The organism is Paracoccus wurundjeri (assembly GCF_030678915.1).
GTDB classification, from domain to species: Bacteria; Pseudomonadota; Alphaproteobacteria; order Rhodobacterales; family Rhodobacteraceae; genus Paracoccus; species Paracoccus onubensis_A.
Genome location: NZ_JAUUTZ010000015.1, coordinates 1 through 56,619 on the forward strand (window position 1 = coordinate 1; position 56,619 = coordinate 56,619).

61 protein-coding genes, 1 tRNA gene and 2 pseudogenes (1 of these 64 only partly in view) are annotated in these 56,619 nt (G+C 57.1%); 29 read left to right on the forward strand and 35 right to left on the reverse strand.

The genetic code is table 11. The features are described from left to right. On the reverse strand, positions 1–400 hold a 400-nt coding region (locus Q0601_RS14900), incomplete at its 3' end, for a hypothetical protein (RefSeq protein ID WP_305290653.1). Between the two features lie 9 nt (positions 401–409). On the opposite strand from Q0601_RS14900, the gene Q0601_RS14905 reads away from it, so the two are divergent. The 4 genes from Q0601_RS14905 (at position 410) to Q0601_RS14920 (ending at position 2,604) form a co-directional block, all read left to right on the forward strand. Then, positions 410–640, forward strand: coding sequence for a hypothetical protein (locus tag Q0601_RS14905; protein WP_305290654.1), 231 nt, complete (start codon positions 410–412; stop codon positions 638–640). Between the two features lie 424 nt (positions 641–1,064). Then, on the forward strand, positions 1,065–1,559 hold the full coding sequence (locus tag Q0601_RS14910; protein ID WP_305290655.1) for an Hsp20 family protein: 495 nt from the start codon (positions 1,065–1,067) through the stop codon (positions 1,557–1,559). Between the two features lie 80 nt (positions 1,560–1,639). Continuing rightward, positions 1,640–2,152, forward strand: a complete 513-nt coding sequence (locus Q0601_RS14915) for an Hsp20/alpha crystallin family protein (protein ID WP_305290656.1) — start codon at positions 1,640–1,642, stop codon at positions 2,150–2,152. 71 nt (positions 2,153–2,223) lie between these two features. Then, complete coding sequence (locus Q0601_RS14920; RefSeq protein ID WP_305290657.1) at positions 2,224–2,604, forward strand: NADH dehydrogenase ubiquinone Fe-S protein 4; 381 nt, start codon at positions 2,224–2,226, stop codon at positions 2,602–2,604. A gap of 589 nt (positions 2,605–3,193) precedes the next feature. Here Q0601_RS14920 and Q0601_RS14925 read toward each other — a convergent pair. The 9 genes from Q0601_RS14925 to Q0601_RS14965 all read right to left on the reverse strand — a co-directional run bounded on the left by Q0601_RS14925 (position 3,194) and on the right by Q0601_RS14965 (position 7,515). Next, positions 3,194–3,673, reverse strand: a complete 480-nt coding sequence (locus tag Q0601_RS14925) for a RidA family protein (protein WP_305290658.1) — start codon at positions 3,671–3,673, stop codon at positions 3,194–3,196. Positions 3,674–3,866: 193 nt separating this feature from the next. After that, on the reverse strand, positions 3,867–4,169 hold the full coding sequence (locus tag Q0601_RS14930; protein WP_305290659.1) for a hypothetical protein: 303 nt from the start codon (positions 4,167–4,169) through the stop codon (positions 3,867–3,869). After that, entirely contained in the window at positions 4,166–4,507 is a 342-nt protein-coding gene (locus tag Q0601_RS14935) for a hypothetical protein (protein WP_305290660.1), read from the reverse strand. Before Q0601_RS14935 ends, Q0601_RS14930 begins: the two co-directional genes overlap by 4 nt. Before the next feature lie 387 nt (positions 4,508–4,894). Then, positions 4,895–5,251 (reverse strand): hypothetical protein, encoded by a 357-nt coding sequence (locus Q0601_RS14940; RefSeq protein ID WP_305290661.1) that lies wholly within the window; start codon positions 5,249–5,251, stop codon positions 4,895–4,897. Beyond that, entirely contained in the window at positions 5,248–5,907 is a 660-nt protein-coding gene (locus Q0601_RS14945; protein WP_305290662.1) for a lysozyme family protein, read from the reverse strand. The genes Q0601_RS14940 and Q0601_RS14945 overlap by 4 nt, the downstream gene beginning before the upstream one ends. A gap of 88 nt (positions 5,908–5,995) precedes the next feature. Continuing rightward, positions 5,996–6,262, reverse strand: coding sequence for a hypothetical protein (locus Q0601_RS14950; RefSeq protein WP_305290663.1), 267 nt, complete (start codon positions 6,260–6,262; stop codon positions 5,996–5,998). Beyond that, positions 6,255–6,440, reverse strand: coding sequence for a hypothetical protein (locus Q0601_RS14955; protein WP_305290664.1), 186 nt, complete (start codon positions 6,438–6,440; stop codon positions 6,255–6,257). The genes Q0601_RS14950 and Q0601_RS14955 overlap by 8 nt, the downstream gene beginning before the upstream one ends. Continuing rightward, positions 6,437–7,231: a glycine-rich domain-containing protein gene (locus Q0601_RS24710; protein ID WP_370656144.1), complete on the reverse strand. Its 795-nt coding sequence runs from the start codon at positions 7,229–7,231 to the stop codon at positions 6,437–6,439. Before Q0601_RS24710 ends, Q0601_RS14955 begins: the two co-directional genes overlap by 4 nt. 62 nt (positions 7,232–7,293) lie before the next feature. Next, entirely contained in the window at positions 7,294–7,515 is a 222-nt protein-coding gene (locus tag Q0601_RS14965) for a hypothetical protein (protein ID WP_305290666.1), read from the reverse strand. 250 nt (positions 7,516–7,765) lie between these two features. Between Q0601_RS14965 and Q0601_RS14970 the strand changes: the two genes are divergently transcribed. Further along, positions 7,766–7,927, forward strand: a complete 162-nt coding sequence (locus Q0601_RS14970) for a hypothetical protein (RefSeq protein WP_305290667.1) — start codon at positions 7,766–7,768, stop codon at positions 7,925–7,927. Positions 7,928–8,477: 550 nt separating this feature from the next. Further along, positions 8,478–8,915, forward strand: a complete 438-nt coding sequence (locus Q0601_RS14975) for a hypothetical protein (RefSeq protein ID WP_305290668.1) — start codon at positions 8,478–8,480, stop codon at positions 8,913–8,915. Positions 8,916–9,004: 89 nt separating this feature from the next. Here the strand turns inward: Q0601_RS14975 and Q0601_RS14980 are convergent, their stop codons facing one another. The 3 genes from Q0601_RS14980 to Q0601_RS14990 all read right to left on the reverse strand — a co-directional run bounded on the left by Q0601_RS14980 (position 9,005) and on the right by Q0601_RS14990 (position 11,756). Next, positions 9,005–9,715 carry a hypothetical protein gene (locus Q0601_RS14980; RefSeq protein WP_305290669.1) on the reverse strand — a complete coding sequence of 237 codons (711 nt, stop codon included), beginning with the start codon at positions 9,713–9,715 and terminating at the stop codon, positions 9,005–9,007. Between the two features lie 102 nt (positions 9,716–9,817). Then, positions 9,818–10,621, reverse strand: a complete 804-nt coding sequence (locus tag Q0601_RS14985) for a hypothetical protein (RefSeq protein WP_305290670.1) — start codon at positions 10,619–10,621, stop codon at positions 9,818–9,820. A 127-nt stretch (positions 10,622–10,748) separates the two neighbouring features. Next, entirely contained in the window at positions 10,749–11,756 is a 1,008-nt protein-coding gene (locus Q0601_RS14990; RefSeq protein WP_305290671.1) for a hypothetical protein, read from the reverse strand. A gap of 327 nt (positions 11,757–12,083) precedes the next feature. Between Q0601_RS14990 and Q0601_RS14995 the strand changes: the two genes are divergently transcribed. Then, entirely contained in the window at positions 12,084–12,482 is a 399-nt protein-coding gene (locus Q0601_RS14995; protein WP_305290673.1) for a hypothetical protein, read from the forward strand. 435 nt (positions 12,483–12,917) lie between these two features. On the opposite strand, the gene Q0601_RS15000 is transcribed toward Q0601_RS14995, so the two are convergent. Both Q0601_RS15000 and Q0601_RS15005 read right to left on the reverse strand, forming a co-directional pair. Beyond that, complete coding sequence (locus Q0601_RS15000; protein WP_305290674.1) at positions 12,918–13,613, reverse strand: hypothetical protein; 696 nt, start codon at positions 13,611–13,613, stop codon at positions 12,918–12,920. Between the two features lie 9 nt (positions 13,614–13,622). Beyond that, positions 13,623–15,920, reverse strand: coding sequence for a hypothetical protein (locus tag Q0601_RS15005; protein ID WP_305290675.1), 2,298 nt, complete (start codon positions 15,918–15,920; stop codon positions 13,623–13,625). Positions 15,921–15,931: 11 nt separating this feature from the next. On the opposite strand from Q0601_RS15005, the gene Q0601_RS15010 reads away from it, so the two are divergent. Further along, on the forward strand, positions 15,932–17,281 hold the full coding sequence (locus Q0601_RS15010; protein WP_305290676.1) for an SH3 domain-containing protein: 1,350 nt from the start codon (positions 15,932–15,934) through the stop codon (positions 17,279–17,281). Between the two features lie 121 nt (positions 17,282–17,402). On the opposite strand, the gene Q0601_RS15015 is transcribed toward Q0601_RS15010, so the two are convergent. Both Q0601_RS15015 and Q0601_RS15020 read right to left on the reverse strand, forming a co-directional pair. Beyond that, entirely contained in the window at positions 17,403–17,828 is a 426-nt protein-coding gene (locus tag Q0601_RS15015) for a hypothetical protein (protein ID WP_305290677.1), read from the reverse strand. A 4-nt stretch (positions 17,829–17,832) separates the two neighbouring features. Beyond that, entirely contained in the window at positions 17,833–23,376 is a 5,544-nt protein-coding gene (locus tag Q0601_RS15020) for an LPD5 domain-containing protein (RefSeq protein ID WP_305290679.1), read from the reverse strand. A gap of 476 nt (positions 23,377–23,852) precedes the next feature. Here Q0601_RS15020 and Q0601_RS15025 point away from each other — a divergent pair, with 476 nt between their 5' ends. Next, the gene (locus Q0601_RS15025; protein ID WP_305290680.1) at positions 23,853–24,038 is read left to right on the forward strand and encodes a hypothetical protein; all 186 of its coding nucleotides are present in this window, start codon (positions 23,853–23,855) and stop codon (positions 24,036–24,038) included. Positions 24,039–24,080: 42 nt separating this feature from the next. Here the strand turns inward: Q0601_RS15025 and Q0601_RS15030 are convergent, their stop codons facing one another. The 12 genes from Q0601_RS15030 to Q0601_RS15085 all read right to left on the reverse strand — a co-directional run bounded on the left by Q0601_RS15030 (position 24,081) and on the right by Q0601_RS15085 (position 34,935). Next, a complete protein-coding gene (locus Q0601_RS15030) occupies positions 24,081–24,422 on the reverse strand; it encodes an MliC family protein (RefSeq protein ID WP_305290682.1) in 342 nt (113 codons plus the stop codon). A gap of 83 nt (positions 24,423–24,505) precedes the next feature. Next, complete coding sequence (locus tag Q0601_RS15035) at positions 24,506–26,116, reverse strand: hypothetical protein (protein ID WP_305290683.1); 1,611 nt, start codon at positions 26,114–26,116, stop codon at positions 24,506–24,508. A 155-nt stretch (positions 26,117–26,271) separates the two neighbouring features. Further along, complete coding sequence (locus tag Q0601_RS15040; protein WP_305290684.1) at positions 26,272–26,880, reverse strand: lysozyme family protein; 609 nt, start codon at positions 26,878–26,880, stop codon at positions 26,272–26,274. 613 nt (positions 26,881–27,493) lie between these two features. Then, positions 27,494–28,456, reverse strand: coding sequence for a tail fiber domain-containing protein (locus Q0601_RS15045; RefSeq protein WP_305290685.1), 963 nt, complete (start codon positions 28,454–28,456; stop codon positions 27,494–27,496). Between the two features lie 11 nt (positions 28,457–28,467). After that, the gene (locus Q0601_RS15050; protein ID WP_305290686.1) at positions 28,468–28,962 is read right to left on the reverse strand and encodes a GNAT family N-acetyltransferase; all 495 of its coding nucleotides are present in this window, start codon (positions 28,960–28,962) and stop codon (positions 28,468–28,470) included. A 28-nt stretch (positions 28,963–28,990) separates the two neighbouring features. Further along, positions 28,991–29,593: a hypothetical protein gene (locus Q0601_RS15055; RefSeq protein ID WP_305290688.1), complete on the reverse strand. Its 603-nt coding sequence runs from the start codon at positions 29,591–29,593 to the stop codon at positions 28,991–28,993. Between the two features lie 17 nt (positions 29,594–29,610). Next, entirely contained in the window at positions 29,611–31,368 is a 1,758-nt protein-coding gene (locus Q0601_RS15060) for a hypothetical protein (protein WP_305290689.1), read from the reverse strand. Beyond that, positions 31,368–32,015, reverse strand: a complete 648-nt coding sequence (locus Q0601_RS15065) for a hypothetical protein (RefSeq protein ID WP_305290690.1) — start codon at positions 32,013–32,015, stop codon at positions 31,368–31,370. The genes Q0601_RS15060 and Q0601_RS15065 overlap by 1 nt, the downstream gene beginning before the upstream one ends. A gap of 14 nt (positions 32,016–32,029) precedes the next feature. Continuing rightward, entirely contained in the window at positions 32,030–32,755 is a 726-nt protein-coding gene (locus Q0601_RS15070; RefSeq protein ID WP_305290691.1) for a phage adaptor protein, read from the reverse strand. A gap of 25 nt (positions 32,756–32,780) precedes the next feature. Continuing rightward, positions 32,781–33,239 (reverse strand): hypothetical protein, encoded by a 459-nt coding sequence (locus Q0601_RS15075; protein WP_305290692.1) that lies wholly within the window; start codon positions 33,237–33,239, stop codon positions 32,781–32,783. Between the two features lie 71 nt (positions 33,240–33,310). Then, complete coding sequence (locus Q0601_RS15080) at positions 33,311–33,769, reverse strand: hypothetical protein (RefSeq protein ID WP_305290694.1); 459 nt, start codon at positions 33,767–33,769, stop codon at positions 33,311–33,313. 68 nt (positions 33,770–33,837) lie between these two features. Then, positions 33,838–34,935: a N4-gp56 family major capsid protein gene (locus Q0601_RS15085; protein WP_305290695.1), complete on the reverse strand. Its 1,098-nt coding sequence runs from the start codon at positions 34,933–34,935 to the stop codon at positions 33,838–33,840. Positions 34,936–35,093: 158 nt separating this feature from the next. On the opposite strand from Q0601_RS15085, the gene Q0601_RS15090 reads away from it, so the two are divergent. Beyond that, on the forward strand, positions 35,094–36,086 hold the full coding sequence (locus Q0601_RS15090; RefSeq protein ID WP_305290696.1) for a hypothetical protein: 993 nt from the start codon (positions 35,094–35,096) through the stop codon (positions 36,084–36,086). Here Q0601_RS15090 and Q0601_RS15095 read toward each other — a convergent pair. Further along, a complete protein-coding gene (locus tag Q0601_RS15095) occupies positions 36,037–36,207 on the reverse strand; it encodes a hypothetical protein (RefSeq protein ID WP_305290697.1) in 171 nt (56 codons plus the stop codon). The genes Q0601_RS15090 and Q0601_RS15095 overlap by 50 nt on opposite strands. 151 nt (positions 36,208–36,358) lie before the next feature. Here Q0601_RS15095 and Q0601_RS15100 point away from each other — a divergent pair, with 151 nt between their 5' ends. The 7 genes and pseudogenes from Q0601_RS15100 (at position 36,359) to Q0601_RS15125 (ending at position 39,276) form a co-directional block, all read left to right on the forward strand. Beyond that, the gene (locus Q0601_RS15100; RefSeq protein WP_305290699.1) at positions 36,359–36,868 is read left to right on the forward strand and encodes a hypothetical protein; all 510 of its coding nucleotides are present in this window, start codon (positions 36,359–36,361) and stop codon (positions 36,866–36,868) included. After that, positions 36,868–37,083 (forward strand): hypothetical protein, encoded by a 216-nt coding sequence (locus Q0601_RS15105; protein WP_305290701.1) that lies wholly within the window; start codon positions 36,868–36,870, stop codon positions 37,081–37,083. The genes Q0601_RS15100 and Q0601_RS15105 overlap by 1 nt, the downstream gene beginning before the upstream one ends. A 14-nt stretch (positions 37,084–37,097) precedes the next feature. Next, complete coding sequence (locus tag Q0601_RS15110) at positions 37,098–37,457, forward strand: helix-turn-helix domain-containing protein (RefSeq protein ID WP_305290702.1); 360 nt, start codon at positions 37,098–37,100, stop codon at positions 37,455–37,457. A gap of 14 nt (positions 37,458–37,471) precedes the next feature. Beyond that, complete coding sequence (locus Q0601_RS15115) at positions 37,472–37,744, forward strand: DUF2312 domain-containing protein (RefSeq protein WP_305290772.1); 273 nt, start codon at positions 37,472–37,474, stop codon at positions 37,742–37,744. A 2-nt stretch (positions 37,745–37,746) separates the two neighbouring features. Beyond that, positions 37,747–38,100: an HNH endonuclease gene (locus tag Q0601_RS15120; protein WP_305290703.1), complete on the forward strand. Its 354-nt coding sequence runs from the start codon at positions 37,747–37,749 to the stop codon at positions 38,098–38,100. Positions 38,101–38,110: 10 nt separating this feature from the next. Further along, positions 38,111–38,254 (forward strand): annotated as a pseudogene (locus tag Q0601_RS24715) (helix-turn-helix domain-containing protein); the annotation flags it as partial. A gap of 62 nt (positions 38,255–38,316) precedes the next feature. Next, positions 38,317–39,276 carry a tyrosine-type recombinase/integrase gene (locus Q0601_RS15125; RefSeq protein WP_305290704.1) on the forward strand — a complete coding sequence of 320 codons (960 nt, stop codon included), beginning with the start codon at positions 38,317–38,319 and terminating at the stop codon, positions 39,274–39,276. A gap of 45 nt (positions 39,277–39,321) precedes the next feature. Here the strand turns inward: Q0601_RS15125 and Q0601_RS15130 are convergent. After that, positions 39,322–39,396 (reverse strand) — tRNA-Thr (locus Q0601_RS15130). A 120-nt stretch (positions 39,397–39,516) separates the two neighbouring features. On the opposite strand from Q0601_RS15130, the gene Q0601_RS15135 reads away from it, so the two are divergent. From Q0601_RS15135 to mltG, 9 genes are all read left to right on the forward strand, one after another. Continuing rightward, positions 39,517–39,705: a hypothetical protein gene (locus Q0601_RS15135; protein ID WP_305290706.1), complete on the forward strand. Its 189-nt coding sequence runs from the start codon at positions 39,517–39,519 to the stop codon at positions 39,703–39,705. Next, entirely contained in the window at positions 39,706–40,977 is a 1,272-nt protein-coding gene (gene murA, locus Q0601_RS15140; RefSeq protein ID WP_305290707.1) for a UDP-N-acetylglucosamine 1-carboxyvinyltransferase, read from the forward strand. Between the two features lie 3 nt (positions 40,978–40,980). Continuing rightward, the gene (locus Q0601_RS15145; RefSeq protein WP_119751285.1) at positions 40,981–41,457 is read left to right on the forward strand and encodes a DUF2948 family protein; all 477 of its coding nucleotides are present in this window, start codon (positions 40,981–40,983) and stop codon (positions 41,455–41,457) included. 9 nt (positions 41,458–41,466) lie between these two features. Then, complete coding sequence (locus Q0601_RS15150; RefSeq protein WP_305290708.1) at positions 41,467–41,988, forward strand: GNAT family N-acetyltransferase; 522 nt, start codon at positions 41,467–41,469, stop codon at positions 41,986–41,988. Positions 41,989–42,155: 167 nt separating this feature from the next. Next, a complete protein-coding gene (nth, locus tag Q0601_RS15155) occupies positions 42,156–42,818 on the forward strand; it encodes an endonuclease III (RefSeq protein WP_305290709.1) in 663 nt (220 codons plus the stop codon). Further along, positions 42,815–43,828 (forward strand): adenosine kinase, encoded by a 1,014-nt coding sequence (locus Q0601_RS15160; RefSeq protein ID WP_305290710.1) that lies wholly within the window; start codon positions 42,815–42,817, stop codon positions 43,826–43,828. The genes nth and Q0601_RS15160 overlap by 4 nt, the downstream gene beginning before the upstream one ends. A 279-nt stretch (positions 43,829–44,107) precedes the next feature. After that, complete coding sequence (locus Q0601_RS15165) at positions 44,108–45,346, forward strand: Hint domain-containing protein (protein ID WP_305290711.1); 1,239 nt, start codon at positions 44,108–44,110, stop codon at positions 45,344–45,346. A gap of 632 nt (positions 45,347–45,978) precedes the next feature. Then, the gene (fabF, locus tag Q0601_RS15170; RefSeq protein ID WP_305290712.1) at positions 45,979–47,241 is read left to right on the forward strand and encodes a beta-ketoacyl-ACP synthase II; all 1,263 of its coding nucleotides are present in this window, start codon (positions 45,979–45,981) and stop codon (positions 47,239–47,241) included. Then, positions 47,241–48,422: an endolytic transglycosylase MltG gene (mltG, locus tag Q0601_RS15175; protein WP_305290773.1), complete on the forward strand. Its 1,182-nt coding sequence runs from the start codon at positions 47,241–47,243 to the stop codon at positions 48,420–48,422. Before fabF ends, mltG begins: the two co-directional genes overlap by 1 nt. Before the next feature lie 78 nt (positions 48,423–48,500). Here mltG and Q0601_RS15180 read toward each other — a convergent pair whose 3' ends face one another. Both Q0601_RS15180 and Q0601_RS15185 read right to left on the reverse strand, forming a co-directional pair. Further along, positions 48,501–49,544, reverse strand: a complete 1,044-nt coding sequence (locus Q0601_RS15180; protein WP_305290713.1) for a histone deacetylase family protein — start codon at positions 49,542–49,544, stop codon at positions 48,501–48,503. Between the two features lie 88 nt (positions 49,545–49,632). Continuing rightward, positions 49,633–50,178, reverse strand: a complete 546-nt coding sequence (locus Q0601_RS15185; protein ID WP_305290714.1) for a DUF924 family protein — start codon at positions 50,176–50,178, stop codon at positions 49,633–49,635. 275 nt (positions 50,179–50,453) lie between these two features. Here Q0601_RS15185 and Q0601_RS15190 point away from each other — a divergent pair, with 275 nt between their 5' ends. Beyond that, complete coding sequence (locus Q0601_RS15190; RefSeq protein WP_305290715.1) at positions 50,454–51,785, forward strand: histidine kinase; 1,332 nt, start codon at positions 50,454–50,456, stop codon at positions 51,783–51,785. Position 51,786: 1 nt separating this feature from the next. After that, positions 51,787–52,410, forward strand: coding sequence for a response regulator (locus tag Q0601_RS15195; RefSeq protein ID WP_305290717.1), 624 nt, complete (start codon positions 51,787–51,789; stop codon positions 52,408–52,410). Between the two features lie 396 nt (positions 52,411–52,806). On the opposite strand, the pseudogene Q0601_RS15205 reads toward Q0601_RS15195, so the two are convergent. Both Q0601_RS15205 and Q0601_RS15210 read right to left on the reverse strand, forming a co-directional pair. Beyond that, a pseudogene (locus Q0601_RS15205) lies at positions 52,807–54,369 on the reverse strand (alanine/glycine:cation symporter family protein); the annotation flags it as partial. Between the two features lie 19 nt (positions 54,370–54,388). After that, positions 54,389–54,823, reverse strand: a complete 435-nt coding sequence (locus Q0601_RS15210; RefSeq protein WP_119751272.1) for a universal stress protein — start codon at positions 54,821–54,823, stop codon at positions 54,389–54,391. Positions 54,824–55,218: 395 nt separating this feature from the next. On the opposite strand from Q0601_RS15210, the gene Q0601_RS15215 reads away from it, so the two are divergent. Then, positions 55,219–56,619: the 5' portion of a 2-isopropylmalate synthase gene (locus Q0601_RS15215; RefSeq protein ID WP_305290718.1), read on the forward strand. Its footprint extends 162 nt past the window's final position; the window shows 1,401 of its 1,563 coding nt (coding positions 1–1,401); its start codon is at positions 55,219–55,221; the stop codon falls past the right edge of the window.

Here is a 56,619-nt window from a genome sequence, read left to right on the forward strand (position 1 = left end):
GGATATCTTTCACCACCTGTTCGGCGGGGGCTTTGGAGGGTGATTTCGATTTTGAGGATTTGGGTCTCATCTGCGTTCCTTCGTCACTCCGACGAGACCCAAATCCTCCTTCAATCACAACCTCAAATCTGTGCCATGGGTGCTGACGGCCAACAGCCTCGTCATGACTGTCTATCAACTTTGACCGAATGGCGTTTGCAGCATATCCCATGCCTTCGTCGTTGATGTCGTCGATGGTTCCGGTGTGGATTATTTTCCCATCGGTCCTTCTCTTGGCCGTGTACTCATAACGCATCGCATATCTCCACCAATAGACGGTCGATGACAGCACGCCTTCCCGATTCCCGCAAACGAATAATCCGAAAGATTGCGGATTGCCTCTCACGGTGAACTGATTCATCACCGCCGCATGAAAGCGACTCACGACGACACGACATTCACCCTGACCGGCCGGTACTGGACAGGCACATTTCCGATCGAAGATCTGCCTAAGCAGCTGGCCTTCTATCGCGGTCAGCGGGACAAGTTCCCGAAGGCGAAGGGCACATATGACGCGACGATCGAGGCGCTGGAAAAGTTGGCGGAAGAGATCGGACTTAATAGTGCCTGCGCCGAGAAATTCGGCGCAGGCGACAGGTAAGACTTCGTATGAGCATCCTGAGAGATAAGGAGCGCAGTTGAGGCGCGGCCGGAAGGACGTCGCGCCCCTATGTCAGCAACCGTCGATCGCGATGAATGTTCCAACGATTCGTTTGCCCGTGGAAAAGCCCACGCTCGTATATGCGTAAGATTACCCGCGTAAAGCTACTCATGAAGGCTTGAGCAGTCTTCCTGATTCAGCTGGCGCGTCAAGATGAAATGCTGTCATCTTATTTTCCATTAACTAACTGAAATTGCACGGAACATTATCTATAAAAATTTTGATTTCCCTCTTGAAACCCTAGTCTCGAGTTCCAAATAGATATACGCTGATCGCCCGGATGGGGATTGGTACATCACGCAGGGTGCCGTCCTTGCGAAGCACCCTGTTTCTATACCCATGTTGCTCAACGGAGGATGTGGCTATGGCAACAAGACTTGATTTTACACCCCTATTTCGTTCCAGTATCGGTTTCGACCGCATGCTGAATACGCTTGAATCGGCGTCTCACGGAGAGACGATCGATAACTGGCCACCTTACGATATCGTGAAAACCGGTGATGACAGCTATCGGATTGATATGGCGGTGGCTGGGCTTACCGCAGACGATCTTACCGTCACTCAAGACAAGAATATGCTGATCGTCTCTGGTCGCAAGGATGCCGATGACGGCGAAAGCGTAAGCTATCTTTATCGGGGCATCGCGGGCCGTCCATTCGAGCGTAGATTCGAATTAGCAGACCATGTTCATGTCGACGGGGCGGCTCTCGTTAATGGGCTTCTGACGGTTGAATTGAGGCGAGAAGTCCCTGAGGAGCTCAAGCCGCGCCGGATCGAGATTGCGGCTTCCGCTTCGCGACAGGGGGCCGACACCAAGAAAATCGAAACGGTCCGTGAAACGGAGACAGTAGCAGCCTGAGATACCTTGGGAGGCTATCTGAATGTGCCAGAACACTCTGGCACATTCTCGTGCTTATGCTGAACGGAAAGGAGGAAAACATGTCCGTACGTGATCTTATTCCGTGGGGGCGGAGCCGTAATAACCAGGCTCTGAGTTCTTGGCAGGATGAATCGAGTGATCCATTCGTGACGTTTCACCGCGAATTTGACCGGCTTTTCGATAACCTTTGGAGGTCATTTGACAGCCATTTACCGGCAGTTGGGATGCAGGGAAAACTCGCCGGCCAAGCTTGGCCGAATGTCGAAGTTTCCGAGTCAGATAACGAGATCCGCGTCACTGCCGATCTTCCAGGTATGGAGGAAAAAGACGTCGAGCTTTTGCTTGACAACGGCGCTTTAACGTTGCGTGGCGAGAAGAGGTCGTCATGTGAAGATCAGGAACGACAATTTTCGGAACGGTATTATGGCCGCTTCCAGCGGATCATTCCGCTACCTGTCGAGATTGATCAGGACAAGGTCGATGCACGATTCTCAAACGGGGTTTTATCCGTTATTTTGCCCAAGTCCGAGACTGCAAAGTCACAGGTGAAGCGCATCGAGATCAATCGCTAGTCGAACGGCGCTCCGGTCCCGTCGTTGGGGCCGGACTACCCCCCCCAAAAAAAAATTTAGGAGGGCAGACCATGAATATCATGAAGGGAGAATTTCTATCGGCGGATGGCTTTACTTCTGGGCCGGCGCAAAACATTTCTGGCCCGGATTGGGCGTCATCTCTACCAATGGAGGCGACCGCTCGAATCTGGAAACCGTCTAAATCGACTATGACATCCGGGCGCGGTTGCAAGAAGGGCTGGAAGATGGCCTTTCCTCGCCGCAGAGGTGTTTTGTTGGATCCGCTAATGGGCTGGATCGGCGGTGACGACACCATCCAGCAGGTAGAGTTAGGCTTTCCGACCCTGACAGCCGCAATCCGTCATGCGAAGCGATTAGGCATAACATACGAGATTCAGTTCCCGCCGGGGGAAGCGGCTAGCCAAATATCACGCACGCATTCACGAAGATAGACGAGGAGAACAGCAATGGTGAACAACCAGGAAATACTAGGTGTCTTCAAGCCTCACAGTATAAGCAAGCCTCGGCTTGATGACGAAGCGCAGCAGCACATAGAGGGAAGCTGGGCTGACCGCGCTTTGAATATTCTCAACGAATGTTTCGAGAGCGTTTCACCCCATAAGAGGCACGACCTTGCTAATCATATCAGAGCACACAATTCATGCGCCCAAACCTTAACGATATACCCGTCCGCTCCAACGTACTCGGCCAATTGATATCGCGCCGTGATCGCGTCCAGTCGTTCCTGTAGCTTTGCCCGTCCCATCTGTTCCTGCTGCTCCTGAGACGGGCCAAGCTTGCGTGATCCAATCCGTAAGATTACCTGCGTAGCACTGAGCAAAAAATAGCCCGCGCCACATGAGGGTGAGCGCGGGCTTACTTTGAACTGCCATGCCTACATCAAAGAGAGTAGTGAATGCGGCGACAATAGCCGGCCACCGCTCACGCTCCTATCCGTAAGATTACCTACGTAGAGTTACTCATTCAATCCGTGCCAAGAAGCATCAGTCAAGCCGCAATGGCGAAGGGTGAAAGCACCTTTTAGGGAATGTAGAACGTCCCCTCGACCTCGAATATGTCGTCGTCGTTAAGTCTGTCCACTTCGACTATCGTCCGCGGGGGAAATGGGCAATCAATCCACAGTTCCTCTTGTACCTGGTTAACGAGGGGGCGGTATCTATACATGTCGGTCACATATACGACTAATCTGACTGTGTCACAGGCGTCTCCACCTTCCGAGGCGGCGATGTGCAGCATATTTTCGAAACCCTGGCGAATCCTCTCCTCGTTGTCCTCGACTAAGTCCCCGGTCTGCGGGTCGATTCCGCGCATGCCTGCGACAAAAACATATTCTCCAGCTTTGGAAGCAACAGACCAGGTCCCTGTCGGATTGATCGCACCTTGCGGGTTCAGGATACTGACTTGTTCGTCCGCAAATGATGCTCCCGACATACCGGCTAAGCAGGTTAGAATACAGACGAGAGCTCTCGCGTGGCACAGAAAATTCAAGGATTTGGGCATTCCGACCTCCATTGTCGGCAACACCTCACATCCGGACTCATCTCTCTTGCAATCGAAGAGAACGAAATTTCACAACGTGAAATTGGGGTTCATCGAGTAATCGGCCGTCTTCTGCAGTTAATGAGGCAGCCATCGACCACACAGTGATAGACCATGCGGTTCCGGAATTTATTGGAGGACGGGACGGCGGGCATTAGCTTCGGTGTGGCGAAGTATAGCTTGGAAATATGGTGCCGTCCGCCAGTTTTAGTTCGGGGAACGCAGCAAGAAAATCGACGGCCGGGGCAGGATCACGGAAATAAAAGGCCTCGCGGTCGTTGAATATGGTGTGCCCGCCGGCGGAATGCCAAGCATAGTCGCCTCTGCCGATGTTCTGGTCCAGCCATTGATACATTTCATCGAGTGGCCGGTGCTTCCCGATTTCGGGAAGGGCCACGATAACGCGGACGGGGAACGCGCGATCGTCGATTTTCTTCTGTGGCGTAGATCGTCTCATGCCGCTGCCTCCGCCCGGCGAAGGTAAGGCCCTCGCTGAAATTGCGTGTCCGGCACGATGACATAAGTAGACGGCAAGACGACTCGGCCATTCGCGATCCGTCCGAATATTTCGTCCCGGGCTGCATCGTCATCTGGGTTTTTTGACGACAAGGAATCGCCGACTGCTGCTGCCTCGGGGAATATCTCCATGTGCATGATGCCGACGTTATCTCGGCTACACCACCAGTTGCAGCCGGAGAGCTGCATCAGACGGCCAACCGCGCCGAGCAAGGTCAGGCCGCCAAAAACATCTTCGCCCGGGTAGGAGGCGATGTTGAAAACCGTATATGTGACCATGTTCACACCTCTTGACGAATCAAGACCCGATGAGAACATAAAGTGAACATTTGAGTCAATATTGCGTCCGTGAGCGGTGTTGGGGGCACAATGAGTGAGGCGGCATGAAGTGGATTGAGGTGAAATGCGAGACTTGCAACCGGCACGGACGATATCGCCGGGACCGATTCTATGAGATTGCCGGCACGGATCACTCGCCGAGTGCGCTAACGAAGTTTGCGGCGGAAATGGGGTGTGCGAAAGCGATCGAGCAATGGCGGCAGTTCGTTCGCTACAACAACCTGATCATGCACGATCGGTGCGAGATCCAATATTACAGGCCAGATTTGTGAGTGATGGCTAACCGCCTCACCCGGCGCCACCAGTACGGCAGAACCCGGCGCGCCTTCACAGCGCGCCGGCGTCCCTGAGCGCACGAGACAGCGCGTCGGCCTCGTTGGCGGCCCGGTATGCCTGCTGCCGCGTCCAAACGGTTCGGGTTTTCCCCATCAGCCGTTCCACGAGCGCCCAGAGTGACAAGATGGCGAACACCAGGCCATAGACCGCCTCGGCGGCTACGTCCGCGGGGATGGGCAGGGGAACGCCGAACAGTGCCAGGGCAGCAAAGATCAGGGCGAATACCTGGGCGATGAAGCTGCGGTTGGTGAGGAAGACAGACCAACGGGGGCCGGCGCTTCCGGATTGCTCGGCCAGATCATTTGCCATGCGGACGGTCGCAGAAATTTCCTTGATGAGTCTGATCATGATTTCAGTCCGAGATATGCCGCCAAGGCGACGGCGATTGCGATAATGATGGTGAAAACAGATACGTCGGAGCCTTTGGCCGGGGCGGTTGGGGTAGGGACCGTGTCACTTCCTGTCCGATAGCGTTCCCGTGCGATCGACAACGCCCGTTCGACTTCTGCAACCGAGGGGTGCGCCTTGTTCAGCCCGTCGCCCGCATAATAGGACTGCCCGGCTTTGACCGTTCGGTTCGCGCCCTGCATGTCATGCGGCACAGGTAGGCTGGCCCATTCCTTTGCTAGACTGATCGCCATGTCGTCGGCGTCAATCTGGCCGTCGAGATACCGTTGGAAACCGCGGCCAGTCAGAAGGTGCATTGCCATCAGATCCTGCGTACCCGCGTCGAATTTCCGCGACGTGTCAAAGCGCATCTGTGAAACGATGTCTTTCAGGGTGGTGCTGATGATCTGATATTTCCCGGCCGCAGTTGAAGCGAGGCCCTTGCTGCGCCACCAAGCTTGCCATTGCATGACTTGAGCAACGGTGTTGGTGGTCAGCTTTTCGGGACACATGCTTTTGGGAATGCCGCCCCAGACGACGTCGTAATCCCCGCCCTTGGACTCATATTTCCCGATCAGATCGAGAACCGGTCCAGCATGATAGATGGTGAATGACACAGGAAGTCCCTCTCGCTTAAAGCAAGGGCGCACTTCCTATGCGTCCGATGGTTAGAAGATATCAGATGATGACGCGTCGGCAAAGGCGTCATCTTGGCGGATGCGTCTTATCGTTCCAGTGAACCTGATGCCCGCGCCCGAGAAGGATCTTTATGTCCCGGTTCTGCTCGGCCAACATGTCCTTGAGGTCACTTAGCGCTTCCCGCGTATCTTCCCGCTCTCGTTCGATCTGGCGTTCCAATCGCAGTACCTCCTTGGCATTCGTATTCACGCGCGCCTCCATGCGAACAAGCCATGCGCCAAAGATTATCAGCGACATAATGATGCCCCATAACTCCTTGAGTGAATCAAGCATCGGACTCGCTTTCTTTTTCGATCAAAGGCGGAATGAACTCACCGTTTTCGTAAGTCCAGCCGATGCCGACGGTGTTCTCGCGGCCGATTTTAACCCATCCTTCGCCGCGCTTGTCTTCGGTGAGAACGACAACGCGGGTCACGACGCCGTCAATCACCTCTGCTGCGTATATCGTCATTGTACGTTCACCTCGTCAGCTCGGACCACGATGAACAAGAAGCCATCGCCGCCAGCACCGGCGGTACCCATCATTGATCCGCCAGAGCCGCTACCCCAATCCTGATTGGGCGAATTAACAATGGGTTCGCCCGCGTCATAGACGCAGCCATCACCGCCTGAACATACGGTGATAGGTGCGGCAATCCAGTCTAACAGCAGGCCGGGGCCGCCGTTTCCAGCAATGCCGTTGGAAGCATTGCCGCCAACGCCACCTTTCCCCCCACCGCCGCCGCCGGCTTGGTTTTCCACGGCAGCGTCTATAATACCTGACCCACCCCCGAATCCGGCGCCGGGTGTTCCAACTCCGCCGTTAGTTGTGCCTGTCGGGCCGCCGCGAGCGCCGCCCCCTGATCCACCATTTCCTGCGGAAGCGTTCCCGCCATGTGTTGCTCCAGAACCACCGCCTAAAGTGGTCAGGACCCCGTCAGGTCCGTCGAAAGTTGTGTTAGAGCCGTTTGCGGAGCCGCCCGCTGTCGTGGATGCAGGAGCGCCCGCGCCGATCTCGATGGTATATGTGCCGGCGGATAGAGGTAGAACAGGTTCTGCATAACATCCGCCTGACCCAGCACCACCGCTAATCCACGTGTAAGAATTGCTGCGGCCGCCAGCACCGCCGCCGGCCCCCATAGCAAACCCGCATTCGATATTGTCGGTCAGCAACATGCCTCCGGACTCACGCCAAAGCACTTCTATATAGTCCACACCCGCGCGGCTGAACGGGGTGATCGTGGCACTGGTGACGGTGAGCATCGGCAAACCGCTGCCCCGCGGCCTTGCAACAAATGGCCATTGCCCGAATATGAAGGGGGCATTCACAGGACATAGACCCCGATAATCGCAGTCGGGTTTTGCCTCGGTTTGAACGTATACGTTCCACCTGTCTCGATAAAAACTGCCTGATTGAAGGCCGGGATGATTAGCCCGTGATCTTCGCCCTGTGGGCACATTTCGACTGTGCTTGTGCCCCTATTCTGGACATAAGCACCTTCCGGCACGACGATCTCGGTGTCTTCGGAAATGGTGTACAGCGCCATAGGAAGTTCCTCTTGCTCGAATGCAAGGGCGCACTTCCTATGTGCCCGGTGGCTTCAACATACCAGATGTTGGGCGCGCTCGTCCAACGGGATTATTGATCAAAGCGCCGTAAACTGAAGCCTGCGAACGCTATGCATTCGGAGCATGGACGGTATGCATACATTGGTATACCTAACGCCATCTGTGATACCTATATGATTTGCATAACCAAGAAACACAGTAATTCGAATAGAAACGGAGAAAGTTTCCATGACCTATGCAAGCTTCGAAGAACACGCCTCCGCCGCAAAAACCAACGGTTTCTTCGCGGCTCTTTTCAATGCTTTGCGCGCCGGAATCACGGTTAGAAGCGGACGCAAGCCCGCCAATACCGGGCCCTTGCACTTCCATGGCAGCCCTCGCGTCTTCTAAGCAGGTTTAGAGGCCGCCCTGCGGTCCTGTCGGACATGATAATGCCCGCGCTGGTTCCATGGCGCGGGCTTCATCGTGTCGGGTGAGTGCCGAATGTTAAGTGTCGTTAACAAGGCGAGAATAGCGGTGCGGCCGATATGCAGCTGTCAGTAAGATTGCTTGCGTAGATCTACCTATAAAACGGCCCGCGCCGAATGCTGAAGGCGCGGGCCGAAAACATTATAACTTACTCACCCTAAAGGATTTCATTGTTAATAATGCCACTTTAGGTTGAATAGGCCGCTCGATATATCCGTAAGATTACCTACGCAGAAATACGTATCAGAAGTCACGCGAGGCAGGCCGGTTGTTCAACTGATCATCCATCGCGGGAAAGGATCCATACAGCGAGTAAATCATTGCGAGCTGGCGACCCAAGCGCGTTAGACGCGATCGAGCGAGGTCTTCTGAGGTTGCAGGATTGGCTCGCCCGACAGTAACCGGCGGAATATCGCTTGCGATTTCCTGAATTTTAGGCGTAAAGTTGCTTACTGCAGCGATTGGTAGCTTCATGTCCAGTACACCAGAGATTAACGAGAATGTTGGCAAACTTGATAAGCGAGTTGCAGAGTCGGAGGGGCTGCCCTCTACATCGTGCGATGGAATTAATGGCCGTCTCCAGTCATCCCCCTCAGATGTAAGCCGCCGCGACGTTATCGACAAGCTGCCCACGGACGTTACAGAACAGCAAAGGTATATGCTTTGGGGTACCGACAAAATCTCCCCAAGCGACGATGAATTGAGAACGATCGAGTCAGCCCCCCTTGATGGGGCTAACATCCTCGCGAAGGTCTATGATCTCTGGTATATCGTTCACTGGGAAGAGTATTCCGAAAGCATGTTCCTTGAGTTCGGAGAGCGGGGATATTGGACTTTCAGCGACCCGCACCTGTCTGTGAAATATTATAACGCAGATTTCCTGCATTGGATTCCTGTGCCAGACGGTTAGCCTTGGCAGACACTGTTTTCCACTGCCCATCCGGTGCAAAGCGGGGATGCCAGACGCTCAATGTATGTTTCACCTAACAAAGATAAACGTTAGCGATCTCTTTGGCGCAAGCAATTTGATGGAACATCATGCTGGGGCCACGCTGAAGAAAATGCCCATTCGATGATCTCATAAAGAGTTCCGTCTTCTTTAAGGCGTTTTGCCACGTCGTGGCCGACGCCTGGGTACACGTAGTGCCGGGCGTTGGGTAACTTGGGGTATTTGCTCCATTGTCGTCGGTCACCGTGCTGTCCATTAATGGTGGTATAATTCGTGACGCGATTGAAATGCCCCTCTAACGAGGGGTACCACCAGCGGTTAATTTTAGAGCGATAACCTGACCAGCGGTTCTCTCTTGGGACAATGTTGGGATGCACAGAATACTGTCCCGCGAATGAAATTGAGCTAACTGCGCGAAGCGGGGAGCTAAACAGAATGGATAAAAATCCCCCCATGCTATTTCCTAAGGTGTGGATGGGACGTCCAGACGCCCGCTCAATAATGGTTTGTGAAATACGAGCAACATCTAAGGAATTGCCCCAAGTCCTGTGTTTGTCAGTAACAACGAATAAGGCACTACCTTCTCCTGATGATTTCAGGAACTCGGCACGCTGAATGCCGCCGGTAGAGAGGCCAATCCCAGTGAATGAAACGACCGCTCGGTGAACGTCGCTGCTAAAACTCGTTCGATCGCATTGAACCAAGTAATCTTCGGTCTCCAAAAGGTTTTCGAGATCGACATGGTTGGTGTTAGAATGCATAGTGTCTCCGCGACATTTGAAATCAACTTTCGATGACGCCCTCACCTGAATATCGCGGGAAACTAGAAGATATCTAGCTGACAGGCGATAATAACAACTTCTTCACTTGGATTTCTTCTTGGATTGCTTCGTAACTACCAGCGACATGTTGTTCACCATTGTTGTTACGGCGCGTTTTGGCAAACTAGTACGGTTGATGGCTAGGATCGCTTTCAAAATTCCATCAGGTAGAGACTCGTTTTGTCGATTGACTGAATGAATAGCATTTAGCTCTTCGTCGGTGATGCCTATCCAACGTAAAAGCGCGGTTCCCACGCCTAATTTCTCATCGTTATCAACGTCCATATCGCGAAAGGTGATCGTGGTTTCGCCATGTTCTGCCACAAGTTTTTGACATAAAGGAACGAGACCGTCTCCAATTTTCATGCGTTTAACGTAACTTTCAAATTCCATCTTCTCTCGGTGGCCTTTAACAGCTTCCTTGTAAACGCTTAAAAGCCAATCGGTTAGTTCGCGCGTATAAATGAAAAACACTGGATCACGATTGCTCAGTACTTTTCGAATAAATTCGATGCGCTCACCTAGATCGTGATAGATGTTGAACGGAGCATACTTTCCAGGCAGGTATCCGAAAATGGTTTCGTCGGAAAGCACAATCGCCCGCTCTCCCGCGATCTCATCCAGTTCTAGCAGGGTCTTTTCAACTTCTTCCAAGTTGCGAGACTCTGCAAAGGCGCCCACACCTCTATGGCGAAAACTCCTTCTAAGCGCATTACATTCTGCGTCACCTTGTACGAAAAAATGGTAGCGATTGGGGAGGTTTTCTGCGTTCTGACGGAGCAAATCTTGAATATAAGTAGTTCCGGTTTTGTGAAACCCGACGTGGAAAAATGCAGTGCTTTTCATGCTGATACCTCTGTCCTGATGGAGTTGAGCGAACTCCGCGCCGCAAATTTGGTGAGGCTGTTTGGATGGCTGTGGATAGTTTCTATGCGCCATGAAGTGACGAGCCGAGGTTGTTCATTATAATTAATCATGAGCCTTTTCGGAATCGATGCTGAATTTTTAAAATCTCTCGGACAGTTTCCTTGAGCCTGTCAAGTTCAGTTGTATCTCCTCGCAATGGAAAACCTTTGTTGTGTTCCACTGACGGAAACAGCCTTTTTCGATCAGGAAAATACTCTTGCAAAACTGCTTTATTTTTTTCCTCAAGAACCTCGTTAAGTTCATTTGCCTCATCAGGCAGAAGAACATCTCCTTTTGCAAAAAACTTTCCGTCTTCAGCATTTTGCAGCGCGCTATCCAATCTCTGGTGTAGTCGGTTGTTTATTCCACTGCCTTTGGCAGCAAAGAGTCCCAGTGCCTCACTAGAAACACGAGAAAGCGAACGATTAATTGGGGATTCGGGTAACACAATCTCATCTATGGGGACTTCCAAGTTTGTTAAGAAGTCTGAAATTATGTCTCCGCCCGTCATGTCTTCCTTTAGAAAAATTCGCGGATGAATGACCGCATTCGGAATGTCACTTTTTATTTCTTCAAACATAGCTGAGAAATTTAGATAACTTTCATCTGTTTTCGCAAATTTTAGGGCATTCTTTGCATATCTATGGGCGTTCGTAAATTGTCTGGCCTTTTTTGCTCGTTGCTTGTAATCTGATTCAAGGAAGTCGCTGAAGCGCCTCAGGTATATTACGATATTGATTGGATCATCTATATGATCGGTTAGTTTTTCTTTGAGTGGGGCAAGTCGATGCCCAAAAAACATTTCTGCAGATATAATGCATTCTTTGCTTCGATTTTCGTTGTACTCATTCAAGTACCTATTAAATAGATTCTCCTCAACATTCTTCCAGTTCTCACGCATTTGTTTCGCGAGTGTATTGTGGGATACTAAAGGTACTTTTCGTTCTTCTTCCTCGTGCCTTCCCGTTTTCATATACATGATATTATGCCGAGATAATAGATCGCCGTTCGCATTCAAGTATGCTTGTAATGATGAGCTGCCAGCTTTTGGCATTCCAATGTGTATCCACAGCATTCTTATTTGCGCTCCTTTTAACTACTTCGGTTCGGCCCTGGATCGGCTCGGTCGTGCAACCGGGCGGCATCGATGCGTGCCTGAATGCGGATCAAGATGAGACCTCATGATCATGAAGCGGGTGATTTCTTCGGGCAGCATGGCTATGCACTAAAGATCAATCGAAAGCTCGTAATCGTGTTCGGGGGGCTGCTTGGTCTAGGTTGTCAACTGTCTCCGAAAGTTTTTGAGGATTCCTAAGTGTTGCAGTTCGGGCGGTTGTTTGCCTATAAGTTGTGCTAGCAAGCGGTTTATCGCCGATTAGCACACATGGAACGAGGGGGCTACATGTTTTATCGCTTAACCGCAGAATCCGCGGAGCCATTAATTATTCTGTCATGTCGTCGTGAGTATGTTGATCGATATCTCGTGTGGCTGAATCACAGTAGGCAGTCTTCGTACGTGTTAGTTGAGATTCCGAAATCTGAATGGGAGGAAGTCGAACATAGCTTCGACATCGATCTGAACGACAACGACTGGAACGAACTGCCTGACGGCCAGATGAGCGCAGATAGTTTCAGCCGTTGGATTTCCGATATGAAATCGTCCGGCCTTGCTGAAACCGATCTGGACTGCGCGCGCGCGTTGGGATGCAGAGATATTATTGACTTGAAAGAGCACGGCGGGAATTATCGCCTTGCTCTTGCGTGTCAGGCTGCATTGCGCGGACTTGCACCGTATCAATGAAATGGTCGGAAACCTCGGAATGTCACGACCACGATGCCCGAAATGCGGAGGAAGAATTTATCCTGATACCGATCGTGACTGGGGCACATTCGGGCAGATGTGTTGCTCCGCTTGCGGGTGGGATGATGGCCGCCGAATTGATCCGGCATCCCTGATTCTTCCGCTAACACATCCTGGCATTGGTAGGTTGACGCCTTATGAACAGATGGTGCTCGCATGGATTATGCTAGAAGACCATCCGTTCAAATCCAACTCGGGTGAAGTCAGTGCCGCGTGTGAGTGCCTTAGCCGGGAGGGCTTTGCAATTGAAGTATTCGACAATGGAGAGACTTGCTACATTGCCGCGCCGGAGAGAATCATCATCCATTGATCGACCTCGGCTCATGCCCGCAGCTGGTCATAAGATGTCGAGAAATGATCCGCGGTTTAGCATCTTCACCCGAACAGATATGCCCTCAGCGCGGTAGCCTCTTCAGTACCGTAAATGTTGCTGTTGCAGGCGAACATGGAGGCGATCGCGACCGATGTGTTATCGCCGACGGCGGCATTGTTCCCAAACATGATGTTTGGATTCATGTCGGCGGTGCGCGGCGCGGTGTATTCGTTCCCATCGATGACGAGATGCACGGCGTCAGTGGCATAATAGATTTCTGCGGAATGCCAGCCGACAACGGGAGCTGAGGGAGCCATGCCAGTAATGTCACCACCCAGCGGCTGGGCTGACCAGTGGAACGTCTGGTTGGACCTGAACAGCAGGCGTCCACCTGACGGGCCGTAGATATTCTGGAAGTCGGCTGAGGATTCCCGGATGTAGAACCGGACCATAACGCTCGCTTCCCCAGCAACATCATCCCATGTCGAAACCAGGCGGTCGCCCGGCCCCCCGAAGGTGACTACTGGAGTGTCATCCACGGTGCCTCTGGTTACAGAATTGGAGCCACCAGCGGAATTGAGAACCGCTGTGCCGAAGGTTGCGTCGAGGGTGGCTATGACCCCTGCCGAGGCGGTAGAAGCATGCCATAGCCCGAGAAGGTTTGGAACATTTTCAATAATCTCCCCGATTGTCGGGATATGTGGCAGGACTGCCCTGGCATAGTCCTGTGGATTAGGGACACGAATATTCAGCGGCATGGATTGACCTCACAGGTTGATAATGCCGCCAAGCGCGGCTCTGACCAGCGTTTTGCCGGGATCGAAATAGGATGGCATGATCCAGGCATCGCGGATCGCGCCGGTGCTGATCGGCCATTCGTCCGATACATCCTCCGCATCCTGCTCACGATAGGCATAGGCAATGGAGGTGGTCGGTACGGATGCACAGGTGGCGGTGATTTGCCGCTGGCCGGTCTGGCGAACATCGGTGATGGCGGTCGTGCCAGCATCGACGGTGAAGCCCATATCGGGACGTACCCTGCAGAATGACGGATCGATCACCAGCGGATGGATGCTGTCGAAATCCACGATCACGTCATTGCCGCTAACGGTGGCCGATGCCATCTCGGGACAGCGCCATTCCCGCCCTTTCTCGACCTCATGCATGGCTGCGGCGAACAATTCCCCCTGCCAGACCCGCGCCCGGTAGCTGTGATGGATGAACTCTCGCGTCACGCCATCGATCTCAAGCCCGAAGTCCATGCAATAGCGCGGCATGACCATGGTGATATTGTTTGCAGCCTTTGCTGCATCAGCGATCGCCATGCGCACGGGCCATGCACCGCCCCTATAGGTCTGACCTCCAACCAACCCGGAGCCGGATGCCTGATCTACGAACCAGTGAACGCCGATTCCGGGAAGATCATTGGTGATGATGGCCTCGCGATCAGCCTTCATGGCAAGGAAATCGGCAAGGTACTGCGCCGGATCGGTCTGCCAGTCTGCTTCCTGATGCGTAAAGCAGATATAGACAGCTTCGACCTCGTACCCAGCGGCGGTCAGCAGGTCATAGGATTGCTGGATATCTCCGGTCCAGTTGAGCCAGGACTGCGAGTAAGATCCTGTGTTGCCTTTCCAGATGCCGGTGGTCTCGGTATTCCCGATCAGCTTGTTGCCACCCCATGCGGATGCACGCACGAGGCCGACGCGCCGCAAGCCTCCATCCCACATCAACAGGCGAGACAGGGCGGCCGATCCATAGGATTGCGTAAAACGCGCAACCTCGCTGGCGTTGATCATCCGGGTCCCGCGCTGCACAGCAACACCCTGCCAACCCATCATGCCGCCGCGCATATTGCCGCCGGTGTTCATGTCATCGAGCATGAAGGCGTGATGAGGGAATGGAGGCGTATTCCAGAACAGAGGATCGCCCATCCGGGTGACATCTGCATTGGACTGGCCATAGACGCTGATGATGATCGCTTTGCGCGTCACCCCATTGACGACAGCGACCGGCAGGCGAACGCCATCGGCACGATCAATGAATCGGTCCACCGCCAGGACGCCATGTTGACCGGCTTCGGCAGTGAACCTTCCTTCGACAGTTGCCCAACCATCTGCAGTTTCACCGCCGCCTGCAACGTCTCCGAGGCGAGCAATAAACCGGGCAGATGGGATAAAATCCAGACCGTCGGGATACATTTTCCGAAGTGGCGCACCGTTAAGCCACTCGATAGTGTATGCATCTTCAGGGTCCGTCTCATGAAGATCGGTCACATAGTTGCCGAGAATACCACCATTCTTGCCAGGAACGAGCCTAAGGACATCTTGCTCACCTGACTTCTCGCCAATGGTGATCAGAGGAATTGAATGATCAAGCAATGTGTCGGCGGCCAGCATTCTATCGAGATCTTGCTGTGCAGCCTTCAGATCAACCTGCTCCTGCAAATTTTGCACGTCCGCGGCCCTTTGTGCGGCCTCGTCAGAAACGCCTGCCTCCTTGGTGATCTGCCACCAGGTTCCGTTGGCATCCAGCTTGATAGCATCCGTTTCCAGGCCATCTTCCGGAGGGCTGCCGAGCCTGCGCCAGCGTCGGCGCAAACCGCTTGCGAAATGGACGGTGGTCACCGTGTCAGCGGCATATGTCGCGGGGACATTTCCACCGCTTGGGCTTTCTGCAGGCATCAGGACAAACTCGCGACCGTCCCGCATTTCAACATTAGCGGCAACTGCGTCCGCGCTGGTCATCCGCAGCCACCAGTTGCCATTGGCGTCCTTGACACGCGTGTCGGTTTCGATCCCATCGTCGGGTGCTCCTGAAGGTCGCCAGTCACTTGTCGTACCGCTGCCGTTGTGCCCCGCGATCACTGCCTTTACTCCGGTCGGTAATACTGCTCCGCTCGGCGTTAGGCTGGCGGTGAGATAATATGTGCGACCGTCTCTTAAGTCATTCTGAATGCCTGTATCTGCAATCTGCCGCGCGCTCGCTTCCGAATTGAAGGCCGAAGTAATCTGACTCATCAGATATTGAAGCGCCGAAGATTTCAGAAGCGTGATTTGCGCCATAGGACCGTCCCTTGCAAAAGCAGCGCTGGCACGTCCTATGCAGCCGATTTACAGCCAATATATCTTATGTGGTGTTGCTGGCCAATGGCGAACTGATGTCTGCTTTGCGTACAGGGCAGACGGTCAGGTGCAAGTCAGCCGCCGCTCAAATCCAGTGGACTTCATGGTCATGCGGTAGGCCGTCAACTACGGAATCGAATGAATGGAATCTTGACACTCAAAAGCGTGGTCAGCACTATTCTGAAGTTTCCATGGGTAACATCGCCCGTTTAGTCCTTTCCGTGAGGCGGCTGCATATGGTGCGTCAAACAATCGTTGCAATTTCCTTGATACTCCTCAGCGCAAAAGTCGGCATCGCCAGTCCAAAAGAGGACTGCACGCTTGCCGTAGAACACCTAGGTTTTCCGACAAGTAGATACAGCTTTGTCGAGGCGGGCATATTCGCCAAGGAGCGCCACGTCTTCGACGATGTTATTAACTGCTACATCTCTCCTGATGGGAAAATCCACAGCATCACCCGTGGGACCACGGTGCTGGCGGAAGATGGTTATTACGGTCCTGAGGCACTGGCAAAGAAGAGGGAGATAGAGGAGCAAGGCCGCGCCCTGGATGCGGCGGCCTACAAAGCCTATCAGGACGCAAGTAAGCAGATCGAGCAGAACACCAAACGAGACCTAGATGCTCTGCGGCGAAGCAGCAGCCCTCTCGGTAATATTAGCGCCTCGAAGGCACCGGCGAAAGCGCAGGCCGAGCCTTCAGCCGCTTCGCCTGAGCCTGCACCTGTGGCATCATCTGAGCCAAATCTCCAGCCCGCCCTCGCTTCTGTTAAGGAGAAGTGGAGCACGGCCGAGCGATTAACCATCCGCACCTGCCCTTCAACCCAATGCGGGGTGACCGGCTGGATAACGGATGGCAGCAAGGTTACGGTTTACGAAGAAAAGAGTGGCTGGTCGCGGATCGGCGAACCTCACTCCGCCATGTGCATCAATGGCAAGAGCGGCATGGTGGATTCTGGGAATGCTGCGTGCACGCCCGCGAATGGGATCGTTGATGGGCGGCTCGCACATTGGGTTTCTTCGGATTATCTGGCAAACGAGAAGCCAGAAGCGCCAAAAACCGCCCAAGCCTGCGACGATCTGGGACTAGAAAGCTCTGACAACTACCGGAGGTATTCCAATCAATTCTGCACGGCTGCTCTCAAGATGATCAATGAAGGCGCCTGTAAATCCTCAGATTTCCGTGAGTGGGGATGGACATCTTCGCCCGCCAAGGGGCAGGACTACTATTTCACCTACTGCGGCGGAATCCAGCTTCAAAACCGATGGTATCTGAACATCAGAACCGGTGCGATCGCGCACTGACGCCGGTCTCTCCGATCCGGCTTATGCTACAGGCACAGGCTCCTCCGTCCGCATTTTGATAGGAATAACGGATACAATCAGGCGCGCACAGGCACCGTCCGCATTGTGCTCTTTTTTGACCTCAATCATGTAACGCTGGGGGCTGTTCCGCGCGAAGGCGCGCGTTGATTTTCGGATTAAGCGAAACCCCGAACTCGTTACGCTGGCTTGCCCGCATGCGGCCGCGCACTGATTGCTGGATTGTATCAGCCGTAATCGGCCATTCCGGCCAATCCCGATTGAACTCGCGCATGCGCTGAAGCGCCTTTGCGGGGACAGGTTCACCCGCGCGGATCGCATCTCCGATCTCGCGATGGATTGCTTGACGCTGATCGCTGACTCTGCGCTCGGCATTCTTGAGCCGGTTGTTGATCTGATACCGCTCGGAAAGCCGGGCAGGGGTGAAGCCCGCAACCTTGGACAATACCTCAATCGGGTTCATGTCCTCGATCAGCGGATCGCCATTGAGGGTATTCGCCCCCTCGGTCACGAAACGATAGGACTGCATTCCGTCACGGACAGTTTGTAACGGTCGTCCCCACGAGATTTTTCCGATACCATGCTTCGGCTTTCCGACCGAGTTGCCGGATATCATTCCACTCACCAAGTTCATCGCCGGACAATTCCGCGACCGGTTCACGATCAGCAAACCTCGAAAACATCTCCACGCCAAGGTTGGTATCGCGGGTCTGGATCGTTTCGAACAATGCATCGAAGGCCGGGCGAACAGTTTCGATCTCGTCGGGTTTGAGATAAGGATAGCTGTCGCCGAGGCCCGACATCTCCGCTTGCAGACCCCAGGCGGCGCCGTTCACGATATTGGCGAGATAGTCATTGGATGCATTCTGATCCTGCAATTTTGCTATGACATAGGATTCGAAAGCCCGGGCATGCATCTCGATTCCGGTTGACCAGTAGGGTGAAGTCCGCATCTTATCGATATTGGCGGAGCGTTTCTCGAGGTCGGTCTTGGCGATCGCACGACGGACATCGCCGAAGGCATCGACCAATTCGGGGCGCAAGCCCTCGACCTGATTTCCCGGTAATGAGTTGTCGGTGATGAAGCCATCCTTCCGGTCCCGCTTGCGCGAGAAGTAATTGTCTGCTGCGTGGAACCATTCATGCGCCAGGGAACCGCGCCCCTGCTTCTTGGTCAGGTTGATCACCACCTGGTTGGGTTCATAGTGGGCGGCGGCAGGATTTCGGCCACCGCTGCCGCGGGCACCGAACGCCAGCCCGAGGGAACCATTCAGCGACAGGGCTTTTGGAGGTAGATCGAGAATGCCCGCAAGGTCCATCAAAGCATCATATGCCTCATTCAGATCCTGTTGGCGCCGGCCACCTTCAACCCAATTACCGAATTGGACCCCTCGGAAACCGAAGGTGTCGGAGAATTGCTCGGGGCTGACATCGGAACCGGAGCGGTGATCAACACCTACGCGCGGCGAATTTCTGTCGCGGCGCTCATTTGGAATGTCACGCATTCGATCAAGCTGCGCCTGCAACGCATCGGCTTCTTCTGCTATAAGCCGTCGGGCTTCCTTCACATCCGGGACGTCGCGCAGATCGATATGGTCCCGGCCGATCTTGACGCCGACATGATAACTGCGGCTGCCTTCTGCAGAACGCCGCGAGTAGATTAGGAATTTCGGGCCCTTTTTCGCCTTGTCCTGTTGCTGGTCGAGCGTGGCATGGGCTTTCTTGAACGCTTCCAGCGCCGCTTCTTTCGTGTCGCCATGTGCGATGACGCGAGGCATGTTCGAGAATGCGGTGGATTTCGCGGCCGAAGTTACCTCCCACCGGGTAAGGGAAGGATCGTGACGCTGGCCATCGAGCAGGGAATACTGGGCAGCATTGAGGCGCAGACCTTTGAGACTCTTGTCGTGGCCAACTGCCTCGTAGAGTTCGATGCTGCGAAGGACATTGGTTTTCCCGGTATCGATGTCTGCAGTGCTGGATTTAATGTCGGATTGGGTGATCTCTCCACGCATCAGGCGATTGGCAAGCTCGCGCAAAGCCTCAACATTCTGCACCCAACCTTTTAGCCGCCATGCTTTCTGGGGCTTAGTAGGAATGGCGTCACGGACAACGCGGATGAAACTGACCGTCCAGGGATCGACGCCAGCATCAATCAGTTTCTGATAATCCGGCGAGGGCCATGATTTCGACAACGGTTCAGCCGAGATGTCGATGTCATCCGCATCGCGCATCCGATCAGCATAGCTGGACCAGACATCTTTACGTGCGCCTTCCAGCTTTTCGCCAAAATCCTCGATCTTGCCGGAGCTTTCAGGTGCATTATCATTCGTGGCGTCAGATGTGACACCAGATAGCAGATCCTGCTGCGAGTCGAACAATGGCCCGGCATCACCGCTGTTCCCGTTGGGACGGCGCATCTTGGATTGCTGCTGACGCGCTTGCATTTCGAGGCGGGCGCGGTCCGAACCGGCCTGCAGCGACTGCGCATCGCTGCGTTCTGTTCCGGGAATAACCTGCTGCGGGAGCCCTTCGGCTCCGGCCTCGGTCGCTACTTGCTGGTCAACGTCGTCCGAGGCGGTATCCGGGTCGTTTCCTTCGCGTTCGCCAGAGCCTGGAACACCCTCGCTTTGCGTGCCGCTTCGGTCTTCTGCGCCATCGTCGCGTTCGGGTCGTTGATCGTTTCGTTCATCGCCGAAAGGGACGTCAGGAATTTCTGCCGCTTCTCGTCCGTCACTGGAACTTTCTCGAATGGCATTGTCGTCACCTCGGGCAAGAAAATCGTAGATAGCGTCGTCAACATCGCCGCCGTCACGATCAAGTATCTCGATAATAGCCTCGCGATCAGCGTAGGTCAAAGCTGAATAGAGCCCGAAATCCTCGATTGCACCATCCAAGACGCCTGCAATATCTGCCCTCCGATCCTCGTCTGGGCGAATATCCTGATCGCGGTTCGGGATAGGGCGATCCATGTTGCCGTTCTCATCGGCATCGATCGCGCCTGTCCGGTTGGCAGTTTCTGCCGCCTCGGCATCTCGCGCGGCCTGCTGCAAAATGGCCTGTTCACCCAATGGCTGCGGTTTGCCTGCAATCTCCTCGAGGATCGCATCAACAATCGCCGCAGGATTTAGATACAGGCCGTCATCTGACCGTCCCACCAGTGCCTCAAGGTCAGGATGCTCGGCGGCTGGGATATTATCTAGTTCTGCCCGACCGATCTTGCGCCACAGGCCCGGAGCGGTTTTGCTGCTGACACCGCGCGCCTTCAATTCCTCAGCCACACTGCCGGTGGGCGCGATCCCGCCAAGCTGCCTGATGACATAGTTGATAAGAGGGCGCTTTTGCGGGGCTGGCGTTCGCGGATTTTCCACGGTTCGGCGATGTGTCATGGAAACCGGCTTTTTGGTTTGGTCGCTTGCCAGCCATTCTTTCAATTGTGGGACAGTCATCTTCTTGATGCCGCCGAGGCGTGCCGCGCCTTTGCTGTCCGAGAATGCGGCTTCATGCGCGGCGCGTGCGTCGGCTGAACTATCAAAGCCCAGCATTACCTTGGCTTCGTCATAAGCTCCGGTTTCAGAATCAACCTGATCGATGACATAGGCAGATTGTGCGGATTCGTTATCGCCCATGTAAAAATCGACGTGATCGCCATCCGCGCCTTCCGTAGACCTGAAATAACCATAATGCGCGGGCATGGTGACCGACCATGCGTTACCGTCAGGATCGGTGCCACTGCGTCGGCTGCCCTTCTGGTTTTCAATAGATAAGTCCAAACCATTCCAGCGGGCATGACCTTTGCGATAGTTTCCGGCTTCTTTCTGTCCGTCGCTCGGATCGGGTGCGGCTTCGGTGGCGGCTTTGGCCACCGGGTCTTGTAATGCATTATTGACCGGTTGCTGTCCCGTATCGGCAATGGTTGCAGCGTCGGCGGCCGCAAACAATTGCTCGGTCTTTTCCTTGCCTAGGTCGCGGATCGACGCTGCTCGCACGCTGCGTAGGTTTTTAATTGCCGCATCAACTTCATCTTTTTGCGGACCAGACGCGAGGCTGCCGGTGGACTCCCATGCGTCATATGCGGCTTCGCGCCGATTAGCGGCCTCGATGAACGCGGCCCGGTGGTGTAATTCCGTGTCGGTGCCATCTGTCAGTTCTGATACAGGCTGCCCGGCATCACCTGCCATAGCTCTACCGCCGCGATCACCCGGTTCAGATCCTTCGGTGGGTTGGGATTCGGATTTTCCAGCCAAGCCAGAAACATCGTCAGTTCCTTGCTGGACAGAATCTTGCTGCGGTGCAATTGCTTCGCTGCCAGCTCCGCGCCCATCATCCAACCGAAGCTGTGATAAATCGCGCCCGGCGGCAGGGGCTTGAGGATCGGTTGGCCCCCCTTTGGTTCGCTGTGCCTTCTGTTGTTTGGCTTCTTCCTTTGCCAACTCATCCGCGACCTTGGCAGCATCGCGGGCGCTGTCGAACTGGGCAGGGTCAAGCTCGATCTCTTGACCGCCAACGCGCACCATCGCGCCGCTTTCAGACTCGCCGATGAAAACGCCATCGACCGGTACGCCGGCCCTTGGATCGAACAGGCGCACCGTGGATCCGGGTTTGTGCTCGGGGAAACGCTGGGGCGGCGGCGCGGGCTCGACCTCTGGGACGGGCATGTTCTGTGCCAGCGCGTCGATAGGACCGGCGGGAGGGGGAAGGAGACCGGCGGGCGGCGTTGGCCCCGGCAGCGCGCCCATTGGAAGAATTGTCGCTGCCGCGCCGGGATCACCGCCCGAGAGGGGAAGGCTGCCATCCGGCGCGGCAACTGACCCGGTGCCGCTGCCGTCGGCGCCGGGATTCGGAGAACCGGACGGAAATGACCAGTTCGGATTTTGCACATTCGGATCGAAACCGATTTGGCGTGGAGCAGGGACAACGCCAGTTTCCGGCGTGGCCGCAGGAGCACCTTCCGGCGCGGGCAGGCCAGGGAACGCGAAATCCGGGTTCTGAGCGGTCGGATCGCTGGTGATTTGACGCGGGGCCGGTACAAGCGGGCCGCCCTGGGCTGGCTGCGGCGCAGGAAGTGCAAGCGGGTCGGGAGGCGCATTATTATCCGTCGGCTGGCCTTGCGGATTTTGGCCCGCACCCAAAGAACCCGCAGCAACGCCGATGCCGCCGCCCGCCAATGCACCGCCGATGAAATCGCTGAAAGTATCTTCGGCAAGGTTCAGCTCCGCGCCGGTTGCGCCCGCGAGGCCGGCCTTACCGGCAACACCTTCGATCGCTTCCTGTGTGCCTTCTTCGAGCGCGCCAGCCGCACCTTTCTTCGCAGCCCGCGCAAGGCGACCGCCCTTGCCGATCCAACCGTCCGCAGCACTGATGATCCGTGACGTCGCCATACCGCCCAGGGCGGCGGGGATGGATTGTGCAAAGGCACTGTCTGCCTCTGCACGTTGGGCCAGAACGCTTGTTGCCTCCGTCGCATTCATGCCCTGTGCAATCAGGTCTTGATAGGCAGGCAGATTTTCGATTTCAGGACGGCCTGTTTCGTCCATGGTAGTCGCTGCGTCCATGACGAATTGGCGGGCATTGCTGGCACCTTCACCGCCGCCCATGGCTCCACCGACACCTGCGGCGGCACCGGGTCCGACCACAAGCGCGGATGCAACAACCGGAACCATTGAGCCAATGCCTTCAGCCGCAATGCCTGCGATGCCACGCAGACTCGGATCGTCACCCAGAGTCCAAGTGCTCGGATCGAGTAGTTCACCACCGGGCTGCGTGCCCGCCTGTGCCGCCTTCATTTCCTCGGAGACAGAATCCGCAACGGCATCGCCAACGTCTCCGACGGCTTCACCTGCTGCGCGGGAACCGGACCGCACCAGACTTTCGCCCGGCTGATCCTGTGTGCCACGATAGGTTTGAGCAATGTCGTCGATCATCGCCCCGGCACCACTGATCGCAGAACCGGTTCCGCGCACAGCACCACCGATTGTCAGGCGTCCGAGATCACCCAGAATGCTGCCGCCGCTTTCGCCCTGCGCGGGAGGGGTGTCAGCGGGGTAGAACTGATCTGCTATTTCATAGCTGCGCTGCAACAACGCCTGACCGGACGCATCGTCACCGGCCAGTGCCTTTATCGCGTCCTCGATCTTGGTCCCGCCTTCCACGGCTCGGGAAAGAAATTGAGCATTGGCCTCAGCCCGGCCGGTGTCACCGCTGCCATCATCGAGTGCCATCAGCACGTTGGCCGGAACCTGCGTTTTGCGCGCAATGGCGTCAAAGCTGTCCTTGATGGAAACTGGCTTTTCCGGCGCAACGCCGAGTCGGTTCAATGCGGTGTCGAGAGGCGTTGCGCCTGCATAGTCCTTGGCCATGAAAACCTCATTGGCAGGAGGTTTCAGCGGCACATCCTATGCAGCCCTATATATTTCCCCGTTTATGCCACAGGATAGGACGTGCTCTCAATGGATGATTGCAGGCAAAGCTACGGAGAGGGTCGCGCATAAGGAGAGAAGGCCCGTTGCAGTTCAATCCATCATGCTAACATTCTGCTGAATCAAGGAGCGATGAAATGTTTGCCAGATTACGAGTTGTGCCTTTCGTGCTGACCCTGACCGCCTGTCAAACCGATCCCGAAGTTGATATGGTTGAGATGCAATCAGCGTGCGGCACCGGTGACTTGGCAGCATGCATCTTTGTTCATGATTACGAAATTCATGTTCTCGAAGGAATCCTCTCCGCTCCGTCCTCCTTTTGATGGCTAATGGGCGCTGCCCCATCTGGCGCGGCAGATTCGTGATTAGGAAGTGCATTCCTCTGCACTGTCTTCCTTCGTCAGATCCGTGAATGTGGCGATGTCTCCTTTGCTCCACCATTCATATTGCCCGGCCACGTAACGCGCACCGGAAGCCGAAATGACGTTTACGAACACTCGCTCAATCTCGTCGATTGAGAGGATTGCGAGACTATTTTCTCCGGCGTTAATATAACTGACCGACACCTTGCCGGAATCCGGGCAATCGTAATCCGTAGGAATCACGCTGCTCTCCTCAGTCAGCGGAAGAGGTATTGATAAAACTGCTTCTGCGTTTGCTGGCAAGGCCGCGATGCTGGCCATCGCAATGATGAAACTCCATCTCATCTTGGTGCTCCTGTTTAAACCCCAGATTGAAATAGAGCATCGGGCAATCAGCAACCGCAACCATATAAACGATAAATGCTGCGTCATTGTGGGCGAAGAACCGGCACATTGCCGGAAGCACCTGAAGGCGTCTGCTGGCTGACGGCAGCAAGCGCCTCCTGCCATGTGATAGGCGGTCGGCCTTCAAGCGCGGCATTTGCCTGATCCGCTTTGAAGAGCTCGAGCGCGGCCTTGTTGGCATTGTCATATTCCGTCTTAATCAGATCTCGACCGGCCGCCGCGCGCTCCGCCTCCGCTTTCACCAGTGCCTCGGACATGGCTTTCTGCAGTTCGATCGCAGCCTCGAACGCTTTTTCCGGGCTGATCAGGTAGAGCGCCTTATTGAGCAGATCATCGATTTCATCGACAGATTCCATGATCTCGCCTGTTGCTTGATTGCGCATGGCGAGTTTCAGACCGACAACCTCACCGTTGCTGTCTCGGATCAATTCGGATTGCTCCTTCACTATTTCATATCCGTCATCGAAATAGCCGGTGGTGTTGTAGGCCTCGATGATTTTTTCCGCTGCCTTCTCTGCATCTCCGGACATGGCCGCAAAGGTGGCTTCGCTGAATGCCTCCATGCCGGCTCGGGTTTCGGTGCTGCGCATCCAATCATCCATGGCTTTCGCGTCATCGATCCGGCCCTGCTTGAGCAATTCGCGCTGATAGATCGGCGCACCGACCTGCATCCAGGTATCGGTATAGGTCTTTGCAGCCTTCCTCCGTTGCGGCTCGGTCATTGGTTTGCCCTTGGTCGCACCCATCGAAACCGGCATGGCGTTTGCCGTCGCCTGCTGTGACGGGGCCTCGCCAACCCGGTCCATGGCATCCTGCGCAGATCGCGATACAGCGGCTTCCTGTGGCGTAGCGCCCTTTGGCGTTGGGGCCGTGGCTTCACGCCGGCCGAACAATGCATCGCCAGCCGGAACTTCGACGGTCGGGCGCTGGCCGTCATTATTGAGATCCACCCGCTCAGGCGCGCCAATGTGGTCTTCGCCAGTAATCCAGCGAGACGCAGCCTGAAACGGCGCGTTGACTCGTTGAATAGTATCGACGCCGGAATTAATGACCTGTTCGCCCCAACCGGCAAGTGTATTGCCAGCAGCTTCGGCCGCCTGCCGAATATCCTGACCTGCCTGACCGGGGCGGCCGTATTCGTACGGTCTTTTGCCAGATTGCTGTGTGTCCGGTGGTGCGACCTCTCCATTTCCATAGGCCGGGGGAACAATCACATCGTCCGGCATTTGTAGCGGTTGCGAACCTGGGGAAATGGCACCCATTGGCGCAGCAGCCTGCGGTGCCGTGGCTTGGGGTGCCATAGTTTGTGATGGAGCGGCTTGTGGTTGAGCGGCAGGGCGCGGCTGGAAATTCAAGCCCAGTTCCCGCGCAACGCCCACCGCCTCGGGTGAAACATCTGGCACCAGAGATGGCCCAGGCTGAACGCCAAGCGCCGGCGTCTTGGTCGAGACGGTCGCGCTAGGAGTGACCGGGGTAGTATTCCAAGCTGCATCGGTGGCTGCAATTGCTTCTGCCGCCGCGTCACGCATGCCGGTACGATCAGCCTGTGCCTGATCCCATTCGGTTGCAATGCGTCCCTGTTGATCGACATAGATACCCTGATTGGTACGGTCCCAACCATGGCGTTCGGCCAACCGCTTTTCAGCATCGGCGCGATATTCATCCAGCTTTTTCTGGCGTTCCTTGTCATCCTTGCGATCCTGCCAGCGATGTTCGATATCCTCGCCCGCGACGAAACCGTTAACGAATGCGCTGATTCCTGCACCGAGTGCCATGGTTCATCCTTCCATCATACTGGGCGGCGTGCGCCCATAGGTCTGCCCCCATTCTCGAACCGGGCTATCGCGGAATCGAGATCAGAATCGGAGACATTCTTGAATCCTTCCCACTGGCCGCGCAGGAGCGAGCGCTTTGCTGATGGCGTCTTTCCGCGGGCCAGCGTCTTCCGGGCAAGGTGCTGGAACATGGCGTCCTGCGTGCCGCGATTGAATACCGTATCGTTGGGCAGGCCCATATCGCGTGCGACGTCGCGCATGGTCGTGCCGACGAATTGGTAACGGCCCATCGGGGTTGCGACACGACCGACCTTGCCCTTGACCCATTGGCCGTATTTTCCACCGGGGTCCGAAAAGCTCGCCAGATCGCCGAGCGTCATCTGGGACACGCGGGTGCCCGCGAACGGTCCGCCTTTCTGGCTGTGGCCGAACAACGTGTCGTAGTCCGCGCCGCCTTCGGTGCGATCGATCAGTGACAGGAGTGTTCCATCGCCGGCGGGGGCGACAGAACTATTCGCCGATCCGGGATAGAAGCCGGTCGCACCGCCCATGTCGGGCAGGGCACCGTAAGACACTGGCCGGCTGGCCATGATCTCGTTCTGACGGGACATGACGTCCAGCATGCGATCCTGCATAGCGGCATTTGTTGCCCGTTCTTCGCGATCCTTCCGAGCATCACGAGAAGCGGAGTAACCGTCTGCAAATGCACCCAATGATGTGCCGAATGCCATCAGCGATTCCCTCCGAACATGCGTTCCTGACGACGTTGCGCACGATAGTTAGAGGCAACGTCTGCTCTTTCCTGCGGTGTCAGAGAACTGGCCGGGCGAAAAATCGGGCCTGTGGGCGTAGTCGGAGTTGATGCCGGGGCGGATGGGGTCCGTCCGATATGGCCGTACTGTGCTTGGTATTGCGTATCGCTCAACGGTGCGAAGTTCAATCCGGGAACGCCCAATGCGCCGGTCGTTGCCTCGGGCACGGTTCGATACTGCGCCGGTTGAGGGGTAGGACGAGCGGGCGCCTGCGTCCCCTGTCCAGCCCGATCCTTGAGTGCCTGGGCACCATCAAAGATCTTCCCCCAGAAACCAGATGGCCGATTCGGAGTTTGCACCGGTGCAGGACTCGGCCTCGGTGCTGATGGAACGCGGGATAGCGTGGAAAAACTTAGGCCGGGGATACCGAGCGCGCCGGCACCTTTGCCCGAGTCCGCACCGCCCCCGACGCCATTGCCAGCCATTATGCAGCCTCCTTCACGCCTTCGAGACGCGACACCTTCGCATCGAGATCGCGGATCGCGCCCATCGTGACCCCAATAGCCGTGGGGATGTCGATTGTCTTGCCGTCACCTACGCCAGTCGCCTGCTGGAAATCCTCGGCGTAGGGGCCGATATGTCGGCCCTCATCAGCAATGCCCGGCTTGTATGACCATTCCTCGACCGGCATTTCCCGGATCGCACCAAGCGCCTTATCCTTGCCCAACTTTTTCTTGTCAGTCTTGTATTCCTTCGAGCTGAACATCGACAAAGGATTGCCGCTCATCATGCCGGCGACGGTGCCGAGCGCGCCGAAGAAACCGCTATTGGCCTGCTGGTCCGCCTGCCATGAAGACATGCGGGCGTTATAGTCATTCGTCAGAAGCTGGCCTTGCTGGCCATATCCCTGCATCGCCCCCTGCGCGCCCGACTGAATGGCGCCGTTGGACAGACCCATTGACGTCGCGGGGTTCACGGCCAATCCGGAACCAAGATTGATGGCATTCGCTTGCCGTGAGTCTGCCTCGGACTCGACACGACGCCTCGCCATATTACCTGCACCGGATGCGGCGAGGGTGGCATTCAGATCCGCTTCGCGCGCGCCGGCATTATATGCGCCGGACGCAGGGTTGACGCCCATGCGCATCGCACTGCGGAGCCGCGTTCCCTCTGCGATCTGTTGCTGCTGGCGAACATCGGCAATGGCTTCGCTGGCCGCGCGCTCTTTACGCTCTGGGCTGTCCCACGAATAGGCTTCGCGGATATACTCGTTTTGGAGAGGAATGAAGACATTCTCTTGGCGGTGACGGTCCTCGGCCGCCCAGCGGTTTGTGATCTCCGCCTGATCCTGCATCCAAGAAAGCAGGTTTTCACCCACCTCCGCGCTTTTCAGGGCGGCGATGCCGATATTCTTGTCCGGATCCGGTGCGCTTCCGCCGCCGCCCATGGCTCTACTCCTTACTCGTCCGACACAAGGTCGGGGTTTTCGTCAGCATGCGGCCCGGCAGTGGCCTGTTGTTCGATGATACTGGATCGGTCCAGTGACATCACAATACCATCTTCGCCCCCGATGACGGAATAGCGATCACGATATTCGAACTGGAATCCGACTTTGAGCGCAGCAATTTGTGCGGTGGCATTCCAGAACGGAATCCGGGCCATGACACGATCAAGGTTGAAGGTCTTTGGATGGAAGGCCATCAGCACCAGCGCCTGGATAAATTCCAGGGTGAGTTGGTTGCCGGGCGTGCAGCCCAAATGAAGCTCAGCCCGGCCACCGCGGAAGCATTCGAAGACTGCGACGGCTTTCATACTGTCGGCTTCGCCTTCTGCACCGGGCGCGTATGCGGCGACCGCACGTGCATCCTCCATGAAACCTTTCGATCCGGTCAGCCGCAGCGCGGCCTTGAGGTGATCTTTCTGGTTCACGGTCACATAGGTGGTTTTGTTCATAGCATGTCCTCTCTTTCAGTCTCGGCAGTCATGAAGATCCAGAGATTACGAGCCGGGCTTCCCTGATGTAGAAGCTGTCCGAAGCCGCGGTTTCATCATCGTAGAGAGTGGAATATGCGCGCGCCTCGATCGCGGGAGTCTCGTCCGGCGTGTCAAATGTCCCGACGACATAGAAGGGCAGCATGGCCGTAACGATTTCGGACGCGGCAGTTCTGATCCCGATCCGCTGTTTGGCAACATCCACGCCATCGATCGCAAGGATGACATTCGCGAACACATCCACATCGGTAGTCTGGTGAGTGGTGTCGATATAGCCGCTCAACGTGGCGACAAATCCGCCCGTCTCGAAGCCGGCAACGGAGTCAGTCAGCAGGACCAGCGGTGCCGACTGGGTGTGCGTGACCTCGACCAGAATATCAGCAATCGGCGTTGTCCCAGAACCATAGATGGACTTGGCATTCTCCGCGGCGCGCTTCGCCTCTGCATAGGCGTTCTTGTTCGCGATATAGATAGCGCTCGTAACCACATCCTGAACTTCGCCGTGCCGGACAGCCCACCTGTCTTTCTTCCCGCGCTCGCCCAGCAATTCTTCCAGCTTGGCTTCCTTGATCAAGCCGGTGCGCGGATTCACGGTGCGCGAGCTTCGCATCATACCCACACCTCATTTGGGCTTTGCCCGATGATCGCGCGCAGAACCTCCGCGGTTCCCTCTATCGAAAACTGCCACATGCGGTATTCGCCGGCGGGGATCCTCTGCACCTCGTTCGAGTCGTTGGAGGTCTGATAAATCATATTGCCATCGCCATAGATCTTGAATGTGAATGCCTCTGCAGCCTGCGCATCAAAATCAATGGTGGCAGTATAATCGTCTTCGGAAACGATCTCTGCCGGGGGATCATCAACGGTCAGGTCAGCGACATGGGTTTCCGGAGTTGTCCATGCGGCCTGATCCAGCACAGCCATGTAATGTTCCTCAAATGCGATGTGCATGAGGTTGTCCGGCACTGGCTTTGCGTTACCCGTCAGATCAAGCAGAAGAGCCGAGAACCCGATCGGGTCAGAGAAGCGGAAAAGCTTCGACTTCCAGACATAGGGTATCAGATCACCGGCATCGTACTCATTGATGCTGTCTTTGCTGACCGGGACATAAAAGAGCGTGTTGGTCTTGGGCTCGTTGTAGAAGAACTCGACCGGAATATTGGTCCGCGTCAGTGCGGGCGTTTCCGAGTCCAGGCTAAGCGTGAAAACCGTTCTTACCCAGCCGGACCCCACGGGAACTGTGGTGAAGATATAATCATCACCGAACCTGCCAGCCCTCATTTGGTTCGGCCGCATGGCCGCCCAGTCATCCTTGGACCAGAGGTGCTTGCTGATAAGCTGCGCGCCACCTTCAGTGATTTGCACCAATCCATCAGTCGAGGCATAGACAGCGGAATATCCCATATCGACCACGGACCTGCGGGACAGGCACGGATAGACCGAGTCCACCTTCTGCATGGCCATCGAGTCTGGATGCAGGCCCTGGACGATGTAGGGTTCACCATCGGTCAGCACGACCAGCGAGGTGCCCAACGCCACAAGCGCCCGGATATTCCATTCTAGCACAAGCTGATATTCGTTGGGCCACATATGCGGCTGATACGGCTCACAGAAATGGAGGGTCTTGCCCCAGAAGCCCGCCATGATGCCGTTGGCCATGGAGGTAAGGCCCCATAGGTGATCATCGACGGGATTATAGTTCTTGGTCGGGCAGGGCTCTTGAATGGGATTGTCGCCCCAAACATCGATAAACGATGTGTCCGCCTGTGGAATCTCGGCAATGAAATAGAGGTCTGTCACGCCTGCGGCGCTGGTCTGGCTGCGATAGATCCGCTTGTGCGTGATGGTCCGGTTGTTGAGAGAGGCGCTATTGGGCATGCCCGCAATCGTGATCTCCATGCCTTCAGAGAAGGGGGCACCGAAGGTCAATGGGCTCGGCCCGGTTTCCTCCCCGAACGACGAAACATAGGTGTAAGCATAGTTGACGGACTCGGCGGTATCGCTCGGCGTGCCGGTCCACGACCGCGTTGGCCGGACATCGGGGCTGGCAAATTTCAGTTCATGCCAGGTGCCGCCAATGTAGACCTGTGGTGATTCCGGTGCCCGTGTGAGATAGAGCCGATCATCCGCAACGGGACCGGGAACGGCGTCAACAACCTGTTCCCATGTGAACCATTGGTTGTCATGGTAGACGATGCCATCGACGTCAGTCAGCCCACTTTCCACGACCACGCCATCGCGCATCGGACGAACCGCGCCATTGGACAATTTGCAGTTCGCCGCTTCAGCAGCGTTTCTCTCGGGAAGGTAGTGACCCTCCATCCGAGGAATCTCGCCATCGAAAGATTGCAGAACGACACGCGCCATCAGAAATCCCTGAACTTGGTGCGGATCGGTGCGCGCTGCTGACCGCGCATATTCCAGCGGAATGCGGTATCGCACCGACCCTCGAACTGATCCCGATAGCGGGCAGCCTCACGATGATCTGTCCAGGGTTCATCCTTGATGGACAGGATTTCTGCCAATGCACCGGCGGCAATGGTGTGGCCATGGATCTTGATGAAGAACTCCGGCACCACATTGAAGCGATCGAACAGGGGGTCAGAGGCATTGACACCATATTCCGAGGCAGTCAACGGCTTGAGGAACAGACTGATTTCCAGTTCTCCCGGTTCGAACGGCGAGATGGTCACTTCGTTCGGCGCGACCTGCGTGATGTACTCCGGACGCCCTTGCTCGCCGCTCTCAATCGTACTGAACTGCACTGCCGTCAGCTTTACGCCGTTCCATTTCGCGAACTCGATTTCATGAATGGCGGCGGTGTCGGGCGCAACCGGTGTTCCTTCCGGAGCGACCATGTCAACAGTGGTAATATGCCGCCATGCCCGCGACCGCTCACAGAACTGGATCGCGGCAAAGCGCGCCATCTGCTCGGCAAGGAAATCAGGGCATTGGGGGCAGTGCGGCAAGATCAGCGGTAGAAATTCCGCTGTGCGCTTCATGACGACTGCCATAATTCATGCCTCTCTTATTGCGTCGAGCCTGCGGGGTTCATCTGCATGCCGTAGATATTGGCCAGCGACATGCTGCCCTCGGCTGTGCCGAATGACTGCAAGGCTCCTTGAGCCAATGCCAGATGCGCCTGTGCCCGGGCGGCAGCATCCTGCGCGGCACTATCCTTCGAAAAGGCGCGGAACAGGACGAGATCAACGAGGATGCCCTGATAGACGTCATCCATTGGAACTGCAGTAGTGTAGGATTCGAGGTTCAGTGAACCACTTGGCGGGAGCGGGATGGGGGCCGGATACATGCCAACAACTGCTTCCAGCCGGCCGCTCCCATTATTGCCCGGCACAACATAGAACTCGCGCGGCGACATGGCGTCTTGCAGCACCATATCCACGTTGGCGGAATAGGGCAGCACAGTTGGATCCTGCCAGCCGGGGATCTGACTGTCGAGGATTTCGCGCCGCCAGAGCGATCGCACCGCCCGGCCACGAGCGCTAGCCGGGGCGGCGCCGACATTACAGACGATGCGGGACAGAATCGTATATTCCGGCGGTAAGGATTGCAGTGTACCGTTGTCGAGCTCGAGAATGACAGTGCCGGACTTGGCGTTCGGCTTGACGGTAATGATGGCTCGCATGCCCTCGTTTAGCCACTCGCGCAACTCGACCGGAGTCCAGCGAATAGCACCCGCGTCCTGCAGGATGGTGTTGGCCTTGCGCATAACATCTGCTGCGGTGAACGACATTCGCTGAAACTCCTGTGTGCGCCGATCACGCGGCGTTGGCTTCGAGGGCGGCCTTGATCTGGGCGATCATGGTGTCGCGGCCCGCTTTCGGGCTCGGCTTACGGCCGACTTCCTTTTCGAAGATCGCGCGCAGATCATCATCGGAAGTCCCCTCCAACAGGTAGGGGGCATTGTCATTCCCGGAGTCATTCTGACCTTCACCGTTGCCGGTGTTGGTCTGCTGGTTGCCAGCATTGTCGGTGCCGGGGGTAATGGTGGTGTCGGTCGTACCGGTCTGGTGGTCGGAATCGCCCTTCGCAGGCTTTTCGCCAGCCAAGCGGCGATAGCCTTCCTTGATCTCAAGGAACCGGGTGACGTGCGCCTTGATCGTCACGTCAGCGACATGGGGGCCGTCAGAACTGTTCTCGGGGCGGAAATGGTACGTCTCAGTGCCGATGGTAACGACTGTACCTTTCGGGCGGCGGCGCAGGCATTCGATTTTCATGGGTTCATCCTCTCGATGGCGAAAGCCATGTGGGTGAAGCGCCCCGGTGGTGAACCGGGGCGATCGGGTCATCAAACCGGGTTGCTGACGCCGGTGGCGTAGCGGATTCGCAGATGCAGAACGGTGTCCGGATCGGCGGCGATGGTTGCCGAAGGTCTAACGCCGATACTGCGGGCTGCATCGGATTTGCCAGCCGCGGCAATGGCGGCCATCGTCATGTCCGTTTCGGTTTCCGGATCCACAGCGCTGAACAACTCCGTACCGCTGGTGCGGGCCGGATCGTCGGAGCCAACGTCACCAGACATGAAGCCAACATTCAGTGTGGTTCCGGCGGTCCCTTCCGCAAAGATTGTCGCGCCGAGGATGCGGCAATAAGGCGGCAGGTAGGCCAGTTCCAGAATGTCGGCGGCCGCCACGGGTTCCTTGAACACGTGGGTGACGAGCTCTTCGGTGACGACGTTTGCGACATAGGGCGAGGGCAGGACCAGACGGCCATTGCCGCCGGTGTAGTTGGATTTCTTGATAGCCATATCCGGGTTCCTTTCGCGTGATGGCTGATCGGGTCAGATGCGGGGGCGGATCATTCCGCCCCTGCCAATCAGGCGTTCGGGTTGGTGGATGCGGTATCGACCGCGATCACGCCAAAGTCCCGGTTGTTGAAGCGGGTTTTCTTGAATCCGCAGATGCAACCGGCGTAGATCGCCACACGGTTCTTCGCGTCCTTCAGTTCCTCTTCCCACTGGAAGCGGGTGCCGTTGCCAGCCTGACCATATGCGACGACGCCAGCCTGTCGTCCCATGAACAGGGAACGATGGGCTTCAACGTCACCGCCGGCACCATAGTCGGTAAAGCGGCGCACGTTCTCATGCTGGTGAATGACAACATCATTCAGCATGCCCAGACCACCCTTGAAGATCGGGTTGTTCCGACCTTCGGCGCTGGCTGCAGCCTTCTGCACGTCAGCCCACGACAAGGTGGATTGTTCGGTGCGCAGGTCATAGGCTTGCCACGGCGAGATCAGCAAGACGAAGTGCTTGTTGCCCTCGACGTTCACGGCAGTCATTTTCACAGTGTCCGGATCGGTGGCGTTCATCATCCGAGGGATGGTGCTGATCCGCTCGATGGTGGCGCGGCTCATCTTGTCGGCTGCCGTCAGGGTTGCCTTCGAGTTCGCAGCACCGCCATAGGCGATGTGCGCGGCGTCAGGTGCCTGGATCGGGTTGTTCGCGAAGGCCGACGTGATCTTGGCGTCCTCGTTCACGGCCGACAGGGTGGCGTCACCCGACAGATACACGAAGACAAGCTCATCGAACCATTCCGCGACATACTCGGCGGTCCGGTCCTTGGCGACCATGCGCAGATCGTGCAGCGTGCGCTTGCGCGACATGCGGCCGCCGGCGTCGGCACCCTTCCGGGCTTGGTCGATATGGACTTCATCACTGTAGAAGGTCAGGTTTTCTTCCTTGCCCTCGACGTTGTCGTCGCCATAGACCATGCCGCCGCGAAGACGCATGGACAGATCGAAGCGCACGCGGTCACCCGCATCCGATTCCAGCTCGACCTTGCGTTCGATAATGTGGTTCTCGCCCTTTCCGATGAAGCGATTGAAGTACATCTGCTTCTCGGTGTCGGTCGCGAGCGCGGTTGCCCAGCGCTTTACGGCACGCGGATCGCCAACAGAGATATTGGTCTGCATGGAAGTGCTCCTTTGTTCACAGACGCGGGGTTGTGAACTGCGCACTTCCTATGGCAGATCGAATGACCTCTATTTACCACAGCCTCTGATATTGTCGCAACTAGTGATATGCTAGGTTGCGGATTAATTGACTGAAGGTAATGATGTCATGAAGGCGAATGAAACTTGTACTAATTGGCAGTTTCGGTCAACAGGAGGAGATAGTGAAGCCGAAGTTAATTTTGCATATCGGTATGCCAAAAACTGGATCGCGAGCTATCCAAGAAGCGCTGAACGGATATGACGACGGCCGGATTGCGTATCTTGATGCTGGACCGATAAACCACAGCGTCTTCATTCAATCCATGTTCATGCCGATAGAGCAGTGTATGAAGAATGTACCTATGAGGTACCCGAATGCATCTTCAGTCAAAAAGTATCGTCGTCAGTTGAATGATCGAGCTCTTAAATCCATTGGGCGCGGCAGGAATAAGTATATACTAAGCGCTGAAATTCTTTACCATCTTAATCCACAAAATTTTGGAAGGTGCATAGATTATTTCGATAATCTGTTTTCAGACATTGAGGTTGTTGGTTATGTTCGCTCTCCGAAGTCATACATCAATAGCGCGTTTCAGCAAAGGGTGAAAACCGGGCTTGGCCGGTTTTCATTGGAGTTACCGTCTTACACAAGTAAGATCACAAAGTTTTTCTCAACTCGCTGGCATCTAAACTTCAGGAAGTATGGAGATGTGGATATAGTTGATGATTTCTGTTCGTTCGCCGGAATCAAAGACTCAGTGCGAGAGATAAGGGAAAATAATCAATCTATGTCCGCACATGCTACAGCATTGCTCTATAAGATGAACAAAACCTCTCCAAACCCAGTTTCCAGTCCAGCTTTGTTTCAGGAGCGCGCTCATCTAATAAAGAAAATATCTAGGTTGGGAAGCTCCCTGCCACTAAAGATAGACGAAAGCGTCATGACGATTGATTATCGTGAAGTAGATTGGGTTCAGAAGCGATTAAACATCGACCTGTCGGAACCGCCCATCCACGGCATCAAGTCCGAGGGCGAAATACTTGGTCTGGCGGACGAAGCTGAAGCTCTATTAAAGGAACTCACGGGCGCGGCTTCCTCTCGCCCGTGTCCTGTTCAATCTCGATCTTGATGCCGTCGGGGGCGTCCACGCCGATTTTAGCCGCGCGTTCGCCGATGCGGAACACGTAAAGAACCACATCGCCGACGCTGACCTTGATCGGCTTTTCCACTTTGACGTTGCGGATCAGCATGTGACGCCCTCTCTGTGATTACGACACGTCGCGCAGGTAGGCTTCCTGCTGCTCGGGCGTCATGCGGCTGAACTCCCGTTCGGCATCGAGGCCATTGGCGCGATCGAGGGCAGCGAACTGTCCGTCGGTAACCTCGTTCTCGGTCGCGGCGGTGACGTCGCCCAGCGTCTGGACCGGCTTCGGACGGGGCTCATCGGTTGGCGACTATATCGACGGTGAATACGGCCCCGGCGATAGCGATATTTCTAAAACGGTCGAGCAGATAGAGGACGAGGGACAGTCCGAACCCGAGGCCGAAGCAAAGGAGCCCGAGCCTGCGCCGAAGAAAGAGGCCGAGAAGCCAAAGCGCAGCACTGCGAGGGCCCCGGATCATACCGACAAGACCCCGCATCATGATCGTCCAACCCGCCAGTCCAAGGCGCAAAAGGATGATGAAGGTCAAAGTTCCATGTTTGGGGGCTTCTCTGTTTCCGAAATGATCCAGAAGATTGCTGATCTGATCAAGAATGACCTGACGGATGGCGCTCCGCTCGATGAGACGCTGGAAATGTATGAGGTCCAGTTGGCCGATATCCGCAGCGCCGAGCCTGACGAATATGAAGGCATGATCGATGAGTTCAAGGCGTTCGTCGCGGAGCGGGACGGGGAAGGGGGTGAGTGATGAAATCACCTCGTCTCGACTGGCCCTATGACGCCGGTGCAAAAGACCATGCCCAAAAGCCGCAAAGCGGCACATGGCGCAGGTCTGACGGCTCCACCGTCAAGATGGCTGACATGAACCCCTATCACCGTGCCGCCGCGATCAAGAAGGCAGAGCAGGAGGGCGATGTATCCATTGCAGAAGCCCTGCGCGCCTCTGGCCCGCTGCCTGACTGAAAGGAAACTTCAAAATGACAATCGGCCTTGGACCGCATCTCAAGCAATTTTTCATAAGGATTGGGACTATGCCTCAAACCGTCGATGGAACGGGCTGGAAAGATCAACCTACAAGCGAGTCCGCCGCGGAACGAATAGCGCCTAAGGCCCCGATCCTTCGCCACAAGATCCTCAACCTGATGATTGCGATAGGCAGCCCGCTCACTGCTGACGAGATCGCCAAGGTCATGAATCTGTCCGTTCTGACCGTCCGACCCCGGATCTCTGAACTAGCAAAGGCCGGTAAGCTGGTCGATTCCGGTAAGCGCGGCACCAATGCCTCGGGCCGCAGTGCAGTGCGCTGGCGCGTCTCCGATCAGGAGGCGCAACCGTGACCGACAAGCCCAAGATGAAAGACGATCCTGATTGGCAGGGCCACAATAGCCGTGCCTATGCGGTGACCGCCGACGAATTGCGGTCCTTTATCGAGCGCGTGGAGCGGCTCAATCAGGAGAAGGCCGATATTGCCGATCAGACCAAAGAGGTTTTCGCCGAGGCGAAGAGCAGGGGCTACGACACAAAGGCCATTCGCAAGCTGATCGCCGAGCGCCGCCGCGACAAGGATGATCTTGCCGAGGAACAGGCCGTCTTGGACCTCTACCGCGAAGCGTTGGGGATGTGACGATGGCTCGGCGTAAGACTTGGACAGCGAAACGCAGCCTAGCATTATTCGAAACCCATGGCGGAATATGTCATATTTGCGGGATGAAGATCTATGCCGGGGAAGCATGGGAGCGTGAACACATCATTCCGCTCGCAATGGGTGGTGCTGACGATGAGTCTAATGTTGCTCCGGCGCACAAGTCCTGCCACCGGACCAAAACCGGCACCGACGCTGCACAGATCGCTAAGGCGAATCGGGTCAGAGCCAAGCATTTCGGTGCGAAGAACGCGCGCCGAGTGGTCATTCCGGGCAGTCGAGACTCGAAATTCAAGCGCAAGCTGAACGGCCAAACCGTTCTGCGCGACAGTGAGTGAGGTTAGGTACATGGCAGAACCCGCCCGCCCTTATACCCCCGACCAGCTTGCCGACCGATGGGGGTGCAGTGGTGAAACCGTTCGCGCCCTGATCCGCACAGGAAAGTTGCCTGCGTTCCGCGTTGGACGCATGATGAGGATCACTCAACAGACTGTGGAGGAATACGAGTCATGCGGGACTATCGAATCGGGCGACTCAAGGGTCGCTTCGTCGTCATGTGGAACGACGATGACGGAACCCGGCGACGTTATCGCCTTACGGCACACACGGCCAAAGAGGCCGAGCGCGAGGCGCGAGACGCCATCATCAGGCACACCGCCCCAAGGCAGGGCATAACGGTGCAGCAGATCTGGGATGCATATAAGGCGGAAATGAAAGGCCGGCGGCAGGAATCGAAGATGGAATATGCTGGCCGCAGTCTGCTGCCCGCCTTAGGCCATTTGTCCCCGGATCATCTATCTGTCGAGGACAGCCGGAAATATATCGCGGATCGCCGAGCCGTCGGGCGAAAGGATGCCACGATCAGGAGTGAATTAGGGTGCCTACGCACGGCACTGAAATGGGCCGGGATGAATCACATGATTTCCATTGTGCCGCGTGTCGAGTTGCCGCAGTCGCCGCAACCGCGAGAACGGTATCTTTCGCATGCCGAAGTGTCCGCGCTTCTTGATGCGGCAGGCGAGGCGCACATCAAACTTGCAATGCTGCTGATGCTGACTACCGCTGGGAGGATCGGCGCGCTTCTCGAATTGACATGGGATCGCGTAGATTTCGACCGTCGCCTGATAAAGCTGGCGACGAACGATATTGGCCCGAAGAAGGGTCGTGCCACGGTGCCAATGAACGATACACTCTTGGCTGCCCTTAAATCCGCGCAGGAAACAGCACTATCGCAGCATGTGATTGAGTGGGGCGGGGGACAGGTGAAGTCCATAAAGACCGGCTTCAACGCGGCCGTGAAGCGGGCCGGGATTGCACATTGCACCCCGCACGACCTGCGCCGAACCGCTGGCAGGTTCATGGTTGAGGCAGGAGTTTCGATTGATGAGGTCGCCCAATATCTCGGCCACACGAACCCCAATGTAACCCGCTCAACTTACGCACGATTCTCCCCGGATCACCTGCGCAAAGCCGCTGGCGCTCTGGAATTTCTGAAACCCCGAAAGGTTCAATGAACCAGAAAGCAATCCTCTAAATGACCGCTAAGTTATTGAAATTTATGGTGCTGCTGGACAGGATTGAACTGTCGACCTCTCCCTTACCAAGGGAGTGCTCTACCACTGAGCTACAGCAGCGCCGTGCAGGGCGTTTAGACAATGTCCGGGCGGCACGCAAGGGGGGAATGGGGGAAAAACCGGGCGAAAGCGTCAACGGCATCGCTGGACTGTGACGCATGAGGGCGGTAACAGGAACGGATGGAAGACCGGTCAAAGGAAAGACGCCGACCCGGAAAGGGAAAAAGCGGGGACGACTCCCGCGAGGACAGGCTGCGCACGGCATTGCGCGCCAATCTGGCGCGGCGCAAGGCGCAGGCGCGGGCCCGTTCCGAGAAAAGCGCGCAAGAGACCGGCGGCAGTAACGATACAGGCGGAGACGAAAGCTAGATGGACCAGATCATCGTTCGGGGAAACGGCCCCCTGCAGGGCGAAATCCCGATCGCGGGGGCGAAAAACGCCTGCCTTACCCTGATGCCGGCGACGCTTCTGACGGATCAGCCGCTGACGCTGACCAATGCGCCGCGGTTGTCGGATATCCGCACCATGACGGCATTGTTGCAAAGCATGGGGGTCGAGGTGACCGGCCTGCAGGACGGGCAGGTGCTGGCCATGTCCAGCCATGCGCTGACCAGCCACAGGGCCGAATATGACATCGTCCGCAAGATGCGGGCCTCGATCCTTGTTCTGGGGCCGATGCTGGCGCGGGAAGGCCGGGCCGAGGTCTCGCTTCCCGGCGGCTGCGCAATCGGCGCGAGGCCGGTCGATCTGCATCTGTCCGCGCTCGAGGCGATGGGCGCCGAGTTGGATCTGCGTGACGGTTATGTCTATGCCAAGGCGCCTTCCGCGGGGCTGAAAGGGGCCGAATTCGAATTTCCGCTGGTTTCCGTGGGCGCGACCGAGAATGCGCTGATGGCGGCCACATTGGCACGCGGTACCACTGTCCTGAAGAATGCCGCGCGAGAGCCCGAGATCGTCGATCTGGTCCAATGTCTCCGGCGGATGGGGGCGCAGATCGAGGGTGAAGGCACGGGTACCATCACCATCCAGGGCGTCGACAGCCTGCATGGGGCGACGCATCCCGTGGTGACCGACAGGATCGAACTGGGAACCTACATGCTGGCCCCGGCCATGTGCGGCGGCGAGATCGAGCTTCTGGGGGGGCGGATCGATCTGCTGGCGGCATTCTGTGAAAAGCTGGATGAGGCGGGGATCAGCATCAGTGAGACGCCGCGCGGGCTGAAAGTTGCCCGTAAGAACGGCCGCGTGCGTGCGGTCGATGTGGCAACCGCGCCCTATCCGGGGTTTCCAACGGATTTGCAGGCGCAGTTCATGGCACTGATGTGCTTGGCCGAAGGAAGCAGCGTGCTGGAAGAAACGATCTTCGAGAACCGCTTCATGCATGCTCCTGAACTGACCCGCATGGGGGCGCAGATCGAGGTTCATGGCGGTCAGGCCAAGGTCACCGGCGTTCAGCAGCTTCGCGGCGCTCCGGTCATGGCGACGGATTTGCGCGCCTCGGTCAGCCTGATCCTTGCCGGGATGGCTGCCGAGGGGCAAACCACGGTAAGCCGCGTTTATCATCTTGACCGGGGCTATGAACATGTCGTGCGGAAATTGCGCGGGGTTGGAGCTCTTATCGAGCGCGTAAAGGAGGAATAGACGATGGTCGAAGATGCCCGTTTCGCTGATGCCGATCCGCGTCCGATGGCGTTGAAAGCTGAAGATGAGACTGATCTGCGGATCATCTCGGCACTTGTTCAGGACGCGATCCTGCCGGGTTCGGAAATCAGCCATGACCCGCAGGCGCGGCGGCTGGCCCTCTTGCTGAACCGGTTCCGCTGGGAGGATGCCGATCAGGCGCGCGCAGAAGGAAGGGGATATGAACGGGTTCGGTCGGTTCTGGTCATCGGGGATGTGATGTCACTGAAAAGCGACGGCATCGATCGCAGCGACGGGACGGTGCTGGAGCTTCTGGCACTGACATGGGAGCCGGGGGAGGATGGTACCGGACGGCTGTCACTACAATTTGCCGGTGACGGAACTCTGCTTGCCGATGTCGAATGCATCAATCTGGACCTGCGGGATGTGACACAGCCATATCTTGCTCCGTCAGGCAAGGCGCCGGAGCATCCGGACTGAGCGGGTATTTTGAGCAAAGAAGAAGTGATCAGATACTGGCGGCTTTCTTCCCGTCGCGCCGAGGAATGGCGTGAAATCCGCCTCGAAAGTCTGAGAGTTGCTCCGGAAGCGTTCGACACGGACTTGACCGACTGGCAGGACCGTCCTCTTGCGGATTTCGCGGCAAGGCTGGATACGGTTCCAACCTTCGCGTCGGGGGCCGAGATAGGATCGCCTTTGGCCGTCGCATCGTGGCAGGCACAACTGGATGCACGAGATCCCCAGCGTGGCTGGCTGCTATCGGTTTATGCCCGTCCAAAAGCGCGGGGTCGCGGTTATGCCGAAGCGGCGATCCGGGCGGCGCTGGAAGATGCGGCCTTGGCGGGTATGAGTTCGGCCGGGTTGCATGTTCATGCCGACAACACCCGCGCGATATCGCTTTATCGTCGGCTGGGATTTGTGGAAACCGGGCGCGAAAATCTCGTGAATATGCGTGGTATGCCGGAGATCGAAATGATCCTGCCGTTCCGCGCCACAGAGGGTCGTGCCTGAGAAACTTCCCGCAGTTGCAGGTTTTCCTGCATCGCCGGATCATGCAGACGCGTCGTCCGGATCCGGAGTGGCGAGGCTGTCCCAAAGAAGAAAAGGGCAAATTCATCCAGCATTTGATACATCGGCAGCTTGCATTACGGAGCCAGCGGGGTCAAAACCGCGTTGCCATGGTTCAGTCACGACGTTTGCCCCCCGCATTGCCCTTTGCCGATCAGGTCGCGATATTCTCGCGTCTCGAAAAGGCGAATCCGCATCCCGAGACCGAGCTTGAATTCACCAATCCCTATACGCTGGTCGTGGCCGTCGCATTGTCGGCGCAGGCGACCGATGTCGGGGTGAACAAGGCGACGAAGGGTCTGTTCGCGGTGGCGGATACGCCCGAAAAGATGCTTGAACTGGGGCTTGAGGGCGTGACCGCATATATCAAGACCATCGGGCTTTTCCGACAAAAGGCGAAGAATGTCATCGCCTTGTCGCGGATCCTCGTGGAGGAGTACGGTGGTGAAGTGCCGGACAGCCGGGCCGCATTGACCGCTTTGCCCGGTGTGGGACGCAAGACCGCGAATGTCGTTCTGAATTGCGCTTTTGGCCATCCAGCGCAGGCTGTGGACACGCATATCTTCCGGGTCGGGAACCGGACTCGCCTTGCTCCGGGCCGCGACGTGAACGAGGTCGAGCGCGCGATCGAGGATAATGTGCCGGTCAGATTCCAGCAGCACGCCCATCACTGGCTGATCCTGCATGGCCGTTATATCTGCCAGGCCCGCCGCCCACGCTGCGCGGTCTGTATCATTGCCGACCTGTGCCCCTATGAGGAGAAGACGATATGACAACGCCCTATGTGATCGGCATCGGAAATGCGGTGATGGATGTGATATCGCCCACCAGCGATGCCCGGCTGCAGGATTTGGGCGTGCAGAAGGGCATCATGCAACTGATTGAGCGTGAGCGGTCCGAGTTTCTGATGGCCGCGCAGGCCGATGATCACGGTCCGGGACGGGAAGACGCGCGGCTGGTGCCGGGGGGATCGGTGGCCAATACTCTGGCCGGGATCGGCGCATTCGGTCTGCGCACTGCCTTTATTGGACGGGTTGCGGATGACACGCTGGGCCGCATCTATGCCGGCAAGACCGAAGAGGCGGGGACGCGCTTTGTCAATCCGCCGGTGACTGGGGATGTGCTGCCCACATCGCGCAGCATCATCCTTGTCACTCCGGACGGTGAGCGGTCGATGAATACCTATCTGGGGATCTCGACCGAGCTGGGGCCGGAGCATGTGGCACCCGAAGTGTTCGACGGGGCGGGCTGGTTGTTTCTGGAAGGCTACTTGTTCGACAAGGCCAAGGGAAAAGAGGCGTTTCTGAAAGCCGCGAAATGTTGCCATGAGGCCGGCGGGCGCGCCGGGATCGCCTTGTCCGACCCGTTCTGCGTGGATCGGCACCGTGAAGATTTCAGGCGGCTGGTGGCCGGACCGATGGATTACGTGATCGGGAATGCCCAGGAATGGACCTCGCTTTACCAGATCGAGGATCTCGAGGCGGCGTTGAAACAGGCTGTGGCCGATTGCGGAACGGTGATCTGCACGCGTTCGGGCGAGGATGCGATTCTTATTCGTGACGGTCAGCGTGCCATCGCGCCGGTGCAGAAGGTGGTCCCGGTCGATGCGACCGGCGCGGGCGACCAGTTTGCCGCCGGCCTGATCTATGGGTTGGCCACGGGCGCGTCGCTAGAGGTTGCGGGACGTATGGGCTGCATCGCCGCGGCCGAAGTGATCGGTCATGTCGGGCCAAGGCCCGAGCGGGACGTGATGGCTGATTTCCGCGCGGCGGGACTGGCTTGACCGGCACAGAAAGCCGAATTTCTGCACTTTATACAATGTTGTCAGCCTGAATGACGAACCACTGCATTTCTGAATGAGGTGCTGCGCAAGAGGTATTTTTCACAGTCTTGAGTTGTGATCACAAAGACGATTCTGTGCCAGGTTGTGTTTGCTTGACTGTTAACCACGATTGTGATTTTCGCGTGCTGCTGTGTCAGCATTTTGTGCGACGGGAATCGTCATGTGATCCGAGTAGCGGGCGGTTTCCGAGTAATCGCGTTAACCAGTGGAGGAGTCGCCATGTCAGGCAATCATTTCCTGCTCACCATGACCGCATTCGAACGGCAGGTGGAGCCCAACCCATCTTATCCAACAGAATATAGCACCTTCAAGTTCAGGGCCGATTGGGAAAGCGAAACCGTCGAGGTGACTGCAGATGCAGCCGGTACCGAGACGCGTCTGCCTTATACCAATGATCCGGCAAATCCTTATAATAATACCGGTGAACAGGATCCGCACGAATACAATAACGTGCCGGTCTATGTCGAAGGCGAACAATATCTCGCCCATAATATCAAATATGAGGATACGGGCAATCAGGCCCCCTATTATACCGCAGGGGGTGGAACGAATTACATGTTCGTGACCTTCGACGATGGCGAACGGGTTTATATTCCCGGAACCTGGCAGTTTGCGATTGTGCGCCCTGCATCGGGTGGTCCCGAGGAATTGTTGATCCAGTATTCGCAGGATTTCATGGATAATCTTGGCGCGTCGATGGCTGAACACGGTCAGCCGGTCAATATCGATGCCGGATATACCTCCTATGACGGAGAGTTTCCGCTGAATGGCGGCAGAGGCGCACTGCTAGCGTCGACCGTCATGGATTCGGATGGCGGAGCGCCTTTTCCCTGCTTTGTTCGGGGAACGCTGATCGAGACGGATCGTGGTGCGGTGGCGATTGAAAAACTGCGCGTGGGTGATCTGGTTTTTACCTGCGATCACGGGTTGCAGCCGGTCCGGTGGATCGGCTCGCGCAAATTGTCCGCTGACGAGTTGCAGAGAATGCCCCGGATGCAGCCGATCCGTATTCGCCGGGATGCTTTGGGTCAAAACCGCCCGTCATGCGATCTTCTGGTCAGCCCGCAGCATCGCATGCTTGTCCGCTCAAAGATCGCGCAGCGCATGTTCGGCGCGCTGGAGGTTCTGGTCGCCGCCAAGCATCTGCTGGAAATTGACGGGATCGAGGTTGCCGGGGACATCGGGGATGTCGAATATTTTCACATGCTGTTCGACCGTCATGAGGTCATCCTGGCTAATGGTGCCGAGACAGAGAGCCTTTACACCGGCCCTGAAGCGCTGCAAACACTGGGCAAGGCTGCAAGAGAGGAAATATTCAGCCTGTTTCCTGAATTGGGCGATATACAGGTTACCGGCGCAGCCCCGGCCACCGTGCGTCCGCTGAGCAATGGCAGAGCGGGGCGCAAACTTGGTATGCGCCATGCGCGCAACAAACAGCCCGTTCTGGCGGATAGATAGTCGAAATCGGGCGGTCATCGACAGGGCTGATAGAAGCAACCTGCTCCTCTCGAAGCTCGCGGCATTTTTTCTTAACAAACAGATAGCTGACATCTATATCGACATGACCGTCTCAGGCGGTGATCGGGATGGCGATAAAGGGTTCAGGATTGCGCAGGGTTTTCGGAGCTATTTTGGCGCTGCTGGGCGCGGCCGGAGCGCTTGTGGTCACGGCGGGATATTACATGCTGCTGGCATATGCTTGCGGGATGGCTACCGCAGGTTGCAAGACGCCCGCCGATCGGTTGTTTTTCAGAGCTGTTACATCTGCCGAAGGGTGGCCCTACTGGGCCATTATCGCGATTTGCGCCTTGCTGATCTGGTTGGGGATACGGCTGTTCCGACATGTGCCCCCCGCTCCGCTTTCACCAGCCGAGAGGGTTGATCCTCCGATACTGGGCAGGCGTCCAGAATAGGAGGGACCCCCCCGGCGCGCCTTTGCAGTTTGCCTGATGTTGCAATGGCATATTTCGACCTTCCCGCCGGAGGTGATGCCGGCAGACCTGTTGAACCCACCTGATGAACTGGCGTTGCGCGTTTCACTGCCCGCGTGTATCAGGTCGGGAATGTGAATTTGCTTGAAGGATATCCGCATGCGCAGGGTTGTTGTCACCGGTCTTGGAATGGTCACGCCACTGGCCTCGGGCGTCGACGCGACATGGGAACGGCTTCTGGCGGGTCAATCCGGCGCCGGGCCGATCACGCGTTTTGATCCTTCTGAGGTGGTGACGAAATACGCCTGTGAAATTCCGTTCGGCGATGGCAGCGACGGCACGTTCAATCCCGATGACTGGATGTCGCCCAAAGATCGGCGCAAGGTGGATGATTTCATTCTTTACGGCATGGCTGCCGCAGAGCAAGCGGTTAAAGACGCCGGCTGGGAGCCTGAAGGTGAAGAGGAAAGGTTGCGCACCGGAGTCATGATCGGTTCGGGTATTGGTGGGCTGACCTCGATCGCCGAGACGGCTGTACTGATCAAAGAGCGCGGACCCAAGCGCGTGTCGCCCTTCTTCATTCCCGGGGCATTGATCAACCTGATTTCGGGGCAGGTCTCGATCCGTTACGGTTTCAAGGGGCCGAACCACGCGGTGGTGACGGCTTGTTCGACGGGTGCGCATGCCATTGGCGATGCGTCCCGGCTGATCATGCTGGGAGATGCGGATGTCATGATTGCAGGCGGAGCCGAAGCGCCGATCAGCGAGATCGGGATCGCCGGCTTCAATGCCTGCAAGGCTCTGTCGACCAAGCGCACCGATGATCCGCAGGCCGCCAGCCGTCCCTATGATCAGGACCGTGACGGATTCGTGATGGGCGAGGGTGCAGGCGTCGTCGTGCTGGAGGAATATGAACATGCCAGGGCACGCGGCGCAAAGATCTATGCCGAGGTGATCGGCTACGGTCTGTCGGGCGATGCCTATCATATTACCGCCCCTGCCGAGGATGGCGATGGCGGCTACAGGGCGATGCAGAACGCGCTGCGTTCGGCCGGAATCGGCGCGGATCAGATCGATTATATCAATGCGCATGGCACCAGTACCATGGCCGATACTATCGAACTGGGCGCGGTCGAACGGTTGATGGGCGATGCGGCCAAGGGCGCGGTCATGTCTTCGACCAAGTCGAGCATCGGGCATCTTCTTGGTGCTGCCGGAGCGGTCGAGGCGATTTTCTGCGTGCTGGCGATCCGCGACCAGATTTGCCCGCCGACGATCAATCTGGACAACCCGGCGGTAGAGCCCAAGCTGGATCTTGCTGCCAACGCGGCTGTTCGCCGGAAAGTGAACATCGCGCTGTCGAACTCCTTCGGCTTTGGTGGCACCAATGCGTCGCTGGTGCTGAGGAGTGTTGATGGATGATCTGGCGCAATATCGCCTCGAACTTTTTCACGCTGCTGGTCGTGCTTCTGGTCGTGCTTGCGGGCGCGGTGGCATGGGCCAAGCGTGAATTCAGCGGTACCGGGCCCAGCGAGATCGCGCAATGCGTCCAGATCGCGCCCGGCGCGAGCCTGAATGCGGTCAGCAAGCAGTTGGCCGAACAGGGCGCGATTTCAAGCGCCTATATCTTCCGTGCAGGCGCCGATTACATGGAGAAGTCGCGTGACTTGCGCTTTGGCAGTTATCTGATGCCCCCGCGCGCCAGCATGGAAGATATCGTGGAAACGATTACCCGCGGTGGTCCCTCGACCTGCGGCACCGAGGTGATTCTGCGCATCGGTGTGCGCGAGAACACGATACTTCTGCGCGATATCAATCCCGAAACCGGCGCCTATGAAGAGCGGGACCGGTATGATCCGGGTAAGGGCGATGCGCCGGAAGCGATTATTGCCGCGCAGGAAAAGGAAGATTCCCGGATACGCATGACCCTGGCCGAAGGGGCCACGAGTTGGCAGGTTGTCCAGGGGCTGAAAGGCGCCGGATTCCTGTCGGGTGAGATTGACGAAATACCCGATGAGGGCAGTCTTGCCCCGGATACTTACGAGATCGAGAAGAACGAAGATCGTGAGGCGCTTCTGACCAGAATGGCCCAGCGTCAGGCCACGATCCTTGCCGAGGAATGGGAGGCGCGTCCTTTCGGCCTGCCATACGAAACCCCGCAAGACGCGCTGATCATGGCCTCTATCGTCGAGAAGGAAACCGGGGTCCCGGACGAAAGGCCACAGGTTGCAAGCGTCTTTGTCAACCGGTTGGAACAGGGAATGCGTCTCGAAACCGATCCGACGGTAATCTATGGCATTACCGGAGGCGAGGGCGTGCTGGATCGGGGATTGCGGCGTTCGGAACTGAACCAGACGACACCGTATAATACCTATCGCGTCGACGGATTGCCACCTACGCCAATCGCCAATCCGGGCCGCGCCTCGATCAGGGCGGCACTGAATCCGGCCGAGACGGATTATCTTTTCTTCGTGGCAGACGGTTCGGGCGGACATGCATTCGGACGCACTCTGGAAGAGCACGAGGCCAATGTCGCCCGCTGGCGCGAGATCGAGCGGCAAAGAGGCCAGTCGACGGATAGCCCGGTTCAGGGCGGCGGATGACGCTGGGAATGGTGGTGCTGCCTCATCTGAGCGAGGCAGCTTTTTGGGCTGTCCAAAGATGGCAGAAACGCTGACAGGTCAGCGGGTCTGTCTTGCCCCGATCCAGCCGGCGAGAAAGGCGTGGATGTTTTCCGTCAGGTCGTCGGACAGATATCCGCCCTCCTGAACCATCACGGTCGGCAATCCAGCCTCCGCGATCAGTTTGGCGGCGCGCCCGAATCCTCCGGTCGTGACCGACAGGCCGCGCAGGGGATCATTTTCATGCGCGTCCAGCCCAAGCGCAAGAACCATCGCGCCGGGATTGAATTCCCCGATCCGGTTCAATCCTGACGAGATTGCGGCAAGCCAGTCCTCGTCTCCCTGTCCCTTTGGCAGTGGCAGATTGAGATTGCAGCCTTCTCCTGCTGCGCGTCCGGTCTCATGTGCATAGCCAAGATAGAAGGGATAGAAATCTTCGGGCGAGGCGTGAATGGATACTGTCAGGACATCCGCCCGGTCGTAGAAAATCTCCTGCGTGCCATTGCCGTGATGCACGTCGATATCAAGGATAGCCACCCGATCGTGCTGCTCAAGCAGGGTCTGCGCGGCGATGGCCGAATTGTTGAGGAAACAATGCCCAGCCGCAGTATCCGCATCGGCGTGATGACCCGGCGGCCGGCAAAGCGCATAGGCGGAATCCGCGCCGTCCATCACCGCGCCCGCCGCTGCAAGCGCCGTGTCGACGCCGCGTATCGCCGCCGCCCATGTGTCGCGCCCGATCGGGCAAGCCGTATCGGACATATGCCATCCGGCGCGGCCGACAATGCCTTCGGGATAGGTTTGCGTGGATTTCTGGGGATGCAGATTGGCGACCACTTCAGCCCCCGCACCGGGAAAACTCTGCCATTCTTCCCAACAATTCTCCAGAAAATGCAGATAGTTCGGTGTATGTATCGCGCGCATTGCGGCACGGTCGGATTCAGGGGGCGCCTGGGGCTTCAACCCCAGCCGCGCCAGCCCGGCCAGAAGACGGTCGGCCCGCTCGGGCAGTTCCTTGTTGGGGGAAGGCGCACCGCGCAGCATCCAGAAGCGCGGATCATGTGCCGCCGTTTCAGAGGCATAGAAGCAGGGCAGGGTGGTCATCGGCATTCCTTTCCGTTCATCTGTTTCCAGCCTGGATCAGAAGAGACCGGAATGCCCGATCCCGGTCCTGGCATCTCGCGCGCGTCAGTCAGAAACCGCTATGGGTTTTCAGAAATTCGGTTTCGTCATCCGTATTCTCGCGGCTCAGTATTGCGTTGCGATGCGGAAAGCGGCCGAAACGCTGAATAATATCGTGGTGATCGCGGGCGAAATGCAGGGAATTGGCATTGCCCAGCGCTTCGTACAGTTTGACCGATTTCTCTTGATCCGCCAGTTCCTCGCTATGCATGAACGGAAGATAGAAGAATGCGCGCGCGGTCTCGTCGCATTCCTGATCGAAACCCTGCTCCAATGCGTGACGGGCATGGCCAAGCGCCAGATCGTTGCTTTCGAATGACCGGGCATTGCCGCGGAACATATTGCGCGGAAACTGATCGAGCGTGATGACAAGCGCCAGCGCATCCTGCGCATTCGCCCCCCAGTGATCCAGACGCCCGGCATGAGCGGCCTCGTAAGTGGGGGTGAAAAGCTGGATGATCTGGCGGTCGATTTCGTCGGATTTCTGAAACCAGTAAGGTCTCATCCCGTCTGAGAACCAGAAGTCGTGAACATCTTGCGGGGTTTTGACAGTCATGGCGATTCCCTTGATTGGTTGCGTGCAAGCAGCATGTTACGCTGCATCCCGTATCGTATCGGACGGTGACGTCACCGAATGACGGCTTGACGATCTACCGGCATTCCGGGTCCGGATCACATCACTTTGCATGATCCGGACAGGAAATTACAGACACGTTGTCTGACTGCGCGGGCAACGGCTGAAACCCGGTGGCGCCTGTGAAAAGCGGTCTCGGATCCGGTGCGTTGAATATCGGCATGGACGCCGCCATTTGCTTGCGTCAAGCTGCGGCCATGAGCCGTTTGCCCCTTATCACACGCATCTTTCTGGTGATCCTCGCCATGCAGGTCATGTTGTTCGCAGCATTGGCCGCCGCCAATCTGGGCAGCCTGCGAGCGGAAATCGCGCTCGAGACGCGCAAGGGCGCACAGACGGCGCGTTCGCTGGTGCTTGCGACCATCGGGACATTACAAGCCGCGGTGCCGCCCGAAGAATTGATGACGGCGCTGCCTGAACGACTGGTTCCGCCCCGTCATACCAGTATCCTCATTCTTGACCCGCGCGAAGGTGTCATTCGTGAACCGCGGGCGGAAGACGATTCACCTGTTTCGGCGCCTGCTTGGTTCGCCACCCTGGTCGCGCCGGAGTTGCAGGAAACCCGTGTACCCGTCACCGCCGGAGGGCGGCTGCGTGGTTTCGTACATATCGCCACTGACCCCGCGATAGGGATTGCGGATGCTTGGCACAGTATCCGGACGACGCTTGGGCTTGCCGCGCTGGCGGCGGTGGCGCAGGCTTTGCTGATAATTCTGGCCACCAGACATGCGCTGCGCCCCGTTGGTATCATCGCCGCCCGGCTTGAAGATTTGGCCAATGGCGAACTTGATACCCGGATCGGACTCTTGTCCCAACCCGATCTTGTTCCCGTGGCCGAGGGGGTGGACAGGCTTGCCGCAGCCCTTGAACAGGCGCAGGAGGATCGCAGGCGTTTGCAGCGCCGGGTGGTCAGCCGCGGCGACGAAGAGCGGAAGGCCATTGCCCGGGATCTGCATGACGAAATGGGCCCCTGTCTTTTTGGGTTGCGGGTCGAGGCGGATGCCCTGGCCGAAGCTGCCTCGGATCCCGCTATTGCCGAACATGCCAGCGCAATCACCTCGATCGCCGAGGAAATCGCTCGGGTGAATCGCGCGTTGCTGGACGATCTGCGTCCGGGCGCGGTTGGTCAGTTGCCTCTGTCCACGGTTATGTCCGACTATGTGGATGATCTGGAACGGCGTTTTCCCGATATCCATATTCATCTCAATATCGTTTCCGGCTTGCCCGAGCCTGACGAGGCGACCGCATTGACGCTGTTCCGCATATTGCAGGAGGGCACAACCAACGCTTTGCGCCATGCCGAGGCGCAGAATGTGACGATCCGCCTCTGGACCGATCCGGCGCATTGGCGCATGATCCTGAGCGACGATGGCAAAGGCTTCGCCGAAGACAGCCGCGAAGGCACCGGGTTGACCGGTATGCGCGAGCGGATCACCTTGCTGGGCGGGATACTGGAGCTGTCGTCCGGAGATACTGGAACCACGATCAAGGCAAGTCTGCCTCGGGCCTGGGACCGTGTGAGGTCATGATATGAAAAGCGCATTAGTCATTGACGATCATCCGATCACCCATCTCGGTGCCAGCCGGCTGCTGCGCGACCTGGGATATGATCCGGTCGGACAGGCAATGTCTGGCGAGCAAGCGCTGGCACAGCTGGCCGATGGCTCTGCCCCTGCATTGATCGTGCTGGATATCAGCCTGCCCGGAAAGGATGGGCTGGATCTTATCGCTCCTTTGAAAGAGGCAGCTCCGGACGCGCGCATCCTGATCTTCTCGATGAACGATCAGACCGGTTTCGCTGCGCGGGCCCTGCAATCCGGCGCGCATGGCTTCCTGTCGAAAAACGCCCCACCTGCCGAGTTTCGCGATGCCGTACACAGGCTCGAAGCCGGGGAGTTCTATCTGTCGGCCAAGCAGGCCGTTGCGCTTGCGACTTTGCGTGCCGGGGCATCGGCCGATCCGCTGGGCGCATTATCCGATCGCGAACGGCAGGTACTGACATTGATAGGGCGCGGCCTTAGTCTGCAAGCCATCGCGGATGAACTGGGCGTCAGCTACAAGACGGCGGCCAATACGTCTTCTTCTCTCAAGAAGAAACTGGATGTCGACGGGATCAACGGGCTGATGAAATTTGCGCTGGAAAGTGGCGTATAATGCCATATCCGCCCGAGACCTGGGTGACTTTTCATGTGTAAAAACGATCTTGTGGATGCCCGTGGCCTGCTTTGCCCGCTGCCGGTGTTGCGGCTGCGCAAGCGGTTGCTTCCCTTGCCGCAAGGGGCAAGGCTGAGGCTGATCGCGACCGATCCGGCTGCAATAATCGATGTGCCGCATTTCTGCGCGGAAGGCGGGCATCGCTTGCTTGCGACGCGGGAACTGGGTGACGGGGCGCGGGAATATATCGTCGAAAAAGGGGCAATCTGCTCTCTCGGGCGCTAGCGTAAGCCGGGGCAACCAGAGCCTGATCGTTTCCGACGGGCCCCGGATCTGAAAAGGGGGGGGGCGGTACAGCGCCCCCCCCCGGCGCATCGGCTGCCGATGCGGGGAGACGAATATCTTGATTTCAACAGAACCCAGGCGCCCGATATAGCTGTTCATATCCTTCCTGACGATCGGCAGCAGGCAATACAGCGCGATGATATTGGGTATGGCCATTGCGAAAATCGCCGCATCCGAGAAATCAAGCACCGAACCCAGCTGAATCGTCGCTCCCAGAAAGGCGAAGAAGCAGAACAGCAGCTTGTAGATGATTTCCTTGGTTTGACCTTCACCGAACAGATAGGTCCATGCTTTCAGGCCGTAATAGCTCCAGGAAATCATGGTCGAGAAGGCGAACAGCACCACTGCTATGACCAGCAGGTAGCGGAACCAGCTGAAGCTACTGCTGAAGGCGGCGGATGTCAGTTCAACACCGCTGCTGCCATCTACTGTTTTGATCGCGTCGCCCGCTTCGTTCAGAACGAACAGCCCGGTTTCCGGGTCGGAGACAAGCTGGCCGGTGATGATGATGACCAGGGCGGTCATGGTGCAGATAACCACCGTATCGATAAAGGGTTCAAGCAGCGACACGAAACCCTCGGTGACCGGCTCCTTGGTGCGTACCGCCGAATGCGCGATGGCGGCGGAGCCGACGCCCGCCTCGTTCGAGAACGCGGCGCGACGGAAACCCTGGATGAGTGCGCCGATCGCGCCGCCGACGATACCGGTTTCGGTGAAGGCACCGGCGAAGATCTGCGAGAAAGCGGTTCCGATCATATTGTAGTTCATCAGGATGATGATGACCGCGGTCCCGACATACAGGATACCCATGAAGGGCACGACCTTTTCGGTTACCTGTGCGATCGATTTCAACCCGCCGATGATGACAAGAAACACGATGACCGCAAAGAGCAGCCCGGTAATCCAGCCGGGAAAGCTTTCGATTCCGAATGACCCCATCACATTGGCGAGTTGGGCATGGGCCTGATTGGACTGGAACATGTTGCCCCCGCCCCATGAGCCGAGGATACAGAAGATCGCGAACATGATGCCCAGGAATTTACCCCCGGGCAGGCCACGCTCGGCAAAACCCTTGGTCATGTAATACATCGGGCCGCCCGAGACGGTGCCGTCTTCGTATTCATTGCGGTATTTCACGCCCAACGTACATTCCGTGAATTTCGAGGCCATGCCCAGCAGACCCGCCACGATCATCCAGAATGTCGCTCCGGGTCCGCCGATCCCGACGGCGACCGCCACACCGGCGATATTGCCAAGCCCGACAGTGCCGGAAAGCGCGGTCGCGAGCGCCTGGAAATGACTGACCTCGCCCGCATCGTTCGGATCGGAATAATCGCCTTTGACCAGCGCAATGGCATGAGACACCATCCTGAACTGGATAAATCCGAAATAGATCGTGAAGATGGTCGCGCCGATAACCAGCCATCCGACGATCCACGGGATGGAGATCCCTCCGATATCGAAGGAATAGAAGATGATATTGACGAACCATCCCGTTGCGTGGCCGAAATATGTGTCGAACTGTTCTTCGAAACCTTGTGCCAGCGAGGGCGCGGTTCCAGCAATGGTCAACGCAATCGCGGCGAAAAGCAGTTGTGCTGCACGTAATGTCATGATGGAAACTCCTTGCCGTTCAGGGCACAATCGTGACTGGAACCGGGGCGACCTGTGCCAGCGTACCGGCGACCGAGCCGAAGATGCGTGACGACAGTCCCGAATGCCCCATTCTGCCGATCATGATCATGGCGGCATCCTCGGTTTTTGCGATTTGCACGAGCGTTTCGGCAATATGGCCGTATTTCAGGGCCGTCGTGACCGGGACGCCCTGTTCTTCGACCCGCGCCACCATCGGAGCAAGGATTGCCTTCTCGGCGCGCTCCAACTCGTTCTTGCGGCGTTTGTGTCGCTCTGCCAATTCTTCCGGAGTCAGGAAACTGTAGGGAGACCATTCCAGTATATGCGCGATGACGATGCCGTCGCCCTGCGCCTTGGCGCGGGTGATGGCGAAATCCAGGGCACGCTGGGATGCCGGACTTCCGTCAAAACCAACGATGATTTTGCGTGACATTTTACCTCCTGATAATATTTATCATTATTGTTGATGAATTGAGGATAGGCCGGGGAAAGGCATTGGGGCCAGCAAAAATGTAACGGTTAAGTGAAAACGTGCCGGTCCGGGCGATCGGTAAGCAGTTGGATGCCGCAAGGGATATGGCTCAATGCTGGATGACCCGCCGGATGAGATGCTTTTTTCCTCTTTTCAAACCGGAATCTTGGCGGCATATTCTGCCGCATGACTCGGAAACGACACATCATCACCGCCTCTGCCGCCCTGTCGGGCGGGTTTCCGGCCGTGAATTTCCGCGGTCTGCTTCTTCTTACGCTGCGCTGAGCGGGTCTCCGGGCCTCCGCTCAGTCTGGTCATCGGCCCGGGTTCCTGAAACTCAAGCGTAAGAGACGACCATGACCGATCAGAATCGTGTTTATATTTTCGACACCACCCTGCGCGACGGTGAACAATCGCCGGGCGCGACGATGAGCCATGCCGAAAAGCTGGAAATCGCCCAGATGCTGGACGAGATGAAGGTGGATATCATCGAGGCGGGCTTCCCCATAGCGTCCGAGGGCGATTTTGCCGCCGTCAGTGATATCGCAAAACAGGCGCAATACAGCGTCATATGCGGGCTGGCGCGGGCGCAGATCCCCGATATCGATCGCTGCTGGGAGGCGATAAAGCATGCGAAACAGCCGCGAATCCATACCTTTATCGGTACTTCACCGCTGCATCGCGCCATTCCCAATCTGAACCAGGACCAGATGGCCGAACGGATCGAGCAAACCGTGACCCATGCCCGCAACCTGTGCGATAATGTGCAATGGTCACCCATGGATGCGACAAGGACCGAACATGATTACCTGTGCCGGGTGGTCGAAATCGCCATCAGATGTGGTGCGACCACGATCAATATTCCCGATACGGTAGGTTATACCGCCCCGCGCGAAAGCGCCGATCTGATCCGGATGCTGCGGGAACGGGTACCCGGTGCGGATGAGGTGATTTTCGCCACCCATTGCCATAACGATCTGGGCATGGCGACGGCGAACTCGCTGGCGGCCGTCGAGGCGGGCGCGCGGCAGATCGAATGCACGATCAACGGGCTGGGCGAACGTGCGGGGAATACCGCGCTGGAAGAGGTGGTGATGGCGCTGCGGGTACGCAACGACATCATGCCGTACAACACGGATATCGACACGACGAAAATCATGGGCCTGTCGCGCCGGGTTTCCCAGGTTTCGGGCTTTCCGGTGCAGTTCAACAAGGCCATCGTCGGCAAGAACGCCTTCCTGCACGAATCCGGCATCCATCAGGATGGCGTGCTGAAGAATGTCGAGACATTCGAGATCATGAAACCCGCGGATATCGGTCTGAACGCGGCCAATATCGCCATGGGCAAGCATTCGGGCCGAGCCGCCCTGCGTTCGAAGCTGAATGAACTGGGCTACGAGGTGGGTGATAACCAGCTCAAGGATATCTTCGTGCGCTTCAAGGCTTTGGCCGATCGCAAGAAAGAGGTCTATGACGATGATATCGTCGCCCTGGTGCAGGATGCCGCCGCGAATACCGGCGACGACTATCTGCAGGTCAAGCATCTGCGGGTGGTCTGCGGCAGCGATGGCCAGTCGGCCGATCTGACGATGATCGTGGATGGCAAGGAAAAGACGGTTCACGCGACTGGCGACGGGCCGGTGGATGCCTGCTTTAACGCGGTGAAGGATATTTTCCCGCATCAGGCGGTACTGCAGCTGTATCAGGTTCATGCCGTGACCGAAGGCACCGACGCGCAGGCGACCGTCAGTGTGCGG

Coding starts and splice junctions, on each gene's coding strand:
- Q0601_RS15180 (WP_305290713.1), bottom strand. CDS start 49,544: ATGACCACCCTGCCCTGCTTCTATGCCTCTGAAACGGCGGCACATGAT.
- Q0601_RS24710 (WP_370656144.1), bottom strand. CDS start 7,231: ATGCTCACCGTCACCAGTGCCACGATCACCCCGTTCAGCCGCGCGGGT.
- Q0601_RS15195 (WP_305290717.1), top strand. CDS start 51,787: ATGAAAAGCGCATTAGTCATTGACGATCATCCGATCACCCATCTCGGT.
- Q0601_RS14990 (WP_305290671.1), bottom strand. CDS start 11,756: ATGCTGTGGATACACATTGGAATGCCAAAAGCTGGCAGCTCATCATTA.
- Q0601_RS15160 (WP_305290710.1), top strand. CDS start 42,815: ATGACAACGCCCTATGTGATCGGCATCGGAAATGCGGTGATGGATGTG.
- Q0601_RS15030 (WP_305290682.1), bottom strand. CDS start 24,422: ATGAGATGGAGTTTCATCATTGCGATGGCCAGCATCGCGGCCTTGCCA.
- Q0601_RS15165 (WP_305290711.1), top strand. CDS start 44,108: ATGTCAGGCAATCATTTCCTGCTCACCATGACCGCATTCGAACGGCAG.
- Q0601_RS14965 (WP_305290666.1), bottom strand. CDS start 7,515: ATGGCGCTGTACACCATTTCCGAAGACACCGAGATCGTCGTGCCGGAA.
- Q0601_RS15085 (WP_305290695.1), bottom strand. CDS start 34,935: ATGCAGACCAATATCTCTGTTGGCGATCCGCGTGCCGTAAAGCGCTGG.
- Q0601_RS14920 (WP_305290657.1), top strand. CDS start 2,224: ATGAATATCATGAAGGGAGAATTTCTATCGGCGGATGGCTTTACTTCT.
- Q0601_RS15090 (WP_305290696.1), top strand. CDS start 35,094: ATGAAACTTGTACTAATTGGCAGTTTCGGTCAACAGGAGGAGATAGTG.
- Q0601_RS14935 (WP_305290660.1), bottom strand. CDS start 4,507: ATGGTCACATATACGGTTTTCAACATCGCCTCCTACCCGGGCGAAGAT.
- Q0601_RS14975 (WP_305290668.1), top strand. CDS start 8,478: ATGTCCAGTACACCAGAGATTAACGAGAATGTTGGCAAACTTGATAAG.
- fabF (WP_305290712.1), top strand. CDS start 45,979: ATGCGCAGGGTTGTTGTCACCGGTCTTGGAATGGTCACGCCACTGGCC.
- Q0601_RS14950 (WP_305290663.1), bottom strand. CDS start 6,262: ATGCTTGATTCACTCAAGGAGTTATGGGGCATCATTATGTCGCTGATA.
- Q0601_RS15015 (WP_305290677.1), bottom strand. CDS start 17,828: ATGCAGTCCTATCGTTTCGTGACCGAGGGGGCGAATACCCTCAATGGC.
- Q0601_RS15185 (WP_305290714.1), bottom strand. CDS start 50,178: ATGACTGTCAAAACCCCGCAAGATGTTCACGACTTCTGGTTCTCAGAC.
- Q0601_RS14915 (WP_305290656.1), top strand. CDS start 1,640: ATGTCCGTACGTGATCTTATTCCGTGGGGGCGGAGCCGTAATAACCAG.
- Q0601_RS15060 (WP_305290689.1), bottom strand. CDS start 31,368: ATGGCGCGTGTCGTTCTGCAATCTTTCGATGGCGAGATTCCTCGGATG.
- Q0601_RS15075 (WP_305290692.1), bottom strand. CDS start 33,239: ATGAAAATCGAATGCCTGCGCCGCCGCCCGAAAGGTACAGTCGTTACC.
- Q0601_RS14985 (WP_305290670.1), bottom strand. CDS start 10,621: ATGAAAAGCACTGCATTTTTCCACGTCGGGTTTCACAAAACCGGAACT.
- Q0601_RS15120 (WP_305290703.1), top strand. CDS start 37,747: ATGGCTCGGCGTAAGACTTGGACAGCGAAACGCAGCCTAGCATTATTC.
- Q0601_RS15135 (WP_305290706.1), top strand. CDS start 39,517: ATGGAAGACCGGTCAAAGGAAAGACGCCGACCCGGAAAGGGAAAAAGC.
- Q0601_RS15095 (WP_305290697.1), bottom strand. CDS start 36,207: ATGCTGATCCGCAACGTCAAAGTGGAAAAGCCGATCAAGGTCAGCGTC.
- Q0601_RS14910 (WP_305290655.1), top strand. CDS start 1,065: ATGGCAACAAGACTTGATTTTACACCCCTATTTCGTTCCAGTATCGGT.
- Q0601_RS15125 (WP_305290704.1), top strand. CDS start 38,317: ATGTGGAACGACGATGACGGAACCCGGCGACGTTATCGCCTTACGGCA.
- Q0601_RS15025 (WP_305290680.1), top strand. CDS start 23,853: ATGTTTGCCAGATTACGAGTTGTGCCTTTCGTGCTGACCCTGACCGCC.
- Q0601_RS15145 (WP_119751285.1), top strand. CDS start 40,981: ATGGTCGAAGATGCCCGTTTCGCTGATGCCGATCCGCGTCCGATGGCG.
- Q0601_RS15050 (WP_305290686.1), bottom strand. CDS start 28,962: ATGAACAAAACCACCTATGTGACCGTGAACCAGAAAGATCACCTCAAG.
- Q0601_RS14970 (WP_305290667.1), top strand. CDS start 7,766: ATGACCTATGCAAGCTTCGAAGAACACGCCTCCGCCGCAAAAACCAAC.
- Q0601_RS15065 (WP_305290690.1), bottom strand. CDS start 32,015: ATGGCAGTCGTCATGAAGCGCACAGCGGAATTTCTACCGCTGATCTTG.
- Q0601_RS15105 (WP_305290701.1), top strand. CDS start 36,868: ATGAAATCACCTCGTCTCGACTGGCCCTATGACGCCGGTGCAAAAGAC.
- Q0601_RS15110 (WP_305290702.1), top strand. CDS start 37,098: ATGACAATCGGCCTTGGACCGCATCTCAAGCAATTTTTCATAAGGATT.
- Q0601_RS15080 (WP_305290694.1), bottom strand. CDS start 33,769: ATGGCTATCAAGAAATCCAACTACACCGGCGGCAATGGCCGTCTGGTC.
- Q0601_RS14925 (WP_305290658.1), bottom strand. CDS start 3,673: ATGCCCAAATCCTTGAATTTTCTGTGCCACGCGAGAGCTCTCGTCTGT.
- Q0601_RS14955 (WP_305290664.1), bottom strand. CDS start 6,440: ATGACGATATACGCAGCAGAGGTGATTGACGGCGTCGTGACCCGCGTT.
- nth (WP_305290709.1), top strand. CDS start 42,156: ATGGTTCAGTCACGACGTTTGCCCCCCGCATTGCCCTTTGCCGATCAG.
- Q0601_RS14995 (WP_305290673.1), top strand. CDS start 12,084: ATGTTTTATCGCTTAACCGCAGAATCCGCGGAGCCATTAATTATTCTG.
- Q0601_RS15040 (WP_305290684.1), bottom strand. CDS start 26,880: ATGCTGGACGTCATGTCCCGTCAGAACGAGATCATGGCCAGCCGGCCA.
- Q0601_RS15000 (WP_305290674.1), bottom strand. CDS start 13,613: ATGCCGCTGAATATTCGTGTCCCTAATCCACAGGACTATGCCAGGGCA.
- Q0601_RS14940 (WP_305290661.1), bottom strand. CDS start 5,251: ATGATCAGACTCATCAAGGAAATTTCTGCGACCGTCCGCATGGCAAAT.
- Q0601_RS15070 (WP_305290691.1), bottom strand. CDS start 32,755: ATGTCGTTCACCGCAGCAGATGTTATGCGCAAGGCCAACACCATCCTG.
- Q0601_RS14980 (WP_305290669.1), bottom strand. CDS start 9,715: ATGCATTCTAACACCAACCATGTCGATCTCGAAAACCTTTTGGAGACC.
- Q0601_RS14930 (WP_305290659.1), bottom strand. CDS start 4,169: ATGAGACGATCTACGCCACAGAAGAAAATCGACGATCGCGCGTTCCCC.
- murA (WP_305290707.1), top strand. CDS start 39,706: ATGGACCAGATCATCGTTCGGGGAAACGGCCCCCTGCAGGGCGAAATC.
- Q0601_RS15210 (WP_119751272.1), bottom strand. CDS start 54,823: ATGTCACGCAAAATCATCGTTGGTTTTGACGGAAGTCCGGCATCCCAG.
- Q0601_RS15115 (WP_305290772.1), top strand. CDS start 37,472: ATGAAAGACGATCCTGATTGGCAGGGCCACAATAGCCGTGCCTATGCG.
- Q0601_RS15045 (WP_305290685.1), bottom strand. CDS start 28,456: ATGGGCGGCGGCGGAAGCGCACCGGATCCGGACAAGAATATCGGCATC.
- Q0601_RS15190 (WP_305290715.1), top strand. CDS start 50,454: ATGAGCCGTTTGCCCCTTATCACACGCATCTTTCTGGTGATCCTCGCC.
- Q0601_RS14905 (WP_305290654.1), top strand. CDS start 410: ATGAAAGCGACTCACGACGACACGACATTCACCCTGACCGGCCGGTAC.
- Q0601_RS15005 (WP_305290675.1), bottom strand. CDS start 15,920: ATGGCGCAAATCACGCTTCTGAAATCTTCGGCGCTTCAATATCTGATG.